Raw genomic sequence first — 57,430 nt, 5'->3', positions numbered from 1 at the left:
GGTGTTCACCCCCTTCGTCTCGGCGACTCGCCTGGTCATCGACGACAACTTCAGCGTTCCGACCCTGCTCCGGACCATCATCGTCGGTGATCCGGGCGTCTGGTTCCTGTACGTGCTGATGGTCTTCAACATCCTTGCCTGCCTCACCCGACGGTTACCACCGCTGGCCGCGGTGGCACTGTCGGTGATCCCGGCGTTCGTCGTCGCGCTCACCGGCATGGCCGGCTACAACGAGATCACCCACATCACCCAGTACCTGCCGGCCTTCTTCCTCGGCCTGCACTTCCGGGCGGTGTTCATGCGACTGGCGACACTGGCGAAGGACGTGCGGGTGATCGTGGCCGTGGCCGTCCTGTACATCGGCTGGGAGTGGCTGCACGGCACCGTCGCCGACCATCTGGCGCTCGGCGGTTGGACGGCGTCCGATGACTCGGTGATGAGTCTGATGGACCTGGTGCGTACCGTCACCGCCGTACCGCTGGCCATCGTGGTGGCGGTGTGGATCTCGTGGATTCCCGGGATCCGACGGGTCTTCGCCGCCATCGGACGCAACACCCTGCCGATCTACGTCTCCCACCAGATCTTCCTCTACCTGGTCAACGTCCGACTGCTGCCGTGGCTGGCGCAGTATGACCCGGACACTTTCGGCGTCGTCATGGAACTTCATCAGCAGGTGGTGCTGGGGCTGCTGACCTGCGCGCTCAGCGGGTATGTCTTCTACCTACTGGGGAAGGTGCCGTTCATCCGGTGGATTCTCTACCCGCCGCCACTGCCCCGTCGGCCCCGTCGGCACCCTCGGGTGGAGACAGACTAGAATCAACTGCTGTGCGCTACTTCTACGACACCGAGTTCATTGAGGACGGCACCGTCATCGACCTGGTGTCGATCGGTGTCGTCGCCGAGGACGGCCGGGAGTTCTACGCCGTATCCACCGAGTTCGACGAACGTCAGGCCGGCGACTGGGTACGCCGCAACGTCCTGCCGCTGCTGCCGCCGCGGTCGGACAAGGCGTGGATGTCGCGGGCGGAGATCCGCCGTCGACTCTTCGACTTCCTGGTTCCCAACCACCGGGAGGGGGACTGGCTGCCGGCGGCGAAGCGTCCTGAACTGTGGGCGTGGGTCGGTGCCTACGACCATGTCGCCCTGGCCCAGTTGTGGGGTGACATGACCGAGCTCCCTGCCGAGCTGCCGCGGTTCACCCGGGAGCTCAAGCAACTGTGGGAATTCGCAGGTCGGCCGACCCTGCCGGAGATGACCGGGTCGGCCCATGACGCCCTGCAGGACGCCCGGTTCAACGTGGTCAAGTACCGGCTCTCCGTCCAGTCGATGGGTGCCCGACGCTGACGTGGGCGGTGGCCCTGCCGGACATACACCCTCCGGTTCACCATCCGGACGCGTCATCTCGTAGGATGGCATCCATGGGTTGGACTATTGACGCACCACTTGACGAGCTCCCTGATCTGCCGCCGCTGCCCGGCGATCTCGAGGAGAAGTTCCAGGACGTTGTCGCGCGTGACGCGAAGCAGCAGCCGTCCTGGGACCAGGGGCACGCCGACCGCGTCCGCAAGATCCTCGAGTCCGTTCCGCCGATCGTGGTGGCCCCGGAGGTCCGGCGACTCAAGGAGCAGCTGCGGGACGTGGCTCTCGGCAAGGCTTTCCTGCTCCAGGGTGGTGACTGCGCCGAGACCTTCGAGACCAATACCGAGCCGCACATCCGTGGCAACATCAAGACGCTGCTGCAGATGGCCGTGGTGCTGACCTACGGTGCCTCCACCCCGGTGGTGAAGATGGCCCGGATCGCCGGCCAGTACGCCAAGCCGCGTTCGGCCGACCGCGACGGCAATGGCCTGCTGAACTACCGCGGCGACATCGTCAACGGCATCGAGGGCACCGAGGAGGGTCGTCGTCACGACCCCTCGCGCATGGTGCGCGCCTACGCCAACTCCGGCGCGGCGATGAACCTGGTGCGGGCACTGACCGGCTCGGGCACCGCCGACCTGGCGAAGCTGCACGAGTGGAACCGCGAGTTCGTCGCGAACTCCCGCGCCGGTGCCCGCTACGAGGCACTGGCCGGGGAGATCGAGCGTGGGCTGGAGTTCATGGCGGCCTGCGGAGTCAACGACTCCACCCTGCAGACCGCCGACATCTACTGCTCGCATGAGGCACTGCTCCGCGACTACGAGCGCGCGATGCTGCGGCTGGCGCACGACGAGGACGGCGACGACGCGCTCTACAACCTCTCCGCACACCAGCTGTGGATCGGTGAGCGCACCCGTGGCATGGAGGACTTCCACATTGCCTTCGCCGCCCTGATCGGCAACCCGGTCGGTGTGAAGATCGGCCCGACGACCACCCCGGAGGAGGCCGTCGCCTACGTCAAGAAGATCGACCCGAACAACGAGCCGGGCCGACTCACCCTGATCTCGCGCATGGGCTACGACAAGATCCGGGAGGCTCTGCCCCCGATCGTCGAGGCCGTCGAGGCCACCGGCCACAAGGTCATCTGGCAGTGCGACCCGATGCACGGCAACACCTACACCAGCTCCAACGGCTACAAGACCCGCGATTTCGACCGCATCATCGACGAGGTCCAGGGCTTCTTCGAGGTGCACCGGGCCGCGGGTTCCCACCCCGGTGGCGTGCACATCGAGTTCACCGGTGAGGACGTCACCGAGGTCGTCGGCGGTGCCCAGGACATCACCGACCTGGACCTGCCGTCGCGCTACGCCACGGTGGTCGACCCGCGATTGAACACCCAGCAGGCACTGGAGCTCGCCTTCCTCGTTGCAGAGATGCTGCGCAAGTAAGCGGCGGCAGGCACCGTAGTAGGGGAGCGAAAGACCCCGGACCCGTGTCGGGTCCGGGGTCTTCGTTACGGGGGTGCCTGAGTCGAGCCTAGATCGTGCGGAGGGTGACCGTGTCACCCTTTCCGGCACGACCGTTCGGACCGGGGGACTGGGTGATCACCCGGCCGTTGTCCCGCCCGTCGATCTCCACCTCGAGCCCGACGTCCTCCAGGATGGAGCGGGCACTGTCGACCGAGCGTCCGATGACGAAGGGCACGCGCACCATTGTGGACTCGTGCAGCGTCACCGTCGTGGACTCGGCCGGATCGACCCGGGTGCCTGATGACGGCTCCTGGGCGGCGATGTCACCGGTGTCGACGGAGGTGTCGGAGGTGCCTTCACCGGTCTCCGGCGACATTCCCAGCTCATGGAGCGCCTCCGCGGCCTCCTCGGGGCTCTTGCCCTCCAGGTCCGGCACGGTGATCGCATTCGACAGCACCAGGGTGACCGGCGACTTGCCCGGGATCTCCTTGCCCGCGTCGACGTCGGTGCCGATGGCATCACCGCCGTCGACGTCCTCGTCGAAGCGTTCGGTGACCTCACCGACGGTCAGTCCGGCGCGTTCGATGGCCCGGCGGGCCTGTTCCTCGGACATGCCGGCGACATCGGGAACTGTCACCGGGGCGGCACCCTTGCTGAGCTGGATGGTCACCTCGGTACCGGTGTCGACCTCCTCACCGGCCTCCGGGGAGAGCTCGGCGATGCCGCCGGTCTCCACGTCGTCGGAGTAGACCTGCTCGCCGACGGTCCAGGTCAGGGTCCTGTCCTCCAGTCGTTTCTGGTAGGACTCCAGGGTGTCCGCGTCACCGGGTTGTGGGACGGTCGGCCGTCCCTGCGAGACCAGGACGGCGACCTCGTCGCCGCGGGGGACGCGTTCCCCGGCACCGGGGTCGGTGCCGGCGACCTCGTCGACCTCCTCGTCATCGGAGTAGACCTGGGTGACGGTGGCGCTGAAGCCGGCGGCCTCGATAGCGGCCTGGGCTCCCGAGACATCCTGGCCGAGAACCTCCGGGATCTCACCGTAGCGTCCGGAGGTGACCCACCAGCCGGCGATCGCCACCGCGGCGATCAACGCGATGAGCAGCACGCCCCAGATCACGTTCGCGACCGGGCCGCGGTTGGTCAGGGTAGGACGCTTCGTCGGGCGCGGTGCCGGTGATCCGGACGCGGCGGCCGCTGCGGGGGCTGCGCTGTGGTCGGCATCGTCGTGGTACCCCGGTTCCGGTTCGGGTTCCGGGTGGTCACGCTGGTCCGGCATGGGGGTGGGGACCGGTGGCACCAGGTTGGTTTCGGCGGTGTGCTGCTCCGGCTGTTCCGGCTGCTGGGGGAACATGCTGGTGGCCATGGTGTCGTCGTCCCAGCTGAGCCGGTCGCTGACGACCGACCCGGCCAACGCCCGACGCACCGCGGTGTTGGTGGGGGCGGGAACCCGGAAATCTGGCAGGCCGAGCTGCGTCTTCGTCTCCTCCACGGCGACGAGGAACTCCCCGCCGTCGGCGAAGCGCTCCTCCGGGTTGCGCCGGGTGGCTCGCAGCACCAGTTCGTCGATCTCGGCGGGCACCCCGGCAATCAGGGAGGACGGTGGTGGCACATCCCGCTCCAGGCGCATTACCGCGGTCTCGTCGGGGTTCGCCCCGGTGAACGGGGTGCGCCCGGTCAGCAGCTCGAACAGCAGGATACCGGCGGAGTACACGTCACCGGCCGGGCCGACCTGCTGTCCGCGCACCTGCTCGGGCGCCAGGTAGGCGGCGGTACCGATGACCGGGGCGCCGGCGGCGACGTCCCGGTGGGCGGCGCGGACCAGGCCGAAGTCAGCGAGTTTGACCTGGTGGTCATCGCGGATCAGCACATTGTCGGGCTTGACGTCACGGTGCACCATGCCGGCCTCGTGCGCAAGGTCGAGTGCCTCGAGCACCGGGCCCATCACCGCACTCGCGGCGTGTGGCGGCATGGGACCGCGTTCCCGCAGCAGTTCCCGCAGCGTCCCACCGGGAACCAGTTCCATGATGAGGAAGACGTGGTCGCCCTCGTCGGTGTGGTCCACGCCCTGGTCGAAGACATTCACCAGGCACCGGTGGTTCAGCCGGGCCACTGCGCGGGCCTCACGTTCGAAACGGGCCCGGAATGCCGGTTCCGCGGCATATTCCGGATCCATCACCTTCGCGGCGAGGTCACGGTCCAGCCGGGTGTCCACGCAGTGGTAGACCACCGACATGCCACCGTGGGCGATGGTTTCGCCGATACGGTAGCGGTTGTCCAGCAGGTCTCCTGCGCGCAGTGATTCCACGGTGATCGCCTACGCCTCCCTCTCACCTCGTGTCCTACAGGTCTAAAGGGGAAGTATACGTCGGCGGGTCGACAGCAACGGTTAAGGTGGGGAGCGTGAGCACGAATGAGAACACATCCCAGTCCGACAGCGAGCAGCACGAGCAGCAGAACCTGCCCGGCCACCTGGAGCAGGAACCCCTGCTGACCGTCCCCGATGTCGCCGACCTGCTCGGGGTCATCGTCACCCGCGTGATGGACGACCTGAACCAGCACCGGCTGATCGCCGTGCAGGTCGACGGTGTCCGGCGTATCCCGGCCCGATTCTTCACCGACCAGGGCGAGATCAACCGCTTCGTCCCCGGACTGATCGCCCTGTTGTCCGACGGTGGCTACTCCGACGAGGAGATCCTGGACTTCCTCTTCACCGAGGACGAGTCACTGCCGGGCCGTCCGGTCGACGCGCTCCACGGACACCTCGCCCGTGAGGTCATGCGCCGTGCGCAGGCGATGGCCATCATGTAGCAGGCAGGCACGCGCAGCCCACCACATCAGGGCACCGCACACGGCGATCCAGATGATGTCGTAGAGGCGGTTACCGCCGCCGGAGTCGAACATCAGGCACGTGGTCATCGACAGCCAGGCCACGGCAAACAGTGCCCGCCGGTCCCGCAGCCACACCCCGACCAGGGCCAATGGCGCCAGATAGTACCAGGGCAGCACCACTGGGTTGAAGACGCAGGTGACCATGTAGGCCGCCGTCGCCCCCACCAGGGCGTCGCGGGTGCCGCGCCGCCATATGACCCAACACGCCACCAGCCCGAGCAGCATGAGCACCGTGCTGATGGGACGGACCACCTCGAGGATGTCGTTGAAGTAGATGTCCTCGTTGACCAGTCCGATCGGACGCGCCAGCAGCCCGGCGATCAGTGACGGCAAGGCCAGCGGGTTGATCACCTTGGAGTTGCCGCTGATCTCGGCCACCCAGCCCCAGGTCTGACCGCTGGCCCAGGTGACCAGCGCCAGAACCCCGCCGGTGGCAGCCACCGAGGCCACCCCGCCGGCAAGCAGGACACCGAAGCGTCTGCCGGTGAAGACGCGTAGATCGCCGAGCACCTGCCGGAGACTGCGACGGGGGCCGTCGGCACCGGGGAGGGACCCCGCCGCCCGGGCGACGAAGATCCACACCAGGAAGGGCAGGGCGAACAATGCGGTGGCCTTCAGCGCGACGGCCACCGCGATCAACGCCGACCCGGCGAGTAGTCCCTGCCACGGTGCCAGCCGCATTCCCAGCACCAGGGCGGCGACCACCAGCGGCATCATCAGCACCTCGCTGTGCATGCCGCCGATGAAGTGGATGACCGCCAGTGGGTTGACCACCCCGATCCATACCGCGATCTCGGCGGTGCGTTCCGAGGACGTCAGGGCACGGGCCAGGGCGCGGACGGCGAAGACCAGGGCGATCAGCCCGGCAATGGAGATGAGCTTGTAGGCCAGTACACCGAGGGTGACGTTCTCCCCGGTGACCCGCACAATGCCCTCGCCGAGCCACAGATGCAGTGGACCGTAGGGGGTGGTGGTGTTGCGCCAGTCCGCACTGACCTCGAAGAACATCCGGCCCGGACTGGCGGAGGCCCCGACTTCGTAGGCGTTGTGCCCGTCACGGGCCAGTGTCCCCTGCATCAGGTAGGAGTACACGTCCCGGCTCATCATCGGCCCGGCCACCACCAGTGGGGCGACCCAGGCCACCACCGGCCAGGCGCTGATCGGCTCACCCAGTCGCACCAGCCGGCCACCGAGAATGATCCAGGAGGCGATGAGCAGCAGGATCGCCACCCACATGATCGCGATCACGATGCCGTAGAGGTGGCCGAACCCGACGTTCGACCAGCCGATCTCCTGCAGCAGTCCGCCCCGGTAGCGGGTCGCGCCGACGGCGTGGGAGCACAGTGCCATCAGCAGTGCTCCCGCCAACCCCAGCAGGATCGCGGTGCGGCGGGGGATGTCCCGGAGACGGGCTCCCAGGCGGTTCAACACGTTGGTGATCAGCTCCTGCGCTCAGTAAGCCAGTAGGAGACGTCGACGAGCTCCTCGGTGATCGTCTCGCCCAACCCGGCGCCGTGCAGCCGGGAGACGGCACGGTCGGTCAGCGTCCGGATCTGATCGACGGACTCCTGTGCCGCCCCGGAATCCACGATGATCTGACGCAGCGTGTCCACCTCGGCCTCAGTGGTCACCGTGCCCACCCCGGCCCGCAGCGTCGCCGCGGCATCCGGGTCGGCGGCATCGGCCAGTCGCAGTGCGTTGAGCAGCAGGTGTGTTCGCTTGCCGGAGCGCAGATCATCGCCGGAGGCTTTACCGGTGACCTCAGGCTCGCCGAAGACCCCGAGGTGGTCGTCCTGTAGCTGGAAGGCGATGCCGATGTCGCGTCCTACTTCGCGAAGAAGGGTGACGGTGGACGCGTCACCGCCGGCGAGGGCTGCTCCGAGATGCAGCGGACGTTCCACGGTGTAGGCGGCGGTCTTGTAGGTGTTCACCTTGTAGGGGCCCGCTGGATCCTCCGACCCGCTGGCCTCCAGGGATATGTCGAGCATCTGGCCGGCGACCACCTCGGTGCGCATCTGCCGCCACGGCTCCCTGGCACGGGCCAGGGAGGACGCCGACACCCCCGAGTCAGCGAGCATGTCATCGGCCCAGGCGAACGCCAGGTCGCCGACGAGGATCGCCTGGTTCACCCCGTAGTCTTCCGCCGACCCGTGCCAACCGTCCGAGCGGTGGCGGGACTCGAAGGCCCGGTGCACGGTCGGACGGCCACGCCGGGTGTCGGAATGGTCGATGATGTCGTCGTGCACCAGGGCGCAGGCCTGGATGAACTCCAGGGAACTGATCGCGTCCAGGACCTGGTCGGCCCCGTCCCCTGTGCCCCCGGTCGCCGGGGCGCCGGACTCCAGTACCGCCCGGACCCCTGCCCAGGCGAAGAGGGGACGTACCCTCTTGCCGCCCTGCATGAACCCGGCCAGGTCGGCGATGCCGTGTGCCACCACCGGATCGATACCGTCGTAGTCGGCAGCCTGCCGGGTCAGGAACGCCGTGAGCCGGGTATCGACGGCACCGGGAACCTCGGTCAGCGGACTGTCGAAGGACCAGGTCGGCGGTAGGGGGGAGTCGGCCATGAAGCACGTGCCTTTCATGTCGGCGGTGGGGGTCGGTACCTCGCGGTATCCCTCCATAGTAGGGGGTCGTGTGTTGTCCGACGGGCAGGTGCTCAGCGGTGGCGGGGCATTCCCCTAGGATTGGGTGCCATGGCCACTGAAGACTACTGGAGCTCGCACCGAGACACCCCGCAGCCTGCCGCGCCGAGCATGCAGGTCGCGGTGGCGGACACCCTGACATTCGGGACGCCCGGGCGCGTGCCGTTCTCCGTCGAGTTCATGCCCCCACGCGACGACGACGCCGAGGCACGGCTGTGGTCGGCGGCGGAGGCATTCCACGACCTGGGTGCCAGCTTCGTCTCGGTGACGTACGGGGCCGGCGGGTCCAGCCGGGAGCGTACCGAACGTGTCGCCGCCCGCTTGGCGGTCAAGCCGTTGACCACGCTGCTCCACCTCACCCTGGTGGACCACACCGAGGAGGAGCTCCGTGGAATCCTGCGTGAGTTCGCCGCACTGGGGCTGACGAACCTGCTGGCGCTGCGTGGCGATCCTCCGGGCGACCCGATGGGCGACTGGAGCCCGGTCGAGGGAGGCCTGAACTACGCAGTTGACCTCATCGAACTGGCGCGCTCCATGCCGGAATGCGCCGATTTCGACTACGGCGTGGCCTCCTTCCCGGAGGGTCACTACCGGGCACCGGACCTGGAGGCGGACACGCGCTACACCCTGGACAAGCTGCGCGCCGGGGCGAGTTACTCGATCACCCAGATGTTCTTCGACGTCGACCACTACCTCCGACTTCGTGACCGGCTCGCCAAGGCGGATCCGGAGCACGGTGCGAAACCGGTCATTCCCGGGCTGATGCCGATCACGTCGTTGCGGTCGGTGCGCCGTCAGCTGGAGCTGTCGGGGGCGTCGCTGCCGTCGAACCTGCAGGAGCTGTTCACCAGGGTGGCGGACGGTGACGAGAAGAAGAATGCGTCGGCCATCCGTGAGGTCGGTATCGAGGTGACCACGGCGATGGCCGAGCGGCTCATCGCCGAAGGCGCACCGGACCTGCACTTCATGACCATGAACAACGTTCGTGCGACCCAGGAGGTGCTGCACAACCTGGGGATGGCTCCGGCATGGGGGCCGGAGTTCGGTCACGACATGGTGCGCTAGTCGGGGTGCAACGGGTCGGGGCCCCTCAACTGCGGTCCAAGGCCAGCACCCCGAAGGGGCGGGGGTCGGTCCCGAACCGGAAGTTCCGCAGGACGTCGTGGAAGCCGGTCGCCCGGTAGAGCGTCCACGCGGCATTGTCCTCGTCGGGGACCTCGGGGGTCGACAACAGGGCCTGGCTGCTGGACAGCTGGTCCAGCAGGCAGACCAGGAGACGGCGTCCCACCCTGTGTCCCTGGTGCCCGGGACGCACGTGGACCTCGGAGACTTCGTCGTAGTTGCTCAGGGTGCGGGAGGCGTCGTCGGGGGAGAGGCCACTGCTCCGGAGACCGCGGTGGACCTCCCGGTACCACCAGGTCGTGTCGTCGCCGGGGTAGCCGAAGGCGACACCGAGGGCGGTCTGGGACCGGTCGGACGGGTTGGCGGTGGTGCCGGCGGGGTGTTCCAGGGCCACGGCGCAGGCGAAACCGGGGCGCTGGGAGCAGCTGGTCCACAGCATGCGCCGCTGGAGGTGGGCGCTGCGCGGGTAGCCCATGGCATCCAGGTGGATGTCGACGAGCTCGTCCACCCGCGTCCGGAAGTCGGTTGCGGAGAGGACGAGCACGGAGATGGTGAGTTCGTCGGGCACGTGTCCATCCTGCCAAACGAGTGGTGCATGAGGAAGCATACACCAGTATCTAGAACATGTGTTCGACATAGTGAATCGGGGGATTCTCCTGTCTGGCGGGGGTCGTATCGTCTCCGGTATCCGAGAAAAGGAGCAGACCATGAACGACACGAACACTGGGGCAGGAACCGGTGCTGCGGGCATCGGTGTCGGGGTGTCGTCGGCACGGGTGGCCAGGCTGACGCGGGCGCATCGGGGAGGGGCGGCGCTGCCGGAGACTTTCGTGATCGAGGCTGAGCGACTGCTGGAGCGTAGTCGCTGGGAGCCGGAGCTCGACGGGGAGCTGACCTGGGCATACCGTGGTGCGCTGCGAGCGGCCGGTGCGATCATCCAACACGCGCGCAAGAAGCGTCGCCGACTGCCGGCCGGTAGTGCGTGGTCGCGGGTGCGGGTGCTCTCCGATGACTTCGGTGACTGGTGCGATGTCTTCGAGCGTCATGCCCGCTTCGTCGCCCGGGTTGAGATGGGTCTCGAGGCCGGGCTCACCCGGGAGGTGGTGACCGAGGTTTACCAGGATGCCTGCGAGTTTCTCGATGAGGTGCGCGGGGCGGTCGGATACCTCCCGGAGGTGGCATGAGGTAGTGCGTAACGCACTGGGGTAGGCTTGTGGGCAGTACGGGAACTTTTTCGCGAGACTGTGCGTTGACACTGATGACACACCTTGACGGATGAGCCGTCAACTTCAGACACCCGATATTTCAGGGGAGGACGACCGTGGCCCTTTCAGAACAGGAACGGCGCATGCTGCAGGAGATCGAGCAGGCGCTGATCGCCGAGGACCCGAGCCTTGCCAAGCAGGCCTCGGGCTCCGGCGGCGGCCAGGGGGGCGGAGGGGTGACCGTGGGAATCCGTTCCGTGGCTGTCCTGTTGCTCGGCCTGTGCGTCCTCATTGCCGGAATCGCACTGTCGCAGAACAGCCTGTGGTTTGTCGCGATGGCCGCCGTCGGCTTCTTCATCATGTTCGGCGGGGGACTGCTGGCGTTCCGCTCCGGTTCGTCCACGTCGTCCTCCTCGCGGAAGAACTCCACCGAGTCCGGGCGCAAGGATGGCGGCGACGGGGGCGTGGCTGACCGGATGGAAGACAGTTTCCGGAAGCGCTTCGAGTGAGCCTCCCTCACTGACTGACTCATCGTCACTCCCCACAGCGGGCCACGGGTACATCCCGTGGCCCGCTGTTTGCGTGTGTGGGCCATGGTCGCCCTGCATCTCCCACTTTGCCCCACTGGCGATTCGGTCTCCCGGTGGGGACTCTGGGCATGTGCTGGGGAGAAAGCATGATGACCTGGGACGGGATGGTGATGTAGCGGTCGGGTGACACTGGGGGCGTGTGGGGGGATTGGGCCTCTTTTGGGGCGTCCCGGGGTCCTGGGAGGAGATTCTTCCCCACTTTCTCCCCACCGTGCCCCACCGGAATATCGTCGACTATTACTGCAGTTCATGACCGGTTTTATCGATGCCGGATCAGTGAGTCGCGCGAAAGAACCTTAATTTCCCGGGCCTGGTGGGTAGTCAGGTGGAGGATAGTGGGGTACTGTGGGGCACACTGGGTCGATATGGGGCCCAGGGGATAACTTCACAGAGACTGCACACGGCAACACAGACACCTGACGAGGACCGGGCAGCCGGGGAAGGGAGCCGACATGTTCTTCGGTACCTTCACCCCGAAGCTCGACGACAAGGGTCGGCTGACCCTGCCGGCGAAGTTCCGGGACCAGCTGGGCGAGGGACTCGTCGTCGTCAACGGCCAGGACCACAGCCTTGCCGTCCACACCCGGGCAGAGTTCCAGGTGCGGGCAGCGAAGGCCGCGGCCGCCTCACGGTCCAACCCCCGAGCCCGTGCTTATGTCCGCAATCTCGCGGCGAGCGCGGACGAGCAGGAGCTGGACAAGCAGGGCCGGATCACCCTCTCGGCCGCCCACCGTGACTACGCCGGACTCGACAAGGAGTGCGTGGTCATCGGATCGGTGGACTTCATCGAGATCTGGGATGCGGCCGCCTGGCGGCGCTACCTCGACGACCACGAAGGTGACTTCGCCGACGGTGACGACGACTCCCTCGCCGGAATCCTCTGACGCCACCCCCCGACACTGTCCCGACAACGACTGTGTCGCCGTGTGCCACCCGCGACGCCGGCGGGACTGTGTGCCGGCCCTCATCTGCGCGGACGACCGGAATTTGATGTACTTCCCCGACATCAAACCCGACCCGTGCAGGTGAGGCCCCGTTCACAGTCCCGATCGGCGTCGAGGTTCATCCCCGAACTGCAGGACCCCACCATCGAGCCGAAAGGACGACCGACATGACCGACCGGAACTCCGGCCAGCACGGACATGTCCCGGTGATGCGCGACCGGATGGTCGACCTCGTCAGCATCGGTGTCACCGCCGAGGGGGCGCCGTCCACCCCGGTCATCGTCGACGGCACCCTCGGTGCCGGCGGCCACACCGAGGTCTTCCTCGAGTCCTTCCCCCAGGCTGTCGTCGTCGGTCTCGACCGCGACCCGTCCGCCATCGCCCAGTCAGAACAGCGACTCGCCCGCTTCGGCGACCGCTTCGTGTCCTACCAGACCCGTTTCGACGGTCTCGGCGCCGCCATCGACGACCTTGTCGACCAGGGGCGCATACCCGACACCGCACGCAGCGAGGGTATCTCCGGCTACCTCTTCGACCTGGGCGTGTCGTCGATGCAGCTCGACCAGGCGCAGCGTGGCTTCGCCTACTCGCAGGACTCCCCGCTGGACATGCGCATGGACCCGGAACTGCCGGTCACTGCTGCTGACATCCTGAACACCTACTCCCACGGTGACCTCGCCAGGATCCTGAAGACCTACGGTGACGAGCGCTTCGCCGGGAAGATTGCCTCGGCGGTCCTTCGCGAGCGTGAAGTGGAACCCTTCACCACCTCGGCCCGGCTCGTCGAACTGTTGTACCGGAGCATCCCGGCCGCCACCCGGCGCACCGGTGGCCACCCGGCGAAACGAACCTTCCAGGCACTGCGGGTCGAGGTCAACGCCGAGCTGGACTCCCTGGCAGCGGTCATCCCCGAGGCGACGGGACGCCTGCACCTCGGTGGTGTGGCGGTCTTCATGAGCTACCAGTCCCTGGAGGACCGGATCGTCAAGAAGGCCCTGGCTGACCTGACCGCCGACCACACCCCACCGGGACTGCCCATGGCGCTTCCGGAGTACGCGCCCCGGTTCGACCTGGTCACCCGCGGTGCCGAGAAGGCCACCGAGGTGGAGATCGAACAGAACCCCCGGGCTGCACCGGTCAGGGTCAGGGCAATCCGCCGGATCGTCTCAGACAGCGCCCCACACACCGCCCCACACAGCACCACCGCCAACCACGACCGACCGACAGAGCAAGGGAAGAGATGAGCACCACAGCCACACCGTCCCGCCAGCGACGTAGCACCGCCCAGCCGGAGCGACGGTCATCCAGGTCCACCGACACCGTCGCCACGACCACCACCCGTCGCCGGGCGCAAAGCAGCCAGGTACGCCGTCGGGGTTCACAGCAGCAGCTCACCGTCCGCGGACGGCGGGTGGCGGTCCGCGAGCCGCGCAACCGCACCATGATGTGGACCGTGGTCCTGATGCTGGCCCTGCTCGTCGCCGGCACGGCCCTTGCCATGTACCTCTCCGGTCGCAGCACCGAACAGTCTTTCCAGCTGAACCAGGCCCAGGCGACCTCGGATACGCTGTCCCACGAGATCGAGTCACTGAACCGCGATGTCGAGGACGCCTCGTCCACCCAGCACATTGCCGCTGAGGCAGCCCGCCTGGGCATGGAGGTCCCCGGTCAGACCGGTGTGCTGAACGTCGAGAACGGTACCGTCGATGAAGCTCGTCCTGCGGACAACTCCGGCAACCGGGCCGTGACCGACATCGACGGTGACGTCCGTACCGTGGGTCCGTCCAGCAACACGGAGGCCACCAGCGGCGAGGGCGAGCGTAGCTCTGAGGAGGACATGGCGGCCGCTGATGCCGCTGCCGCCGCAGCCGCGGATGCCTCGCCCCGCCAGTCGGGGGACCTGCCCTACACCCCCTGATCCGACACGCGTGGTCCCAATGACCCGGGTTGGCGGTTCGTCCGGAGACAATGGACGGCGAACTGACACCTGTAGACGACGGACATGAAAGAACGGAGGCCACGTGGGTCTGGACGAGGATCGGGCACGGCGGCGCAGCGGGGGGAGCCGCCGTGCGCCTGTGCTCGGGAACTCCTGGAACACGATGGACAGCGGGGTACGGCTGTTCACCCGACGAGGCCGCATCATCCTGGTCATCGTCGCACTCCTGGTCATCTCCCTGGTCCTGCGACTGGCCTGGGTACAGATGGTCAAGGGACCCGAGTTGGCCTCGATGGCCAGCATGCAGCGGACCTCGGTGATCACCGAACCGGCCCACCGCGGTACCATCGTCGACCGCAACGGTTCCCAGCTGGCCTACACCATGGATGCCCGTTCGCTGTCGGTGCTGCCGAACCGGCTGATGGACTGGATGGAGGAGCGGCACAACCTCAACCCGTCGGAGGTCTCCCCACCCGAGGAACGACTCGAGGAGATCATCACCGGGCTACCCGTCATGCTCGAGGAGCTGCACAGCGACAACGACACCACCATCGAGGTCGAGGAGGACGACCTCCGGGAGAAGCTGACCTCCGACTCCACCTACGAGGTGCTGGTGCGCGACGTCGACCCGGATGTCGCCGAGGAGATCTCCTCGGAGTACCCGGAGATCACCGCAGAGCGGCAGGACATCCGTCAGTACCCCAATGGTGCAGTTGCCCAGAACATCATCGGTAAGACCAGCCGCGACGGCGAAGGCCAGTTCGGCCTGGAGCTTTCCAAGGACGCTAAACTGCAGGGCACCAACGGGTCACGGACCGTCGACATCGGACAGAACGGCATGGTCATTCCCGGCTCCACCCGCGACCGGCACCCGTCGGTCGACGGGGACAGCTACGAACTGACCGTGGACCTGGAGGCGCAGACCTACATCCAGGAACTCCTCCAGGACGGCAAGGACAAGTCCGGTGCCGAGTCGGCCTCCGCCGTGGTCCTCGATGCAGAGACCGGCGAGGTCATCTCCATGGCGTCCTCCGACACCATCAACCCTCGAGGCAACATCGAGGAGCAGCTCGACGACGGCAAGGTCTTCGGTAACCGGGTCGTGCAGGACGTCTTCGAACCGGGCTCGGTGGCGAAGATCATCACCGCCGCCGCCGCAATCGAGGACGGGGAGACCACCCCGGACGAGGTGCTGCAGGTGCCCGGCTCCATCGAGATGTCCGGTGTCACCGTTAAGGACGCCTGGGACCACGGTGTGGTGCCGTACACCACCACCGGCATCTTCGGTAAGTCCTCCAACGTCGGCACCCTGATGCTCGCCGACCGGGTCGGGGAGGATTCCTTCTACGACTACGTCAAGAAGTTCGGCATCGGCGAGGCCACCGACCTGGGACTGCCGAGTGAGACCAGTGGTTACGTGCCCGATCTGTCGCAGTGGTCCGGTGGTACCTTCGCCAACCTGCCGATCGGTCAGGGCATGTCGATGAGCCTGCTGCAGATGGCGAGCATCTACCAGGCCATTGCCAATGACGGCGTTCGGGTCACCCCGAGCATCATCCGCTCGGTCACCGACTCCGGCGGCACCGAGATCCCGCAGGACGAGCCGGAGTCCACCGAGGTGGTCTCCCCGGACACCGCCCGCGCGGTGCTGGACATGTTCCGGGCGGTCAACCAGTCCGACCCCACCGGTGTGCAGCAGGGAACCGCCCCCACCGCCGCCATCGAGGGCTACCAGACCAGTGGCAAGACCGGTACCGCCCAGAAGATCGACCCGGAGACCCGCGCGTACTCCAATTCCGACTACTGGATCACCTACGCCGGGGTCGCCCCGGCCGACGACCCCCGGTTCGTGGTCGGTATCATGCTGGATGACCCCGAGCGGGGTACCGACGGCGGGGGCGGCCAATCTGCGGCACCTCTGTTCCGCGACATTTCCTCGTGGCTTCTCGACCACTACAACGTGCCGCTGTCCCCGGACTCGGCGCCCCGACTGACCCTGGAGGCGCAGTGATGTCACAGAAGTCCACGACCCCGCCGACCCCGCCGACACTGTCCACGCTGGCCGCCCTCACCGGAGGCCGGATCGTCGCAGGCGGTGCCGGGAACGCAGCGGCCCTGTCCGTCACCTCAGCATCCATCGACGCCCGCTCCGTCGAGGCCGGCGGCATGTTCATGGCCGTTCCGGGCACCCGTGCCCACGGTGCGACCTACGCCGACCAGTCGGCGGGGGGCTGTGTGCTCACCGACGAGGCGGGCCTGCACGTCCTGCAGGATTCCGGTGTCGCCGACACGACTGCCGTGCTCGTCGTCGACGACGCCCGTTCGTGGTTGGGACCGGTGTCCGCCGAGATCCACGACCACCCCTCCCGCTCGATGACCGTCATCGGGGTGACCGGTACCTCCGGCAAGACCACCACGTCCTACATGATCGAGCAGTCCCTGCTGGTCGACCACTCCGTGGGTTTGATCGGCACCACCGGCACCCGGATCAACGGGCGCGCCGTACCGACCACGCTGACCACCCCGGAAGCACCGACCCTGCAGGGGTTGTTCGCCCGGATGCGGGACGAAGGGGTCACCCATGTGGTCATGGAGGTGTCCTCCCACGCGTTGGTGCTGGGCAGGGTCCGCGGCGTCGACTTCGACGTGGCTGCCTTCACGAACCTCAGCCAGGACCACCTCGACTTCCACCCGACGATGGAGGACTACTTCGCGGCGAAGTCGTTGCTGTTCACCACCCCGCAGGATCCTGGCGGTGAGCTGCCGACCCCGGTGATCTGCGTCGACGACGCCTGGGGTCGTCGTCTCGCCGGGGAACTTGACGCGCCGGTCACCGTCGCCACAGTCTCGGCGACAGGTTCTGCCGTCGACGCAGTTCCCGCCACCTGGCAGGTGGACGAGGTGTCCGTGGCCGCAGACGGCGTCCAGCACATCGTCGTCAACCACGGAGGCTCCAGCCTCGACGTCGCTGTCACGTTGCCCGGGGCGTTCAACGTCGCCAACGCCACGGTGGCCCTGGCCTGTGCCACCGCGGCAGGGGAGGACCCGGCCACGGTCGCGCCCCGGCTCGTGGAGGTGCGGGTGCCAGGACGGATGCAGCCGGTCACCGTCGGATCCGACGGCTCCGGTGACAGCCCCGGCCAGGATTTCCTGGCCTTGGTCGACTACGCGCACAAGCCGGCGGCCGTCGCCGCCGCACTGGACACACTGGTGGCTCAACGTGACCAGGTCGGTGACGGTGGACGCGTCGCCGTGGTGTTGGGTGCCGGTGGAAACCGCGACCACGACAAGCGGTCCCTGATGGGGCAGGCCGCAGCAGAGCGCGCCGACCTCGTGATCGTCACCGACGACAACCCCCGTGACGAGGACCCGGCCACCATCCGCGCCGAGGTACTCGCCGGAACCGGTCAGGGTGCCGAGACGCGGGCCGGACGCGGTGGGCCACCGGTCGAGGTCCGCGAGATAGGCGACCGGGCCGACGCGATCAGGGCTGCAGTCACCTGGGCCCGGCGGGGCGATATCGTCATAGTGGCCGGCAAGGGTCATGAAACCGGACAGATCGTGGGCGACACCGTCACAGACTTCGATGACGTCGAGGAACTCACCCGAGCGATTGAGCAGAGACAGGAAGCGAAACGATGATTGAGATGACGAGCGGGGATATCGCCGCAGTCACCGGTGGCGAACTCGTCGACGGAAGTACCGACGACACCCTCGTCACCGGACCCGTCGAGTTCGACTCCCGTCGTATCACGCCGGGCAGCCTCTTCATGGCGCTGCCCGGGGCACGCGTCGACGGGCACGACTTCATCGCCGGGGCCCTCGAGGACGGTGCCGCCCTGGTGCTGGCGGGTCGCCCGGTGGGCCTCCCGGTTCTGCTGTGCCCGCCGGTCGCGGACACTGAAGAGGCCGGGGACGCCGGGACCGCCCAGCGCAACGCCGCCTACCTCGAGAACGACCCGGACGGTGTGGCGGAAAGGGTGCTCACCGCCGTCGGCCGGCTCGCCCGGTTCAACACCGACACCCTGGTCGCCGACGAAGGCATGACAGTGGTCGGCGTCACCGGCTCCGCCGGCAAAACCTCCACCAAGGACCTGCTCGGCGCGGTACTCTCCCGCGGCGGCGAGACCGTCGCACCGCCGGGGAGCTTAAACAACGAGATCGGCCACCCCTACATCGCGCTGAAGGCCGACCGGAACACCCGCTACCTGGTGGCGGAGATGTCCGCACGCGGCCAGGGCCACATCGCCCACCTCGCCCGCATCGCACCGCCCTCGGTGGGAGTGGTACTCAACGTCGGCACCGCACACCTCGGTGAGTTCGGCTCCCGCGAGGCCATCGCCACAGCGAAGGGCGAACTGGTCGAGGCACTGCCGGACGCCGCCCACGGCGGACTGGCGGTGCTCAACGCCGATGACGATGCAGTGTCCGCCATGGCCTCACGCACCACCGCCCGCATCCTCCGGTTCTCGGCGCAGGGCAGTGTCGGCAGCACCGGTAACACCGCCGACTACTACGCCACCGGCACCTCCCTCGACGAGGTCGCCCGAGCCTCCTTCACCATGCACCATCCGCACGGTGAGCCGGCGGAGGTCCACCTCGGGGTCTTCGGCGCCCACCAGGTCGCCAATGCACTGGCCGCCGCCGCGGTCGGCATGGAGTGTGGTCTGGACGCAGCCACCGTCGCGGCAGCACTGTCGGAGCATGTCGCCGCCAGTGAGAACCGGATGGACGTGCGCACCCGCGCCGACGGACTGACCATCATCAACGACTCCTACAACGCCAACCCGGACTCCATGCGGGCAGGCATAGATGCCCTCGCCTACACCGCGGCCGGACGCCAGGACGCCGAAAGCTGGGCGGTACTCGGTCAGATGGGCGAGCTCGGCGACGACGGACGGGGCGAACACATCGCCCTCGGCGAGGTCCTCGGCCAGCGTCGCATCGACCATGTCGTGGTCGTCGGCCACGGCATCAACCAGTCCGCCCTGGTGACCTCCGCCGAAGAGCAGGGTCTGGACGTGCTGCACGTCGACAACACCGACGGGGCAGTCAACGTCCTGGACCTCAACGTCAGTGCCGATGACGTGGTGCTGGTCAAGGCGTCCTACGCCGACGGGCTGTGGCGGGTCGCCAGCGGCCTCCTCGCCGGTGACGAGAAGAACTAGACGGGAACATTAGGAAAAGTCATGACACAGATCATCGTCGCCGCACTTGTGGCGTTCTTCGTCTCCATCTTCCTCACCCCGGTGCTGATCAAACGCTTCTCCGAAGGGGGGATCGGCCAGGAGATCCGCGAGGAGGGCCTGAAGTCGCACCTGCGCAAGCGGGGCACCCCGACGATGGGTGGTATCGCCATCCTCGCCGGTATCACCGTCGGCTACGTTGTCTCGGTGCTCGTCGGCCTGATCTTCAACGGCACCGGCCCCGGTGCGTCCGGCTGGCTGGTACTGGGACTGACCCTGGCGCTGGGTCTGCTCGGTTTCGCCGACGACTTCATCAAGGTCTTCAAGGGCCGTAACCTGGGGCTCAACGCCAAAGCGAAGCTGGCCGGTCAGCTGGTCACCGCCCTGGTGTTCGGTATCCTCATCCTGCAGTTCCCGAATGAGGACGGCCTCACCCCGGCGTCGACGAACCTGTCGTTCACCCGTGATATCAACACCATCGACCTCGCCGTCGGTGGGACGGTCATCGGCACCATCATCTTCCTGGTATTCATCTACCTGGTGATCTCCGCCTGGTCTAACGCGGTGAACCTCACCGACGGTCTGGACGGCCTGGCGTCCGGTGTCACCGCCATGGTGCTCACCGCCTACGTGGCGATCACTTTCTGGCAGTTCCGCAACTCCTGCGGTGTCGGCGCCGAGCCCGGCTGCTACGCCGTGCGCGATCCGCTGGACCTGGCGATGCTCGCCGCCGCCGGACTCGGTGCCTGTGTCGGTTTCCTGTGGTGGAACGCCGCACCGGCGAAGATCTTCATGGGCGACACCGGCTCCCTGGCCCTCGGTGGCCTCGTCGCGGGCCTGTCCATTGCCTCGCGCACCGAGCTGCTGATGATCATCGTCGGCCTGCTCTTCGTCATGGAGGCCGCCAGCGTGGTCATCCAGGTGGTCTCGTTCAAGACCACCGGACGCCGCGTGTTCCGCATGGCACCCTTCCACCACCACTTCGAGGCAGGTGGCTGGGCGGAGACCACCGTGACAATCCGGTTCTGGTTGTTGTCGGCGTTGTTCGCGGTCGTCGGTATGGCGATCTTCTACAGTGAATGGCTCAGCGGCGCCTCCTTGTGACAGGTGGGGCCGAAAGGGATGACGGACGGTGAGGGACGGTGACGGACATGGTTGCACAGGTGAACGGTAGGAGTCTGGTGGACGCCCTGGGTGGCGGACGGGTCGTCGTCGCCGGTGCCGGTGTCGCCGGTACCGGGGTGGCCCGGATGCTGGCGGCGTTGGACGCCACGGTCACCGTGGTCGACGACGATGTTGAGGCCGGCGGACGCCTGGCGGGGGAGACCGGTGCATCGTTGGTCACCACCGAGCAGGCCTGTGCCACCAGCTTCCTCGCCGCGGTTGACCTGGTGGTGACATCCCCGGGGTGGCGTCCGGACAGTCCTGTCCTGGTGGCCGCCGCCGACGCCGGGATCCCGGTGATCGGGGACATCGAGGCAGCCTGGCTGGCAGATCAAGCGGGACTGTTCGGCGCGCCCCGCACCTGGTTGGCGGTCACCGGCACCAACGGCAAGACGACCACCACCGCCATGCTGGAATCGATTCTCACCGCCGACGGCCGCCGCACACTGGCCGTGGGCAATATCGGCACCCCGCCGGGGGAGGCCCTGCTGGCCGAACCGCCGGTCGACGTCCTCGCCGCCGAGGTCTCCAGCTTCCAGCTGCACTGGGCACCCGATTTCGCACCGGACGCCGGATGCGTGCTCAATCTCGCCGAGGACCACCTCGACTGGCACGGCTCCTTCGACAACTACGTCGCCGACAAGATGCGCGTCTTGACCGGCCCGGTGGCCGTGCTGGCCGCCGACGACCCAGAGGTCACCTCCCGGGCCACCGGCTGTCAGTGGGCCTACACCACAGGTGACCCCGCTGACATCGTCGGCACTGACGCAGCCGGCCTGTCCGACCTGCTCCGGGTGACCGGGGTGCGCGACGGCCGTCTCATCGACCTCGATGCTGTCAGTGGGTCGGTGATCGACCTGGGCAGCGCCGAGGGGATCTCACCGCCCGGCCCGGCCGGGGTCGCCGACGCCGCCGCAGCAGCAGCCCTGGCCCGCTCGGTCGGGGTCGCCCCGGAGTCCGTGGCTGCCGCGTTGGCCACGTTCACGGTGCAGGCACACCGCGGCCAGACCGTCGCAGAGTCCGGCAAGGTGCGCTGGATCGACAACTCCAAGGCCACCAACCCGCATGCGGCACTCGCCGCCCTCCAAGGGTTGGACGGGGTCGTGTGGGTGGCCGGTGGCCAGCTCAAGGGTGCCGAGGTCGACGAGCTCGTCGCCGCCGTGGCCCCGACATTGCGGGCTGCCGTCCTGCTCGGTGTCGACCGCGGCATCATCGCCGACGCACTTGCCGCCGCCGCTCCGGGCCTCCCGGTGACTGTCATCGACTCGGTCGATCCGGAGGAGGCGATGCGCCTCGCCGTCGACGCCGCCCGCGGATACGCTGACCCCGGGGACGCGGTCGTCCTCGCTCCGGCGGCAGCCTCACTGGACATGTACCGTGGCATGTCACAGCGGGGTGGTCTCTTCGCCGCAGCGGCCTGCAGCGAAGACAGTGAATACAGTGAAGACAGTGAAGATACCGAGGGAGGCGACGACCAGTGAGTGCCATGACCGCCTCCTCCCGCCGGTCGGAGGAGTCTCCGTGGAAGGGACTGGGCGAGAAGTTCAATCGAGCGTTGGCTGCCCCGCAGATGAACTACAAGGTGATCATGACGGTCACCGTGATCCTGGTGTTCATCGGGCTGACCATGGTGCTGTCGTCCTCGATGGTGTCCATCACCGACGACGGTGACGGCATCGCCGTGTTCACCGAGTTCCTCCGGCAGGCCGTGGTGGTCGCCATCGGCCTGGTGGGCATGTGGTTGTTCCTGCGGGTCCGCCCGGAGACCGTCCGACGGTTCTCGCCGGTGTTGCTGCTCATCGCCTTCATCCTGCTGGTCCTGGTGCTCATCCCGGGCATCGGTGTCGGTGGGGCCGAAGTCGGCTCGAACTCGTGGATCCGCATCGGCGGCGTCGGTATCCAGCCCTCCGAGGTCGCCAAGTTCTCGCTCGCGGTGTGGGGTGCCGCCGTGATCGCGGCGCGGTCCCGGAGCTACACCACGACCCTCAGCGTGATGTTGCCGTTCTTCCTGGTGTCGGGTGTGTTCCTGGTTCTGGTGATCCTCCAGAACGACCTGGGAATGATGCTGTCGCTGGGGTCGGTCATGATCGCCCTGGTCTTCTTCGCGGGCGCGAGCGGAATGCTGTTGCTCGGCATCGCCGTGCTCGGTGCCGGCGGTGCTGTGTTGCTGAGCCTGGCCCACTCTTTCCGTAGCTCGCGGTTCAGCTCCTGGTACGAGACCTTCACACTGTCCTTCTCCGAAGAGACCTCACGCGGGGCGTCCTACCAGTCGAAGCAGGGCATCTTCTCACTGGCGGACGGCGGACTGATCGGACAGGGACTGGGCCAGTCCCGCGCCAAGTACTACCTGCCGGAGGCCACCAACGACTTCGTCTTCGCCATCATCGGTGAGGAGCTCGGCCTGATCGGTGCCGGGTTGGTCGTCGCGTTGTTCGGCCTGCTGGCCTGGTTCGGTCTGCGCACCGCGATGGCCCAGTCCGACCCCTTCCTGCGTCTGCTGGCCGCCGCACTGACCATGGGCATCACGATCCAGGCCTTCTACAACATCGGGTATGTCGTCGGCCTGTTCCCGATGACAGGTGTGCAGCTGCCGTTGATCTCCGCCGGCGGTTCCTCCGCCATCGTGACCCTCGCTTCGCTCGGCCTGCTGGCCAGCATCGCCCGACACGAGCCGAAGACGATCTCGTCGATGCAACATGAGGGCCGGCCGCTGATCGACCGGCTGCTCTTTCTGCGCGAGCCGAAGCCCTACACCCCCGGCCAGCAGCAGCGTGACCGTGTCCGGGAACAGCCCAGGCGGTACGGTGAACCTGTGACCCGACCGCGTCAGCCGGCCGGGGAGCATGAACGGGCCAGGGCCACTCCCAGAGCCACCACCGGGTCAACCCCCCGGGGTACCCGGGGCCGGGGTGCCCGCGAAGCCGTCCCCCCGCCACGGCCACGACGGTCACAGGGCCCGCAGGGCCCACAAGGCACCAACGACAAGCAGCGACACAGGAGAAGGTAGAACACGGTGACCCCGACACAGGGACAGAGCTTGTCCGTCGCCCTCGCCGGCGGCGGAACCGCCGGCCACATCGAGCCGGCACTCGCCGTTGCCGAGGCGGTTCGACAGGAGCGTCCGGACGCCCGGATCACCGCCCTGGGCACCACCCGCGGTCTGGAGACCACACTGGTGCCCGAGCGTGGCGTCGACCTGGAGTTGATCCCGCCGGTGCCGGTGCCCCGCAAGCTGAACAAGGATCTCTTCACCCTCCCGTTCCGACTCATCGGGGCGTTGCGCAGCACCCGGAAGGTCCTGAAGAAACTGAAGGCCGACGTGGTCGTCGGTTTCGGCGGATACGTCTCCGCACCGGCCTACCTCGCCGCGAAGTCATTGCGTATCCCGATCGTCGTCCACGAGGCCAATGCCCGGGCCGGCATGTCCAACAAGCTGGGTGTGCGGCTCGGCGGCCGCGCCCTGTCCGCCACCCCGGACTCCGGGGTCGACGCCGACGTTGTCGGTATCCCGGTCCGTCAGTCCCTGCTGAACCTGGACCGGAAGGCTCTGCGGGCCGAGGCCAGGGAGTTCTTCGGCCTCGACCCGGACGCCCCGGTGCTGCTGGTCACCGGTGGCAGTCAGGGTGCCGCGTCGATCAACGCGGCGGTCAGCGGCGCGGCACAGACCCTGGGGCACGCCGGGATCGGCGTGCTGCACGCCTACGGGCGGAAGAACTCCGTCGAGGTCGAGCAGGTTCCCGGAGCCCCGGCCTATGTCGCGGTGCCCTACATCGACCGGATGGACCTGGCGCTCGCCGCAGCGGACATGGTGCTGTGCCGGTCCGGGGCGATGACCGTCGCGGAGATCTCCGCATGCGGTCTGCCCGCGGTCTACGTGCCGCTCCCGCACGGTAACGGGGAACAGGAGCTCAACGCCCGTCCCGTGGTCGACGCCGGGGGAGGGTTCATCGTGCCGGACGCCGAACTCAACGACCGGCGGGTCGCCCGGGAGGTTATCCCGGTGCTGAGGGATCCGGCACGGCTGCAGTCGGCTGGCACGGCAGCAGCACAGGCGGGACACCGTGATGCGGCCCCGCGCATCGCACAGATCGTCATCGAGACAGCGGCTAAGACAGCGGAGGGCAAGAAATGAGCAGGCGAGACCGCAGGGTCCATATGGTCGGAATCGGTGGCGCCGGGATGTCCGGCATCGCCCGCATCCTCCTTGATCGGGGCGTGACCGTCTCCGGCTCCGACATGAAGGAGTCCCGGGTGGTCATGGCGTTGCGTGCTGCCGGGGCGCAGGTCGAGATCGGCCACCGGGCCGAGAACCTGCGCGGTGGCACGCCGGACGGTCCACTGCCGGACGTGGTGGTCACCTCCTTCGCCGCGATCCCGCAGGACAACCCCGAGCTGGTCGCCGCCCGCGAGGCGGGGATCCCGCTGCAGCGGCGTTCGGACGTGCTGGCTGAACTGATGGCCGACCGGCGGCCCCTGCTGCTGGCAGGTACCCACGGCAAAACCTCCACCACCTCCATGGCGGTCGTCGCCCTGCAGTCCGCCGGACTCGACCCGTCCTTCGCCATCGGCGGTCAGCTGAACCGGGCCGGCACCAATGCACACCACGGCACCGGCGACATCTTCGTCGCCGAGGCCGACGAGTCCGACGGATCCTTCCTCGCCTACTCCCCGGAGGTCGCCGTGGTGACCAACGTGGAGCCCGACCATCTCGACTACTTCGGCACCGAGGAGGCCTACCGGGCCGTCTTCGGCAAGTTCGCCGGACGGATCGTCCCCGGTGGCACGCTCGTGGCCTGCCTCGACGACGCGGGAAGTGCCCGACTGGCCGAGGAGGTCGTTGCCGGCCGTGTCGACATCGCCGGCGGCGTGCGGGTCCTCGGCTACGGCACCTCCGCAGCAGTAGCCGCACACCCGAGGGTGCCGATCGGTGCGGAGATCCTCGGGTCCGAGTCACTTCCCGACGGAGGCAGTGCTGCCCGAGTCATCTTCGCCAACGGTGACACCTCCGCCCCGGGGCTGGTACCGCTGGATGTCACGGTGCGTACCCCGGGCACGCACATGCTGCTCAATGCCGTGGCCGCCATCTTGGCCGGCTCCCTGGTGGGCGCACCGGTCGACGGCCTGGCAGATGGAGTGGGGGAGTTCGACGGTGTCCGTCGTCGCTTCGAGTACCACGGCACCGCGGAAGGTGTGGAGGTCTTCGACGACTACGCCCACCACCCCACGGAGGTCAGGGCGGTCATCACCGCCGCCCGCGGCAAGGTGGAGGCCCGGGAGCGCGACACCGGGGAGACCGGCCGGGTGGTCGCGGTGTTCCAGCCGCACCTGTACTCGCGCACGGTCACCTTCGCCGAGGAGTTCGCCGAGGCGTTGTCCCTGGCCGACGTGGTCGTGGTCCTGGACATCTTCGGGGCCCGGGAGCAGCCGGTGGAGGGGGTCGACAGCCGGGTCATCACCCGTCAGATCACCGGGGCGGACACCAGTGAGGACACTGTGGACACTGAGGTCCACTATGAGCCGAACTTCTCCGGGGCCCCGGAGCTGGTGGCGTCACTGGTGCGCCCGGGTGACGTCGTGCTGACCATCGGCGCAGGTACGGTGACGATGCTCGCTGACGAGATCCTGCGGGAGATCGGTGACCGTGGCTGAGGAGAGCACCCGTGAAGACCGCCGGTCGCGCCAGCCGAACCGGTCAAACCGACCAGCGCGTCCCAAGCGGTCCCGGCGTCCGCTGGTCATCGCCGCAGCAGTGGTGGTGGTCATTGCCGTGCTGGCCGCCGTCGCCTTGCTCAGCCCGTTGCTGCACCTGCGTGAGGTGACCGTCGAGGGTGCTGACCACCTCGACCAGGAGGAGGTCGTGTCGGCGTCCGGTCTGAACGAGAGGGAGAACCTGCTCTTCGCCGACACCGATGCCGCTGCTGCGGCGGTGTCGGGGATGCCCTGGGTCAAGACCGTGACGGTGTCACGCTCCTGGCCCTCGACGGTGGTCGTCGACATCACCGAGTACCAGGCCGTGGGCTACATCGAGCGCGACGGCGACCCTTCGGTGGTCGACGAGAACGGCACGGTGTTCCTGCGAGGTATGGCCCCGGAGGGCACCACGCGCATTGACGTCGACGATGCCGAGGACGCCGGTGTCGACGCAGCGATCGCTGCTGCCGCGACCGTTCTCGCGGCGCTGCACGAGGGGCTGCGGGCGAATGTGGAAATGGTGGAGGCGGACTCTGCCGAAGACATCACCCTGCGCTTTGCCTCGGGGCGTGAGGTGCACTGGGGTTCGGCGGACCGGGCCGAGGAGAAGGCCGTGGCCACGGAACTGGTGTTGACCCGTGAGGGGCAACGGTGGAATGTCTCGAATCCCTCGGTCCCCTCCGTGCGGTAATGGTGCCGGAATTCCGAGAAAACTCTAAACCCGTCCTTTAAGGATACGACACGCCACAAAAAATGTGCGGGGAAATTGCACCGATGTCACACACAATTGGTCCCGAGCAACAGGACCAGAAGCCGGGACCCGGAAACAGTCAAGAAAGTGGGAGCGCACACCATGGAACTCAATGACAGCCACCTCGCCAAGATCACCGTCGTCGGTGTCGGCGGCGGTGGAGTCAACGCCGTGAACCGGATGATCGACGCGAACCTCCAGGGTGTGGAGTTCGTGGCGATCAACACCGACGCCCAGGCGCTACTCCTCACCGATGCCGACATCAAGCTCGACATCGGCCAGGAAGAGACCCGCGGCCTCGGTGCCGGCGCGAACCCCGAGGTCGGCCGAAAGTCCGCCGAGGACCACAAGGAGCAGATCGAGGACGTCATCGAAGGCTCCGACATGGTCTTCGTGACCTGCGGTGAAGGCGGCGGAACCGGTACCGGTGCAGCCCCGGTCGTGGCGAACATCGCCAAGAAGAAGGGTGCGCTGACCGTCGGTGTCGTCACCCGTCCGTTCTCCTTCGAGGGGCAGCGTCGTGCCAAGCAGGCACTGGAGGGCATCGAGGCACTGCGCGATGTCTGTGACACCCTGATCGTGATCCCCAACGACAGCCTGCTGCGGATGGGCGACCAGGACCTCCAGCTGATGGATGCCTTCCGCAAGGCCGATGAGGTGTTGCACTCCGGTGTCGAGGGCATTACCCGCCTGATCACCACCCCCGGTGTGATCAACGTCGACTTCGCCGACGTGCGCTCCGTGATGACCGATGCCGGCTCAGCCCTGATGGGAATCGGTGCCGCCCGTGGGGAGAACCGGGCGAAGAAGGCGACCGAACTGGCGATCAACTCCCCGTTGCTGGAAACCACCATGAAGGGCGCCAAGGGTGTGCTGCTGTCCTTCGCCGGCGGCTCCGACCTCGGTCTGTTCGAGGTCAACGAGGCCGCCAGCATCGTCCAGGAGCTTGCCGACGAAGACGCCAACATCATCTTCGGCACCATCGTGGAGGACCAGCTCGGCGACGAGATCCGGGTCACCGTCATCGCCACCGGCTTCGACGACTCCGCCAATGTCACGCTCTCCTCTCAGGGAGGCCAGCACCGCGCACCGGAGCCCGCCCAGCAGGCACCGTCCCAGTCCCAGGTCGCCCCGGTGCAGCAGTCCCAGCCTGCCGCACAGGCCCAGCCGACGCAGCAGTCCGCCCCCGGTATCTTCGCCGGCGAGCAGGCCCCGGAGAGTCCTGCCCGTGAAGCCTCGAGCTTCACCCGACGTTCCCGGTCGGACGTGCCGTCCGCGGCCGGTAACTCCGGGCTGTTCACCTCGTCCGACCGTAGGGACGACCGCCGGAACGACGACGGAGACGATGACCTCGATGTCCCCACTTTCCTCTGACCACGCTGCCGGACAAGCTGCTGAGCGGCCCGTCCGTAAAGTCGTCACCGACCGCTCGGCCGGCAACCTCGCCGACCACGTCGGTGATGATCCCGGTGCCGTGGCCGCCAACCGTGCCCGTCTCGCCGAGCTGATCGGCCTGCCCGCCTCTGACGTGGTCTACATGGAGCAGATCCATTCCCCGAACGTCACCGAAGTGACCGTCGAGCTGCTCGAGGAGCTCGGCGGAGCACCGGTGGAGGTGACGGACGCTCTGGTGACCACACTGCCCGGGATCGCCCTGGCCGTCCTCACCGCCGACTGTGTGCCGGTCCTGCTCTCCGACGACGAGGCCGGGGTCGTCGCCGCCGTGCATGCCGGACGCATCGGTGCCCGCAACGGTATCGTCGCCCGCACCGTCGAGTACATGGTGGAGCTGGGGGCGTCCCCGTCCCGCATCCACGCGCTGCTCGGTGCGGCGGCAGCGGGGGAGGACTACGAGGTCCCGGAATCGATGGCTGCGGACGTGGAGTCCCGGCTACCGGGCTCGCGGACGGCGACCACCGCCGGGACGTCCGGTCTCGACATCCGTGCCGGGATCACCCGGCAGTTGCTCGGGTTGGGCGTTCGTGCCATCGACGCCGACCCGCGCAGCACGGTGACGTCCGAGAACTTCTATTCCTACCGACGCGAAGGCGTCACCGGTCGACAGGCGGGCGTGATCTGGATGCCTTCCGGCGTGTCGACGTCTGCGGCAGCGGACTGATCCCGGTACTTTCGATACTTGACGAAGACGCACAGAAAGCGAGACGACCATGACAGACGGATTCACCGAGAAGGTCAAGGGCTTTTTCGGTTTCGGCGAGGTGGACAGTTACGAAGACCCGTACTACCGGGACGAGTTCGACGAGGCTGACCGGCGTGGCAGCGCCGATGCTGAGCGGCAGGGTGCCCCCGGTGAGTACCGTCGGGGCGACCGTCCCAGCCGTTACGCCGACCTGGACGATGCGCGCGGCTCCCGTGATGCGCGGGAGGCCCGGGAACCACGCCCCCGCGACATCCGGGCATCCGACTACGACTACCGTGACTCCCGGGCCGGCCGGCTCGGTGAGCCGGTCGCGTCGGCTGCCGCAGCAGCCCCGTCCGCACGTGAACCACAAGTGGTCCGTCTGGCACTGAGTTCCTTCCAGCAGGCCGGTGAACTCGCCACCGAGTTCCGTGCCGGGGACATCGTGGTCATCAACCTCTCCGGTATGGAGAAGGCGGAGGCCAGCCGCGTCCTCGACTTCTCGGTGGGGCTGGCCAAGGGTCTGGACGGTACACTGAAGAAGTTGGGCGGTCTGCGCAACTTCGCGCTGATCCCCGCGTCCGTGACCCTTGACCAGAGCCAGCTGGACCAGCTGGTGGAGGACCAGTAAACCACCGTGGAAATAACTCTTCATCTCATTGCGCTTCTTCTCCGCGTCTACTGGTTCGTGCTCCTCGCACGGGTCATTGTGGAGATGATCCGTTCCTTTTCCCGGCAGTGGCGCCCGTCCCGCCGGTTCGCGTTGTTCGCTGAGCCGGTCTTTGTTCTCACCGATTTCGTGGTGAAGCCGCTGCGACGCGTCATACCACCGTTGCGTCTCGGCGGGGTGGCGCTGGACATCTCCGTCCTCGTGCTCTTCTTCGGGGTGTCTTTCCTGGAGATGATCCTCGTGAGCGTGGCGAACTCCCTGTAGGTCCCTGCCATTCTTGCCGGGGGGGAATAAACTGGGGTATAACAGTGTCCAAAGGCTGTATATGAGGTTGACGTTGAGACTCCCTCGGAGAGTCAAGGTCAACCACTTCACTGCAGTCCCTGATAATATCGCGAATGACGTGTACTACCAACGATTGTGAAGGGAACTACCTATGCCGTTGACTCCCGCTGACGTTCATAACGTGGCATTCAGCAAGCCGCCGATCGGCAAGCGTGGCTACAACGAGGACGAGGTGGACCAGTTCCTCGATCTCGTTGAAGACACCCTCGCTGAATTGCAGGACGAGAACGATGAGCTCCGCGGGCAGGCCGCCTCCGGTGGTTCCGATGCGGCAGCCGCCGCACCTGCAGCGGTCGCCGCTGATGCCGACCCGCAGCTCGCCGCCGACCTGGAGGCCGCCCAGGCCAGGGTCGCTGAGCTTGAGGCGGAGCTGGACAAGGCCAACCAGGCCGCCGCCGCCGCTGAAGACCGTGCCGCTGCCGCTGAGTCTGCTGCAGCGGACGCCGAGAACCGTGCGGCCGAGGCTTCCCAGGCCGCAGCCGCCGCCCCGGCTGAGGCTCAGGCTGCTGCTGCACCCACCTCGGGCGAGAACGGTGCCTCGGCCGAGACCCACATGCAGGCCGCCCGCGTGCTCTCCCTGGCACAGGAGATGGCTGACCGTCTCACCGGTGACGCCAAGGAGCAGTCGCAGGCCATGCTCGATGAGGCCCGCACCGAGGCCAACCGCACTCTCGAGGACGCGAACAACACCGCGACCGCCCAGCTGGCCGACGCAGACGAGCGTTCCGGCAAGCAGCTCGCTGACGCCGATGAGCAGGCTCGCACCACCATCGCCGACGCCGAGCAGCAGGCCGAGACCCTGGTCGCCGATGCGACCCAGAAGTCCGAGACCCTCATCGCCGACGCCACCGCCCAGTCCGAGGCGCAGGTTCGCGCCGCACAGGACAAGGCGACTGCGCTGCAGGAGGACGCCGAGCGCAAGCACACCGAGATCATGACCACCGTCAAGAAGCAGCAGACTGCTCTCGAGGGTCGTATCGAGGAGCTGCGGACCTACGAGCGCGAGTACCGCACCCGCCTCAAAACCTTCCTGGAGTCCCAGTTGGAGGACCTCAATTCCCGCAGTACCGCCGCACCGAACTCGAACATCGACTTCGGCGACAAGTAAGTGCTCGCACTCGCGCTCCTGATGAGCCTGCTGGGCTTCATAGCCCTGCTGGTGGCCCTCTACGTGGGCTCGATCTTCTGGGCGTGGGTGTGCATTGTCGTGGCCCTCATCGGGGCCGGCATCTTCGTCGTGGACCTGGTTGTCCACCGACGGAGGTAGCGGCGTATACTCGCCGACTATATGAACGACCGCATCGATCCGGCCATCACCGGGGAGCGGATCCGGAAGAACAGACCGCGCTGGAGGAATTCGGCACAGTCCCAGTAGAACCGGACGGGGTCGCGGCACGTCATCGCCGTATGGAGGAAGTGGGATCCGGTCCGCCGGGTCCAAGCGGGGTGGTACCGCGTAGGCCGTCACCGGCCGGCGTCCCTGTGGTGAAGATCCATACCCACAGACCCTTCCACAGCCACTTTCTCTAGGAGACTTGCCGTGACGACCACCCCCGCCGGCGGAGCCTACCCCCGTACCGATATGACGGACGGGACGAGTTCCTTCCCCACCATGGAGCGCAACGTCCTGAACTACTGGGATCAGGATGACACCTTCCGCGCCTCCCTCGACAACCGCGACGGTGCCGAGGAGTACATCTTCTACGACGGTCCGCCCTTCGCCAACGGCCTGCCGCACTACGGTCACCTGCTCACCGGCTACGTCAAGGACATCGTCCCGCGCTACAAGACCATGCGCGGCTACAAGGTGCCGCGAGTCTTCGGCTGGGACACCCACGGACTGCCCGCTGAGCTGGAGGCGGAGAAGCAGCTCGGCATCAAGGACAAGGGCGAGATCGAGGACATGGGCCTCGCGGCCTTCAATGACTACTGTGCCCAGTCCGTGCTGCGCTACGCCGACGAGTGGAAGGCCTATGTCACCCGTCAGGCTCGCTGGGTCGACTTCGACAACGGCTACAAGACCATGGACCTCTCCTACATGGAGTCGGTCATTTGGGCCTTCAAGCAGCTCTACGACAAGGGACTGATCTACCAGGGCTTCCGGGTGCTGCCGTACTCCTGGGCCGAGCACACCCCGCTGTCGAACCAGGAGACTCGCCTGGACGACTCCTACAAGATGCGCCAGGACCCGACCCTGACCGTGACCTTCCCGGTCACCGGCGCCCACCCGGGCACCGCTTCGGTCGAGACTCTGGCCGCCCACCCGGAGCTGGCCGAGGCCTCCGCCCTGGCCTGGACGACGACCCCGTGGACCCTGCCGTCCCACCTGGCGTTGGCCGTCCACCCGACGGTCACCTACGTCTTGGTGAAGGTCGCCGAGGACGGCGCCGAGGCCGTCGCCGGGCAGAGCGTCCTGCTGGCCAAGGACCTGCAGGGGGCCTACGCCAAGGAGCTCGGCACGGACGCCGAGGTGCTCGCCGAGTTCACCGGTGAGCAGGTCGTGGGTCTGACCTACACCCCGCCCTTCGACTACTTCGCCGACCGGGCGGACCTGGGGGACAAGAGCGCCTTCCGGATCCTCGCGGCCGACTACGTCACCACCGAGGACGGTACCGGTATCGTCCACCAGGCTCCCGCCTTCGGTGAGGACGACATGAACACCTGCAACGCCGCGGGTATCGACACCATCGTCACCGTCGACCTCGACGGCAAGTTCACCAACCTCGTGCCGGACTACGAGGGCCAACTGGTCTTCGACGCGAACAAGGACATCATCCGCGACCTCAAGGCCGCCGGACGTATCGTGCGTCACCAGACCATCGAGCACTCCTACCCGCACTCCTGGCGCTCCGGCGAGCCGCTGATCTACATGGCGCTGCCCAGCTGGTTCGTCTCGGTGTCCTCCTTCCGCGACCGGATGGTGGAGCTCAACCACGAGCAGATCGAGTGGATCCCGGACCACATCCGCGACGGACAATTCGGCAAGTGGCTGGAGAACGCCCGCGACTGGAACATCTCCCGCTCGCGCTACTGGGGTTCGCCGATCCCGGTGTGGGTCTCCGACAACGACGAGTACCCGCGTACCGACGTCTACGGCTCCCTCGACGAGCTGGAGGCCGACTTCGGGGTGCGCCCGGAGTCGCTGCACCGTCCCTACATCGACGAACTGACCCGTCCGAATCCGGACGACCCGACCGGCAAGTCCACCATGCGCCGTGTGCCGGACGTGCTGGACGTATGGTTCGACTCCGGTTCCATGCCGTTCGCGCAGGTGCACTACCCCTTCGAGAACAAGGACTGGTTCGACACCCACTCCCCGGCGGACTTCATCGTGGAGTACATCGGCCAGACCCGCGGCTGGTTCTACCTGCTGCATGTGCTGGGCACCGCCCTGTTCGACCGTCCCGCCTTCACCAAGGTCGTCTCCCACGGCATCGTGCTTGGCGATGACGGACAGAAGATGTCGAAGTCCAAGGGCAACTACCCGAACGTCAACGAGGTCTTCGACCGCGACGGCTCCGATGCGATGCGCTGGTTCCTCATGAGCTCGCCGATCCTGCGCGGCGGCAACCTCATCGTCACGGAGCAGGGCATCCGCGAGGGTGTGCGCCAGGCGATGCTGCCGATGTGGAACGCCTACTCCTTCCTGCGTCTCTACGCCAGCACCCCGGCGAGCTTCGACACGTCCTCCACGAATGTGCTGGACCGCTACATCCTCGCCAAGCTGCACGACACCGTCGCGTCGGTCACCGAGGCGCTGGACGACACGAACATCGCCACCGCCACCGACGAGATCCGGCAGTTCTGCGACGTGCTGACCAACTGGTACGTCCGTCGCTCCCGCGACCGCTTCTGGGCAGGCGACACCGGTGAGATCGGCCACCCGGAGGCCTTCAACACGCTCTACACCGTGCTGGAGACCCTGTGCCGTATCTCCGCCCCGCTGCTGCCGATGACCACCGAGGTCATCTGGCGTGGTCTGACCGGTGAGCGTTCGGTGCACCTGGCCGACTTCCCGGATGCCGCAGACCTGCCCGCCGACGACGACCTGGTGGCGTCGATGGACGCGGTGCGTGGCGTGTGCTCCGCAGCGTCCTCGCTGCGTAAGGCCCACAAGCTGCGTAACCGTCTGCCGCTTCCCGGTCTGACCGTGGCGCTGCCGGACTCGGCACGGCTCACCGACTTCGCCTCGATCATCCGCGACGAGGTCAACATCAAGAACATCGAGGTCACCGACGACGTCTCCTCGGTGGGACGCTTCGAGGTCGTCGTCAACGCCCGTGTCGCCGGCCCTCGCCTGGGCAAGGACGTCCAGAAGGTGATCAAGGCCGTGAAGACCGGCAACTACACCGTCGCCGAGAACGGCGCCGTGGTCGCAGACGGCATCGAGCTGATCGACGGCGAGTTCAGCCGCAAGCTGGTGGCCGTGGACCCGGACAACACCACCGAGATCCCCGGCGGTGGGGGACTGGTCGTGCTCGACACGACGGTCACCCCGGAGCTGGAGGCCGAGGGGTGGGCCGCGGACCGGGTGCGTGGCATCCAGGACGCCCGTAAGGCCTCCGGGTTCGATGTCTCCGACCGGATCGCCCTGACGCTGTCGGTGCCGGAGGCACAGGCCGAGTGGGCGGAGTCGCACGCATCGACGATCGCCGGTGAGGTCCTGGCGACCTCCGTGGAGGTCGTGGTCGGGCAGGAACTGACCCACGATGTCGGTGATGGCTGTACCGCCGATGTTGCCAAGGTCCAGTGACATCTTAGGCTTGGTCTAGTTATTTAACTTGACTGATCGGTGCCGGCCCCCGGGGTTCCCCGGGGGTCGGCACCGTCTCTGCCTTCCGCGGCCGTGTGGTTCTCGGCCGTGCATCAACGTGTCGAACATGTGGTTGACTGCACTGCTGATGCGAGGTATATTCGTGGGAGAATATTCATTGTGTTGTCTCATCATCAGGGGATGCAGAAATGCAGATCGACAACTTCGTATTCGCCGAACGCTACATCGAACGGGAGGAGCCGGACGGGCCGTTCTGGGCGACCGGATGGACCAAGGGGACCTGGTACAAGATCCAGGCGAACACCCTGGAATTACTGACTGCGATCGGTGTGACTCCGGGGCACCGGACCGAAGTGTCCCGGCATATCCGGTCGGTTGCCCGGCAACTGGGAGTCTCACCTGGCAAAGTGCAGCAGTACTGTGACATCGGCATCATGTACCACCGATTTCCGACGATCGGGAGCCGGTTGAGTTGCGGGGCCTTCTCCTTCGATCATTTCCGCGTCCTTGCCGACGTCACCGGCGGGGTGTCCGCCAGGTTCCGCCGACTGGTGGACGAGGCGGTGGCCCGGTTGCTGACCCCGGTCCGTGCCCGCCAGGTCGTCCCGGGATTGCGGACCCTGGCGCGGATGGTTCGGGAGATGATCGCCGAGATCGCCCCGCTGGCCCCGCCCGTCGATCCGGAAGGTGAGGGTGAGATTCCTCCACCGCAGGCACAGATGGACTTCGCCGTCGACGAGCGTAACGATCGCTCCACGACGTTCGTCATCACAGTGCCGACGGACGAGGGGACCGGGGTGGTAGGACTGATCGACGCTGGCGCCACCCAACTGGGGAGTTCCCGGGCAGTGGCTTTCGTCGAACTGATGCACGGCCGGATCAACAAGGACGGCGGGGTGAAGGTGACGTTGAACTGCTACCGGAACCTCGACACCGGCGCGATGCACCTGGAGAACGCCTGGCTCAGTGAGGCGGCCACACAACGGTGGATGGCGCGGGTGACCTCGCTGTGCGTTGCCGGGCACAGTGAGCATCAGGGCCGTCGTAATACCGCGCACCAGAAAGCCACGATCGCCGGAAGGGACGGCACCTGTCGGGCCCCGGGCGGTGAGGCGCCTGCGGCCACCGCCGAGATCGACCACGTCGCCCGCTGGACGGGAGAGTTCACCGAGGACGGCACCCCCACCGGCGGCAAGACGGCGACCTGGGCCGAGCAGTCACTGTGCACACCGTGTCACAGCCTGAAGACCCGCGGTCTGCTGGACGTCCGGCTGAACCCGGACGGCAGCACCTGCTGGACCAGCCACGATGACGGACACCAGTAGGTGGACCTGCCCTCGGGGCCGCTGGCCAATGCGGTGCTGGACTTCCATACCCGGTCGCACCGCAATGTCGCCACCCGGGAAGAACACAACCGAGCGCGGCTGGACCACATCGCCGAGGTGGAGAAGGCCCTGCAGAGTCAGGAACGCTTGCCGTTCTAGAATGGCATGTATGACACCAGGCCAGCGGTGGGTCGTGCACCTCGACATGGATGCGTTCTTCGCCTCCGTCGAGCAGCTCACCCGACCGACCCTCGCCGGCCGTCCAGTGCTGGTCGGTGGGGCGTCGGGGCGCGGCGTCGTGGCAGGTGCGTCCTATGAAGCCCGTGTCTACGGAGCGCGGTCAGCCATGCCGATGCACCAGGCGGTCCGGCTGTGCCGCGGAACCGCGGTGGTCGTCGCCCCACGCTTCGCCGTCTACTCCGCGGCCTCCGCACAGGTCTTCGACCAGTTGTCCCGCGGTGGGGACGTCATCGAACACCTCAGCATCGACGAGGGGTTCATCGAACCCACCGACCTCGTCGGGGCCACCCCGGACGAGGCCCAGGCATGGGCGCTCGACCTGCAGGACACCATCGACCGGGAGGTCGGCCTGCCCTGCTCCATCGGGGTGGCCTCCACGAAGCTCGATGCGAAGATGGCCTCCGACCTGAACAAACCCCATGGGGTGACTGTGGTCGGTGCCGCAGACCGCGCCAAGGTCTTCCACCCGCGCCCGGTCGGTGAACTCTGGGGCATCGGGCCGGTCGCACAACAGAAACTCGCCGAGGTCGGGGTCGACACCATCGGGGACTTCGTCGCCATGGATGACGTGGACGTCCAGGGGCTCCTCGGCACCGTGGGCCTGCAGATTCTCGGCTACGCCCGCGGGAAGGACCGTCGTCCCGTCGCGCCCCGGGCCAGGTCCAAGCAGGTCTCCGCCGAACGCACCCTGGCCGTCGACGCCTCCAAGACCGCCGCCGTCGACCCGGTGCTGCTGGACACCGCCACCGCGGCCCGTGCCCGACTGCTCAAGGACGGCCGTGCGGCGCGCACCGTGACAGTGAAGACCCGCACCGCCGACTTCCAGGCACATACCCGTTCGACCACCCTGTCCGCCCCCACCGACGACCTCGACGAGATCATCGCCGCAGCCCGGTCCGTGGTGCCCCGCCCCGAGGAATCCGGAGCAGTCCGGCTGGTGGGGGTCAGCCTGTCCGGGCTGACCGAGGAGCGTCAGGCCGTCCTGTTCCCGGAACCCGGCACGGAGGTCCCGGAGGCGACCGTGGTCGACGAGACGGCGGAGATCAGTGAGAAGACCGTGGAAGCAACCGAATCACCCGCCGCCATCCACTGGCGGCCGACCCAGGACATCACGCACACCGAGTACGGCCACGGTTGGGTCCAGGGAACCGGGGCCGGGGTGGTCAGTGTGCGGTTCGAGACCCGCTCGACCGGTCCTGGACGAACCCGGACCTTCCCCGTCGACGACCCCGAGCTCAGCCCAGGGGAACCACTGGCCAGCCTGGAGTAGCGCGCTATGCCTGCTGCGCCCGATCCTGCTGTGCCCGGCGCACCGCCAGTTCACACAGCAGCTCCATCCGAGCCTGGGGGACACTGAGCTTACCCGCGCTGCGCACCCCGGCCCGGGCGATCGCCCGGCCGCCGCCCGCCCCGCCGTACACAAGCTGCACCCCACCGGCCGGTACTCGGCTGGCCACGACCACGGGGATGCCAGCATCGAGGGCCCGGCGCACCCCGTCGGAGAGGACGCCCACATTGCCGGAGCCAAAGGCGGCGACGACGATGCCGTCTGCCCCGGCGGCGACGGCGGTGTCCACCAGGGACGCCTCGGCACCCTGGTAGGCGGGGACGACATCCACCCGTAGGCCGGCGAGCGGTGCAGGACCCGCCGAGAGCGCAGCGCCCGACGACAGCCGCTCCGGCCGCGGCTCACCGACAGAACCGAAGGCCTCGTCTGCGGTGGTGTGCACCTTGGTGACCCCGTACGCAGGGACGACCTTACCGCCCAGGGCGACGACCGGGGACTCGGCGGTGGCCGCCGCAGCGACGGCATCGCACAGGTTGCGGGGGCCGTCGGGCCCTTCCGGGGACGCGTCATCGGCGGGACGCTGGGCCCCGGTGAGTACCACCGGGCCGCCGAGCAGACGGTCGACGGCCATCGCCGTCTCCTCCATCGAATCGGTGCCGTGGGTCAGCACCACCGGCCCGTCAGCGGAGTGGATATCGACCAGCAGGACATCGAGGTCCGCCAAGGTCATGGTCGAGGAATCCAGCTGCATCACGTCCCGGGCGGTGACGGCCTCCGTGGCGATTCCGGCATGGGACAACAGCGTGGAGATACTGCAGGTGGGTACGAGGTCGCCGGCAGCGTCGGTGGTGCAGGCGATGGTTCCGCCGGTGCCGAGGACAGTCACATGGGGGTTCACGGATTTCCAGGCTACAGGTCGATGGCCTGTAAACTCTCCGAGGAACGAACTGCCCGAACGACTCCCGCCCCGTGAAGGAGCACCCCCACCGTGAAGTCCACCCGCCTGTTTGCCGCCGCCGTCGCCGTGAGTGCCGGGCTGTCCCTGGCCGCCTGCTCGTCCGACGATGACGACTCCAACGGCTCCGACAACGCTGCCGGAACCACCACCGCCGCGGAGAACACCCAGGAGATCCAGCCCCCGACGGCGCAGGAGCTCCAGGACATCCTCGACCGTGCCGTGGATCCTGCGGTGCCGGCGGAGGAGAAGACCGACAGTGTGGAGGGCGGCGAAGAGGCCGTGGAGCTGTTCGACGTGATGACCCGCTCCAAGGAAGAGTCCGGGGCGACCCTGCAGGTCGTGGACCCGGTCCTGCCGGGGATCAGCCCGCAGCAGGTCATGGCCACCTTGCAGATGGAGGTTCCGGATCTCGACCTGAACCCGGTGGAGGGTGTCGGGTTCGTCTACGACGACGGGCAGTGGAAGCTGGAGCGCCGCTGGGCCTGCACCCTGGTGAACACCGTCGCCGCCGACCAGCTCCCGCCGCTGTGCGAGGACGTCGCCGCCGAGCAGGACGCCCCGGCCGAGGACGCGCCGGAGGACGCCCCGGCGAACTAGACGCCGTGAGTTAGTCCCCGGATTCCTCGGAGTCCTCACCAGAGGAGGGTTCCCACACCGACTTGGTGCGGGAGGTCTGGACGACCGAGATATCCGAGTCGGGCTCGCCGAAGGTCACGGTGGTCGACGTCTCGATCATGCCGGAGACGGGGACCGGCCGACGCAGGTCAACGGTGACCCGTCCACCGGAGTCGCTGGCGGAGTCCACGACCTGAAGGTCGGTGCCCGGCAGCTGGCGCACCGAGGGGGTTCGGTCGATGTCGATGTCCAGCTCGATCTGTGAGCCCTCCCGCTTCATCAGCGTGTAGGTGACCGTCTGCCGCATGGAGATCGAGTCGTCGACCTGACTGGACACCGTCCACCGGGCACCCTCGCCGAGCTCCTCGGTGGGGAAGACCAGTGGAAGATCGGTCATCTGGGTGAAAGACTGCTCGACACTGGCCCGTGCCGAGCCCGAGGCGCTTTCCGGGGAGGAGAAGCTGCGGCTGGAGACCCGGCCGTCCTGGCCGTAGGACTGGGTCATGGTGAAGCCCTCGGCGGTGGCGATGTCATCGTTGCGGTCGGTGTTGTCCCCGGTGGGAAGACCGGCGACGACGGTGGCGTCGAGGTCCTCGCCGTCGGTGTCGGTGGAGACCGTCAGCGGGATCTCCATCGTCCGCTCCTCGTAGGGGATGTCGTCCTCCTCCGGGGCTCCCTGGGTGGACTGCTCCAGGCCACGGGTGGCATGGAAGGTGGTTTCCTGCTCGGTGTCGTCGTTGAACCACACCAGGGGGCTGGCCTCGCCCTCACCGGCGTCAAGGACGGTGACCGCGACACCGGGGACCGGCACGTCGGCCGGGGCTTCGGTAGGTTCATCGTCGGAGGAGCAGGCGGTCAGACCGCCGAGTCCGAGCAGGACAGCAGTGGCTGCGGCGACCACCGGGTAAGCGAAGGGACGGCGGCGGGCGGGTCGTAGGGTGCGCACGTTGGACAGGGTACCAATGGCCTAGGATGGTCGTCGTGACTGCAGCAAAAGTCCGCCCGTGGGCGCTCATCCCGTTGGCCGTGATCGTGGTACTCGACCAGCTGACCAAGTGGCTGGTCGTGGAGAACCTCGAACCCGCCACCGCGTACCCCGTCATCGGGGACTTCGCCCGGCTGTACCTGATCCGCAACTCCGGTGCGGCCTTCTCGATGGGGGAGGACGCCACCATCATCTTCTCGATCATCCAGATCATCGCCGTGGTGGTGTGTGTGGTGCTGGCGTTCCGGGTGCGTAACCCGTGGGCCATCGCCTCGGTGGCGATGATCGGTGGCGGTGCGGCAGGCAACCTCATCGACCGGATTTTCCGCTACCCCGGTTCACTGCAAGGCCATGTGGTGGACTTCGTGTCCATCGGCAACTTCGCCATCTTCAACGTCGCCGACTCCGCCATCACCATTGGCGTCGTCGTCTACCTGGTCTACGCGCTGTTCATCGAACCGAAGCAGCTCAAGCAGCAGGAGAATGAGCAGCAGGAGGTTCAGGGCGCATGAGCCGCGAGACCAGGATGATGCCGGTTCCCGACGGACTGGCCGGGATGCGGGTGGACGCCGGGCTGTCAAAGCTGCTCGGCCTGTCGCGCACCGTGGTCGCCGAACTGGCCGAAGCCGGCGACATCAGCCAGGATGGTCGGTCGGTGGGCAAGTCCGACCGACTCGCCGCCGGCGCCTGGTTGGACGTGACCCTGCCGGAACCGCCCCGCGACCTTGCTGATGAGCCGGCCGAGTTCGTCGAGGGGATGGAGATCCTCTACGCCGACGATGACGTCATCGCCGTCAATAAACCGGTCGGCGTCGCCGCCCACCCCACGATCGGCTGGGAGGGGCCCACGGTGACCTCCGGACTGGCCGCCGAAGGCTTCCGGATCTCCACCTCCGGCCCGCCGGAGCGTAAGGGTATCGTCCAACGGTTGGACGTCGGGACGTCCGGCGTGATGGTCGTCGCCGCCAGCGAGCGTGCGTACACACAGCTCAAGCGGGCCTTCCGCGACCGCACCGTGGACAAGACCTACCATGCGCTGGTGCAGGGTCACCCCGACCCGACGACCGGCACCATCGACGCCCCGATCGCCCGGCATCCGGGGGCGGGCTGGAAGTTCGCCGTGCGCGACGAGGGTCGCCACGCGGTGACCCACTACGAGACGATCGAGGCGTTCCAGCAGGCCACGCTGGTCAAGATCCACCTGGAGACCGGACGGACCCACCAGATCCGGGTGCATTTCTCCGCACTGCACCACCCGTGCTGCGGGGATCCGATGTACGGGTCGGATCCGGCACTGTCGGAGTTCCTCGGCCTGAACCGGCAGTGGCTGCACGCCGTGCACCTGGGCTTCACCCACCCCGACGGCCGGTGGATGGACATTGAGTCGCCCTACCCCGAGGATCTGCAGACTGCGCTGGACCGGATACGTGAGGTCAACTGATGCGCTCGTCGGAGAAGATCGCGCCGAACCGCAAGGTCCGACGCAAGCGTGAGTGGGCAGACACCAGGCGCCCGGCGTGGGTGATGTGGCTGTCGGTGCTCTGCCTGGTCGCACTGGGGATCACCGTGCTGACCCTGTCGAACTCCGAACGCATGTCCCGGCCACAGGCGATCAACGGTGATTCCCTGGGTCCGGAGACCGGTGAAACGGTGGTGGATTACGTCACCCGCGCCCGGGAGAGCCTGGTTGAGGCCGAGACCGGGGCCGACAGTGATGATCCCCGGTGGGCACTGGTGACCCCGATGGTTCCGGCGGGCACCGAGCCGCTGACCGAGATGCTGTCGGACCAGGCCGATCTGCGGGTGTCCACACTGTTGGCGGGGAACACACAGTGGTCGTTGCCGGAACCCGCCGTCGGCCAACACCGGGGGGATGTCTTCGCCGAGGCCCGTGCGCTGATGGCAGCCAACGCCGGCGTCGAGGTCGACGACCCGGCCCTCGACGTGCTGGGCGTGCTGGTCCACGGCACCCCGGCGCAGTTGCGTGCGCTGGACGACCGGCCGGACGTCCTGACCGTCGAGGCGCTACCGGCCGACGCGGTGTACGGACGCATCGGTATGCGTCCGGTCTCCGCCGACGCGGAGGATTCTGACGCCCCTGCGGACGAGGGGGAGCCTGCCACATGATCTGGGGACTTCTCGCCTACCTGATGTGGGGCGTCTTCCCCGCATTCTTCCCGCTGCTGCGTCCCGCAGAACCCCTCGAGATTCTGGCCCACCGGTTCGTGTGGACGCTGCTGTTCGTCGCGCTTATCCTGCTGTTGACCACCGGGTTCACGTGGATGCGGCAGATCCCGGCACGCCTGTGGTTGCGGATCGCCGCCGCCGCGGTACTCATCGCCGGCAACTGGGGGCTGTACATCTACGCGGTCAATAACGACCACGTCGCCGACGCAGCTCTCGGATACTTCATCAACCCCCTGGTCAGTGTGCTGTTGGGGGTGCTGGTGCTCCGCGAACGACTGCGGGTGCTGCAGTGGGTGTCGGTGGCGATCGCCGGAGTGGCGGTAGTGATCCTCACCGTGGCACTGGGCTCCCCACCGGTGGTGTCACTGGGACTGGCGCTGTCCTTCGCCGGGTACGGGCTGCTGAAGAAGCGGGTGCCGCTGACCCCGCTGCAGTCGTTGACCGCCGAGACCGCCGTACTGGCCCCGGTAGGTGTGCTGTTCCTGGCCTGGCTGCAGACCCAGGGCACCAACACGATGCTGCAGGGCGGCCACGGGGTGAGTCACGTCCTGTTGCTGATCACCGCCGGCGTGGTGACGGCACTGCCGTTGCTGTGCTTCGCCCGGGCAGCCCATGAACTGTCGTTGACCACCCTGGGGATGCTGCAGTACATCACCCCGGTGATGCAGATGCTGTGGGCGGTCTTCGTTGTCGGCGAGGAGATCGAAGCCGCCCGCTGGATCGGATTCGCGGTGATCTGGGTGGCCCTGGCTGTCTTCGTCACCGATATGTTGCTCAACAGCAGGCACCGGAACAAGGTGAAGAAATTGGAGGCCCAGTGACCGGACGAGAGACCGGACAGGAGACTGGACCAGCGAACACGCCCCCGGAGGACCCGCCGGTACTGCCCGGCTGGTGGCGCCTGTTCATCGCGGTCAACCCCTCGGGCCCGCGGTGGCCCGGGGCACTGCGCGCCGCCCTGGCGCTGGCACTGCCTGCGTCGGTGGCTCTGCTGCTGGGCCACCAGACCGCGATGCTGATGATCGCCGGCGGTGGTTTCGCGGTGATCTTCGGTGAAGGACTGCCGTTCCGCGCCCGGTGGCGGGTGATGTCCATCGTCGGGGCTCTGCTGGCCTGCGGCGCGATGGCAGGGGCGATGGTCGGCACGGTGGTCTGGCAGCAGGATTCGCACTGCTGGCTGCTGCTGATCGTGGTGTTCACCTCTGCTGTCGCCGCAGTGTCCGGGTTCGTCCAGAATGCGTTGCGGCTGCCACCGCCGGGCACCTTCTTCATCGTCATGGTCGCCGGCGGCTCCACCATGATCGCCAGGCAGGGGGTGAACCCGGTCGAGGTCGGCCTGTGGACGTCGCTGGGTGCCCTGTGCGCGGTACTGATCGGCATGGTCCCGGCGCTGTGGGGTCGGCGACGTCCGGAGACCGCGGCGGTGACCCGGTTGGAGCAGCAGGTCGAGGCGTGGGAGGCGGCGGTGGAGAACACCGGGCAGAACACCGTCGCCGAAACCCACCGGGTGCGTGTCGCCCTGGCACAGGCCTGGTACGCACTCTCCGACGCTGGCCTGGTGGCCGCTGGCCGGGGCCCGGGCGGTGAACAGCACGACCTGGTGGGGCGTTGTCTGGCGGCGCAGCGTCGGATCGCCGGTGAATCCACGGTGCCGCTGCTGCGTCCGTCGGTGCGCTACCGGATCTTCCGGTCGATGACCCCGAACTCGCACGCCATGACCACTGCGGTGAAGATCGGGGTGGCCAGCCTGGTCGCCGGTACCGTCGGCGTTGCGCTGGGGTTCGACCGTCCGGACTGGGCGATCGTCACCGCCATGGTGATCCTGCAGTGGGGTCCCGATCTTCGACCCGGCACGGTCCGGGCAGCCCACCGGGTGGTCGGATCCGTGGCCGGGGTGTTGCTGTTCGCCGGGTTCCACCTGCTGGAGCTCGACGGCTGGAGCCTGCTCGCTGCACTGGCACTGTGCCAGTTCCTCGCTGAGGTTCTCGTGGTCCGCAACTACGCCTTCACCGTCACCGTGGTCACCCCGTTGGCGATGATGATGGGTGGGGCGATGCACCAGCCGCTGGGCCCGGGTGTGGTCTCCCGTATCGCCGAGGTGGGGATCGCCACCGCCTGCGCCATCGCATCACTGTGGCTGATCGCCCGCGGCGCAGACAAGCGGCGGGTGATCCGCCAACGGGAGAACTGCCTGGCGGCGATGACCGGTCTGCTCGGCCGGCTGGTCGCCGGCTCCGTCCCACATGACGCGCTGGTGCAGCGTCGCGACCTGCAGTTCGAGTTGCTGTGGGAGCGTCGTGACGCCGAGGCGATGGCCACCAACCGGCCGTCGGCGGATCCGGACGGCACGTTGTGGCAGGGACACCTGCTGGTGCAACGCTGCGGCTACCGGATGCTCGACCGCTGTGCCTCGGCCGGTAACCGGAAACTCGGCCAACCGGAGCTGGCGGAGCTCGCCGAGGCGACCAGGCAGGTCGTCGACCAGGTCCGTGTGGAGACGCGTTAACCCAGTCCGAAGATCCGGTCGACCATGGGGTTACGGAACATACCGTCCGGGTCGACCTCTGCGCGCACTGCGCCGACGGCATCCAGGTCCGGGTGCACTGCGGCCAGACCATCATGGTCCAGGGTGTGCAGCTTGCCCCAGTGAGGGCGTCCTGCCGCGGCAACGAGTACCGGCTCCACCACCGCGAAGAGCTCCCGGTAGTTGTCCCGGTGATAGCGGTGCACCGCGAGGTAGCAGGACTCCCGGTCCTTGGCGGTGGACAGCGGGACATCGTCGGCGGCGGCACAGCGCACCTCGATGGGGAAACCCACCGACAGCCCCGACCCGTCGATCGCCCGGTGCACCTCGGCGAGCACCTCGGGGGCGTCGTCGAGGGGCACTGCGTACTCCATCTCGTTGAAGCGCACCCGGCGCGGGGAGACGAAGACAGCATGGGCGGTGTCGGTGTACTCACGCTGGGCCAGGGTGGCCGCGGCGAGCCGGTTCATCGCCGAGGTGGTGCCCGGCAGGCGGTGCATCAACCGGCACATTCCTTCGTAGGCGAGGTTGCTGACCAGCTCGTCGTCCAAGAGTGACTTCCAGCGCGGCACCGGGTTGGTCGGTGCGGTGCCCGGCAGACGGGTGTTGGTCTTGACGTGGGCGACGTCGGTGCCGGGGAACCAGTAGTACTCCAGGTGGTCGACCGCCCGGGCGCGGGTGGGGAAGTCGTGGTGGACCGGGTCGAGGGGTTCGGCCTTCTCCACCGCAGCAAGCAGGAAGGCCTCGACCACCTCGACGGTGATCCGGGTGATGACCCCCAGGCTGCCGAAGGCGACCCGCCCGTAGTCGAACAGTGGGTCGCCGGGGCCGACGTCGTGGACGGTGCCGTCGGCGGTGATGACCCGCATCGCGCGGACCATGCCGGCGAAACCGGTGAGCCCGGCACCGGTTCCGTGGGTGCCGGTGGAGACTGCACCGGCCAGGGACTGGGGGTCCACGTCACCCTGGTTGGCCAGGGCCAGCCCGTGGGGGCGCAGCAGTGCGGGAACGTCCCGCAGCCGGGTGCCGGCCAGGAAGGTGACCTCCATGGCGGCCCGGTCGACATTCACGATGCCGGAGAGATGGTCGAGGTTGACCAGTACACCGTCGGTCACCGCGACCGGGGTGAATGAATGTCCGGCACCGACGGCCTTCACCGTCGACCCCTGCTCGGCGGCGTGGGTCACCACCTCCACCAGCTCTGCCTCGGTGGCTGGTTGGGAGACCTGTGTCGGGGTGGCGGTCTGCCCACCGGACCAGTTGCGCCAGCGCTTGCCGATCATGTGAAGCTCCGTCCTTCGCCCCGGTAGGTGGGCCATTCATCGAGGATGTCACCGTCACTGACCACCAGGACGGTCTCGGCGAACTCCGCTTGCTCGCCGGCCTTGGCGTGCCGCATCCACACGTGGTCACCGAGTGACAGGGAGTCGGCGACCTCACCGCGCAAGGGCGTCTGGACCTCCCCGGCCCCCTCCATGGAGGTCATCGCCAGGCCACGGGGGAAGTCGATCACCGGGACCCGGTCGGCACCCGGTGGGCCGGAGGCGATGCGTCCGCCACCGGCGACGGTGACGAAACCAGGGGCCGGTCGGCGGACCACCGGCAACACGAACCACTCGGCAGACAGGGGCCGGAAGGTGGTGTAGTTGTCGAACAGTCCTGGGCCGACGACCCCGGAACCGGCCCCGACCTCGGTGACGACGTCCTCGGCAGTGGTGGACTCGATCGACCCGGTGCCACCGCCGTTGACGAACTGCAGATCCCCGGCGACCTCCTGGACCGCGGCGACGATGCCTGCCCGACGGCCGGCGAGTTCCAGGGCAGACAAGGCCTTGACCGCGGCGACGGCGGGGGAGGTGTCGGTGGTGCCGGCGATCTGCCCCTCGTAGGCCATGATGCCGACCAGCTCGAAGCCGTCGCGGTCGACGATCTCCTCGGCAAGACGGCGGGCCTGCTCCACCGAGTGCACCGGGGAGCGACGCGCCCCGAGATGGAGCGGGCCGAAGGAGAGCGAAGCGTCCACGTCGATACACACCCGCACGACCCCACGCTCGGCCGGTGGGGCGACGGCATCGATGACGTCGAGGTGCTCCACCGAATCGACCATCACGGTGATTGTCCGGAGGTACTTCTCCTCACACGTCAGACGGTGCAGGTACTCGCGGTCGGCACTGGGGTAGGCCACCAGGATGTCGTCGCAGGTACCCTCGTCGACCAGCCACAGGGCCTCACCGAGGGAGTAGGACATCAACCCCCGGATCCCGTCGAGGGTGAGAAGGCGGTCGATCAGCGACCGGATCCGCACGGACTTCGTCGCCAGCCGGATCGGTGTGCCATTGGCCCGACGGACCATGTCGGCGGCGTTGGCGAGCGCACTGTCAAGATCGAGGACGCTGAACGGGGCGTCGAGGTGCGCGACGGCTTCGCGCACAGCAGGGCGGGGAGTGCTCATTCTCCTGAGAATACGTCCAGTCCCTGGGGTTGTGCAGGACTTTCGGATATCATCGTCCGACATGACTGTGACGACTACCGGGACGACTACCCGGACGGACGGCTATGCGAGTCCTATGATGGAGAAGATCTACCGTGCCCCTGGGCATACCGGGCCGGACGGCCCCATCGGACGGTGGGAGGGCATCGACGGTGACGAGGAATGGGCAGCGGAGATCCGGCGGCTGAAGAAGGCACGCAACGCGGTGATCCTGGCCCACAACTACGAACTGCCCGAAATCCAGGACATCGCCGACCACACGGGTGACTCCCTGGCACTGTCCCGGATCGCCGCAGAGACCGACGCGGACGTCATCGTGTTCTGCGGGGTGCACTTCATGGCGGAGACCGCCAAGATCCTGTCGCCGGAGAAGACCGTCCTGATCCCCGACGAGGAAGCCGGCTGCTCGCTGGCCGACTCCCTGTCCGAGCGTGAACTGGCCGAGTGGAAGGCCGAGCACCCCGATGCGCTGGTGGTCAGCTACATCAACACCACCGCCGCGGTGAAGGGACTCACCGACGTGTGCTGCACCAGCTCAAATGCCGTGGACGTGGTCGCCGGACTGCCGGCCGACAAGGAGATCCTCTTCGGCCCCGACCAGTTCCTCGGCGCGCACGTGCAACGCCAGACCGGACGCGACAACATCCACGTCTGGGCAGGGGAGTGCCACGTCCACGCGGGCATCTCCGGACCGGAGCTGGCGCGCCGGGCCGAGGAGAACCCGGATGCCGACCTGTTCATCCACCCGGAGTGCGGCTGTGCGAACTCGGCGATCTACCTGGCAGGCGAGGGCATCATCGACCCGGAGCGGGTGCACATGCTCTCCACCGGTGAGATGCTGAGCTCGGCGAAGACCGCGTCAGACGCCGGACGCGGCAAAGTACTCGTCGCCACCGAGGTGGGCATGCTGCACCAGCTCAAGGGAGTCGCGCCGGACGTCGACTTCGCCCCGGTGAATGAGCGGGCGTCCTGCCCGTACATGAAGATGATCACCCCGGCCGCGCTGCTGCGCTGCCTGTCGCTCGGCGCCGACGAGGTCGATGTGGAACCCGATGTCGCCGAGAAGGCCAGGGCCGCAGTCGAGCGGATGATCGCTGTGGGAACCCCGGGAGGCGGCGAGTGAGCGGATCGACCGCCGAGTTCCCTGTCACCGCCCCACTGGGTGACCTGCATTCCGACGCTTCGCTGTTCACCGCCCTGGCACGGGTGGCGCTGACCGAGGACCTTAGTGCCGGTGACACCGGAGAGCATGCGTCCGGCGACGCCACCACCTTGGCGACCGTGCCCGCGGACATGCACGGACACGGGGAACTCATCGCCCGGCAGGACGGAATCATCTCCGGGGTGGACGCCGTCGCCGCGATCCTCGAGGTCGCGTCCTCCACCCCTGCGTTCGCCGAGGTGCTCGGCGGAACAGTCACACTAACTGATGCGGTGGACAACGGTACTCGGGTCGCGCCGGGGGATGTGGTGGGAGTGCTCAGTGGGAGTGTGCGGGCGATGCTGCAGCTGGAGCGCACCGTGCTGAATATGCTGTCCCATGCCTCTGGTGTGGCGACGCATACCGCGGAGTGGGTCGAGGAAGTCGCTGTGGCGGTGGAGTCCACGAGGTCCGGTAGAGGCGTCGCGGTGCGGGATTCCCGCAAGACCTTGCCGGGCCTGCGGCTGCTGCAGAAGCGCGCGGTGGTGCACGGCGGTGGGGTGCCGCACCGCTACAACCTTTCCGACCAGGCGATGGTGAAGGACAACCACGTATTCGCCGGTGGTGGCGTGGTGGATTCCTACCTGGCGGTGCGCCACGGACACCCCGACCTGTGGTGTGAGGTGGAGGTCGACACCCTGGACCAGCTGCGCGAGGTACTGGCCCTGGATGAGCCGCCGCAGCAGGTGCTGCTGGACAACTTCTCGGTGGAGCAGACGGAGTCTGCGGTGGCGGTGCGCGGCCAGCTAGCTCCTGAGGTGTTGCTGGAGTCCTCAGGTGGGCTGACCCTGGAGGTGGCCGGCGACTATGCGGCTGCCGGGGTGGAGTCGCTGGCGGTCGGGGCGCTGACCCACTCGGTGAGCGTCATGGACATCGGCCTTGATCTGGGGTGAGAGACAAGACCGGCCGGTAACGCGGTGTTGAACCTCATCGTTTGTCTGAGGGAAACAGATACACACGATGAAGATCGAGGGTGAACTGTAATGAGGAACCGCAGAAACCGTAATCCGGTGCTGGCCGTGGGGGCGTGTGCGGCACTGCTGCTGGGGGCGTGCGGGAATTCGGGCGGCGAAGACAACGACAACAACTCCGCTTCGCCGGACACCGTGGCCGACACCGTCACCGAGATCGCCGGTGGCCCCGGGGACGGCACGCAGCCTGACCCGAGTGACCCAGGCGACCCGGGCGACCCGGGTGACCCCGGCGAGATCACCGTGCCCGGTGAGCAGGTCGAGACCTACTACTCCCGTGAAGGGGCCGTGGTGGGTGTCGCCGGACTGACACCGGACATCGCCCCGGAGATCATCCGGGCACAGCCGAGCCTGGAGTCCGAGGAGGTCGGCCAGGTGTGGCGCACCGGATCGCTCGAGCTGGCCGGTCGGGAGTGGAACAACACCACGCTTCCGGACGAGGGCTACTGGGTCGAGGTCCGACAGGACGGCGTCCAGGGCTGGATGCCTGGTGCCCACCTGTTCTACTTCGGTGGTGTCACGGATGTCACCGGTGAGTGGGCGCACATCCCGCCGTCGGACGATCCCGTCCGCAGCCTCGCCGCCATCGGGCACGAGGTCACCTACGGTGACATGGGCCGATGGGCGATCGTCACCAAGCCCGAGGACACCGGGGACGGCGCCTTCCGTATGGACATCACCGGGGTGCCGGACGATGCCCAGGCCGGTGAGCGTCTGAAGGTCACCTTCGACGAAAACAACGGCGAGTACACGATCTCCCAGGTCGAGCGCACCCTGCTGTGTGCCCGCGGCGTCAGTGGCGGGCTGTGCCTGTAGATCTGTTGATAATCAGTCCGCCGTGCGGTCGCGCACCCACCGGGCCATGCCCGGGGTGATGAAGTGCAGTCCGCCGGCCGCACTGCGGTAGATCGTCCCCTTCTTGATCAACCGGTCACGCAGGTAGGACACCGCCTGTGTGGCCTCGCCCAGTGCGGCGGCCACGTGGCCGCCATTGGGTTCGTCGACATGCTGCTGCACCGTAGCTAACGCGGAGAGGTATTCCTGCTCCCGGGCGCTGGCGCCGTCCCACCGGCTGAGGAACAGCTGGTCGAGGTCGGCCTCAATGCGGGGAACCGCAGTCCGAGCATGTTCCACTTCGATCGCGTCACTGCCGGTGGAGGACCGCCAGGCGAAGTGGCCGGCCACCTGGATGGCGTAGGGGTAGCCGCCGGACTGGGAGAGAAGGAGATCGGCCGCCTCTGAGGTCATCGGACGCCCTGACTGCGCCGCCGGACCGGTCAGCGCCTCGCGGGCGTCGGAGCTGGGCAGCGACTCCAGCGGGTGCCACTCGGCGCGCTCGAGGTAGGTCGGCAGGCGCTTACCCCGCTTCTCACGCAGCGACGGCAGGGCGGCCATCGCAACGACCAAGGGCCAACTCTCCGGGACGCTCTCCTGCAGGACCCCGCCGAGTTCGTGGAGGTCCGCGGTGGAGGCGTTCTGCAATTCATCGAGGGTGATGAGCAGGCCCGCGCCCCGTTCGAGGGCTGCCTCCATCGTGGCCCGTAGCTGGTCGCGCAGGGTGGGCTGCGGGTCCGCTGGGTCCCGCTTGATTTCGACGCCACCACCGACGCCGAGGATCGTCGCCTCCACCTTGGTGCCGGTGATCGTGGTGCGAGGCGTGCGCGAGGGGGCGGTGCCGTGGAAGATGTCCTCGGCGTCCTTCAGCCGGGTGGTGAGCACGTCGATGAGCTGTCCCGGAGTTGCCTCGACATGGACGGTCGGCCAGCTGTGCTGTTGCGCGGCCGCAGCGGAGATCTGGCCCAGGGTGACGGTCTTGCCGACCCCACGCGGCCCGACCAGGATCAACGGGCGGGGAGTGCGTCCGTCGAATGCGGCGACCTCCAGGGCTTCACCGGCGGCGTCGAGGACCTCGGTGCGCCCGGCGAAGACCATGGGTGCCTGGTTGAAGCCGGGGGTGTACGGATTCGGCTGGCGTGGTGACATGGGCACACACTAGCACGTATAGCGTAAATGGAGACGTATAGCGCGATATAGCGCTGCGAGGATGGAGCAGCTATTACGACGTGAGTGACCTGAACTTCGAGTAGTGCAGCTGATGCATCACCGTGAACGATGCGATGGGTCCCATGCGGTTCTTCACCACGTGGATGTCAGCTTCCCCGGACCGTTCGTGGTCCAGGACGGCAGCGTCCGGACGGTCCAGCTTGATGACCACGTCCGCCTCCGCCATCAGAGGGCTCTTGGACAGGAACTTCTTGTGGTGACGCGCGGTGACGACGACCGGCCATCCGGACTCGAGGGCGTACTTCTTGAGTCGTCGGGAAATCCCTCCCAGCGTCCTCCCGTTACCGCCCACGTAGTCGGGGTCGACCAGGTCGACACAGTCGATCGCCAGAATCCGGTCCCCCTTGTCCTCGGTGAGCATGAGGAAATCCATCAACTCGAGGTCGCCGCGGACCTCCAGATCCAGCATCGCCCCCGGGAACATCGCTGCGGCAGCGGAGAGGTCCGACAGCGGCTCCCGACCCTCCCCGGTGTCCAGTGACTGCAGCGTGACCTCTGCCTCCCCGCTGAACAGCCGTTGACGGATGTCGGCCTCGGACATCTCCAGGGACACCAGGTGCACCGGGTGGCCCTGCCGGATGGCACTGCGCAGGAACTGCAGCAACAGGGTGGTCTTGCCCGCCCCGGGGTCCGAGGTCACGACCACGAGCTGACCGGGGCGTATTCCGCCGGTGACCTTGTCCAGTTCGTGAAGATCGTAGGGGATGAGTGCGTTCGGGTCCGGCGCCATGCGTTCATCGTAGTGGGGGATCGAGCGATGGATTGAACGGTCCGGGGACGACGGTAGACTGTCCTCCATGAAGAAGTCCTCCTTCGTCCACCTGCACAACCACACCGAGTACTCCATGCTCGACGGCATGGCGAAGGTGGATCTCCTGGCCGAGGAGGTCTCCCGCCAGGGGATGCCGGCGGTCGGCATGACCGACCACGGCAACATGTTCGGCTCCGACGCCTTCTACCGGGCGATGACCGGTGCCGGCATCAAACCCATCATCGGCATCGAGTGCTACATGGCACCCGAATCCCGCCTGATCAAGGACCGCGTCAAATGGGGCGAGCCGGAGCAGAAGCGTGATGACGTCGCCGGCGGTGGCTACTACCTGCACCAGACGATGATGGCGGAGAACGCCACCGGGCTACGCAATCTCTTCCGCCTGTCGTCCCTGGCGTCCTATGAAGGCCAGGTCTCCAAGTACCCGCGAATGGACGCCGAGATCGTCGCCGAGCACGCCGAAGGCATCATCGCCACCACCGGCTGCCCCTCCGGCGACGTGCAGACCCGGCTGCGCCTCGGCCAGTTCGACAAGGCCCTGGAAGCCGCCGCGATGTGGCAGGACATCTACGGCAAGGACAACTACTTCCTCGAGCTCATGGACCACGGTCTCGACATCGAGAAGCGGGTCCGTGACGATCTTCTGGAGATCGGCAGGCGGCTGGAACTGCCGCCCCTGGTCACCAACGACTGCCACTACGTGCTGCAGAAGCAGGCCAAGCCGCACGAGGTCATGCTGTGCGTGCAGACCGGTGCGACGATGGACGAGCCCACCCTGGACAACGGCGGCCGGCGCTTCGCCTTCTCCGGCGACGGCTACTACATCAAGCCCGCCGAGATGCTGCGCGAGTACTGGGACCCGATCGTCCCCGACGGCTGTGACAACACCCTGTGGATCGCCGAGCGCGTCCAGGACTACGGCGAGCTGTGGGAGGAGCACACCCACGACCGCATGCCGAAGTACGACGTGCCGGAGGGCCACACCCCGACCACCTGGCTGCGCCACGAGGTCCAGGAGGGGCTCATCGAACGCTTCAACGGCGGGGAGGTGCCCCAGGAGTACCTCGACCGTGCCGAGTACGAGATCGACGTCATCGACATCAAGGGCTACCCGTCCTACTTCCTCGTCGTCGCCGATCTGATCAAGTACGCCCGCTCCATCGGCATCCGTGTCGGTCCGGGCCGTGGTTCCGCCGCCGGTGCGCTGGTGGCCTATGCGCTGACGATCACCAACATCGACCCGATCGAGCACGGGCTGATGTTCGAGCGGTTCCTCAACCCGGAACGTCCCTCGGCACCGGATATCGATATCGACTTCGATGACCGCCGCCGTGGCGAGATGATCCGCTACGCCGCCGACAACTGGGGCCAGGACAAAGTCGCCCAGGTGATCACTTTCGGCACGGTGAAGACCAAGCAGGCACTCAAGGACGCCGCCCGTGCCCACCACGGCCAGCCCGGCTTCCAGATTGCCGACCGGATCACCAAGACCCTGCCGCCGGCGCAAGCAGCCAAGGACATCCCGCTGTCCGGCATCATGGACCCCAACCACGACCGCTATGCGGAGGCCGCGGAGATCCGTACCCTCATCGAGACCGACCCGGTGGTCAAGGAGATCTACGACGACGCCCTCGGCCTGGAGGGCGTGGTGCGTCAGGCCGGCGTCCACGCCTGTGCGGTGATCATGGCGTCCGTCCCGCTGCTCGACCACATCCCGATGTGGAAGCGGCAGCAGGACGGTGCGATCATCACCGGCTGGCCCTACCCGGCCTGCGAGGCCATCGGCCTGCTGAAGATGGACTTCCTGGGGCTGCGCAACCTCACCGTCATCGGCGACTGCATCGAGAACATCAAGAAGAACCGGGACGAGGACCTCGACCTGGAGAGCCTGACCACCGAGGACCCGGCAGCCTATGAGCTGCTGGCCCGCGGCGACACCCTGGGCATCTTCCAGCTGGACTCCGGTGGCATGCAGGAACTGCTGAAGCGGATGAAACCCACCGGCTTCAACGACATCGTCGCCGCGCTCGCCCTGTACCGCCCGGGCCCGATGGGTGTGGGCGCGCACTGGGACTACGCCGACCGTAAGAACGGGCGCAAGCCGATCGAGCCGATCCACCCGGAGCTCGCCGAGGCACTGGAGGAGATCCTCGAGGAAACCTACGGCCTGATCGTGTACCAGGAGCAGATCATGAGGATCTCGCAGAAGGTCGCGAACTACACCGCCGGTCAGGCCGATGGTTTCCGTAAGGCCATGGGTAAGAAGAAGCCGGAGGTGCTGGCCAAGGAGTTCGAGAACTTCGAGGCAGGAATGAAGGAGAACGGCTTCGGCAGCGAGGCGATCCAGACCCTGTGGGACACGATCCTGCCCTTCGCCGGCTACGCGTTCAACAAGTCGCACGCCGCCGGCTACGGCCTGGTCAGCTTCTGGACCGCCTACCTCAAGGAGCACTACACCGCCGAGTACATGGCCGCCCTGCTGACCTCGGTGGCGGACAAGAAGGACAAGTCCGCGATCTACCTCGCCGACTGCCGTCACCTCGGCATCAACGTGCTGTCCCCGGACGTCAACGAGTCCGACTTCACCTTCAAGCCGGTCGGCGAGGACATCCGCTTCGGACTGGGTGCGGTGCGCAACGTCGGCGAGGACGTCGTCGACTCCATCGTCGCCACCCGTAAGGAGAAGGACGCCTTCGCCGACTTCTCCGACTACCTCGACAAGATTGACGCCACCGCCTGCAACAAGCGTGTCACCGAGTCATTGATCAAGGCCGGTGCCTTCGACTCCCTCGGTCATCCCCGTAAGGGCCTGATGCTGGTCTTCGAGGACGCCGTGGACTCGGTGACCTCCACCAAGAAGGCCGCCGCCCGCGGTCAGTTCGACCTCTTCGCCGGCCTCGGCGACATGGACGGCGCCGAAGACGCCGCCGCGGCCTTCAAGGTCGAGGTCCCTGACCAGCACTGGGAGCGCAAGCACGAGCTGACCCTGGAGAAGGAGATGCTGGGCCTCTACGTCTCCGGGCACCCGCTGGACGGTTTCGAGGCGTCCCTGGACTCCCAGATCGACACCCCGCTGACCACGGTGCTCTCCGGTGAGTTGCAGGACAAGCGGGCCATCAAGGTCGGCGGCATCATCTCCGGTGTCGACCGACGGGTCGACAAGAAGGGCAACCCCTGGGCGATCGTCACCGTGGAGGACCAGCACGGCGCGCAGATCGAGCTGCTGTGCTTCTCCCGCACCTACTCGATGGTCGCCCCGATGATCGCCGAGGACAACATCATCCTCGCCCAGGCCGAGGTGAGCATCCGCGACGACCGCACCAGCCTGTTCTGCAATGACCTGAAACTCGCCGAGCTGTCCGTCGGTGCCGGTTCCGGCGCCCCGCTGCGGCTGCGTATGCGGGTCGACCAGGCCACCCCGGACAACATGGACCGGCTCAAGGCCGTCCTGCACAACAACAAGGGCGCCTCGGACGTCTACCTCACCCTCACCGACGGTGACGAAGAACTGCAGTACATGCTGCCCTCGGCACTCCGGGTGTCCCGGACTTCCAGCCTGATGGGGGACCTCAAGGCCTCGACCTGGGCCGGGGTGCTGGGCTAAATGGCGGACGCGGCGTACCGGCGGCCGGCTGACGTCCCCACGGGGTGGGTCAGCGCGGAGACCGAGGAGAAGCGCTCCCGGTTCATCGCCTGCGCCGCCCGGGTCACCGACGAGGACGCCACCCGGGACTTACTGGCATCGGTCCGGGCGTCTTACCCAGACGCCCGCCACCACTGCAGTGCCTATATCCTGCACGTCGATGCGGCGAACCCGGTGGAGCGCTCCAGCGATGACGGGGAACCGGCCGGTACCGCCGGCCAGCCGATGCTGGAGATGCTGCGGGGGACCGGATTGCAGGACATCGCGGTGGTGGTCGTGCGCTACTTCGGCGGGGTCAAGCTCGGCACCGGTGGACTGGTACGCGCCTACCAGGACGCCACCCGCGCGGTGCTGAAGGTGTTGCCGGTGGTCACCCGTCAGCCTCAGCAACTGTGGACGGTGGACCTCGATCATGCTGTCGCCGGCAAGGTCGAGGCCGAGGTGCGTGGCCGTGGGGTGGACGTGACCGCCGACTACGGGGCGAGTGTCACCCTGACCCTGTCAATGCCGCCGGGTGAGGACCCGACGGCACTGATCAGCGAATTGACTGGAGGTGGAGTTGAACCTGGCAGAGCCGGGATGCGGTGGGCGGACTCTTCTCCGACGGTGGGGGCGCTGCGGTAGTCTGGAACCATGACAATGGACAACTACTCCGACAATCCCGTCGCCCGCCGCAAGGCGGAGGTCCGTAAGCGCTCCAGGTCCATCCAGATCGCCGGAGGTGTCGCGGTGGCAGGTGGTGTCCTCGCATTGCTGACCTCGGCCACCGGGCTTTTCCTCACCATCGCCATTGTGGCCGTGGTCGTTCTCGGCTACAACGCGGTGAAGGTGCGGGAGGTCGTCAACCACAAGGACCAGTGGTGAGCCACTGATGAGCGGTGGCACTGGTGGCACTGGGGGCACTGCCAGGATCGATGCGTGGGTATGGTCGGTGCGCCTGTTCAAGACCCGCTCGGCGGCGGCCGCTGCCTGCAAGGCCGGCCATGTAAAGCTCAACGACGCCACGGTGAAACCGGCGCAGACCGTGGCGGTCGGTGACCGGGTGCGCGCCTGGGTGAACCACCGCGAGTACATCTACGAGGTCACCGACCTGGTGACGAAGCGGGTCGGGGCACCGCGGGCCCGGGAGTGCTACATCGACCATTCCCCGCCGCCACCGTCGAAGGAGATCCTGGCGTCGATCCCGCGACGGGACCGGGGCGCGGGGCGTCCTACGAAACGGGAACGCCGGCAGCTCGACAAGCTGCGGGGCATGGATTAGCGCTGTCTGGAGCTGTCTAGTT

The 57,430-nt window shown here is 67.4% G+C and carries 52 protein-coding genes (1 of these 52 cut by a window edge); 42 read left to right on the top strand and 10 right to left on the bottom strand.

The features are described from left to right. The 3 genes from ACTXPP_RS08550 to ACTXPP_RS08540 all read left to right on the top strand — a co-directional run. Positions 1 to 814, top strand: the 3' portion of a protein-coding gene (locus ACTXPP_RS08550; protein WP_443341798.1) for an acyltransferase family protein. The gene continues 302 nt to the left of window position 1, outside the view; the window shows 814 of its 1,116 coding nt (coding positions 303–1,116); the start codon falls outside the window, past its left edge; the stop codon is at positions 812 to 814. A gap of 11 nt (positions 815 to 825) precedes the next feature. Next, positions 826 to 1,344 (top strand): polyadenylate-specific 3'-exoribonuclease AS, encoded by a 519-nt coding sequence (locus tag ACTXPP_RS08545; RefSeq protein WP_301494843.1) that lies wholly within the window; start codon positions 826 to 828, stop codon positions 1,342 to 1,344. 74 nt (positions 1,345 to 1,418) lie between these two features. Then, positions 1,419 to 2,807 (top strand): class II 3-deoxy-7-phosphoheptulonate synthase, encoded by a 1,389-nt coding sequence (locus ACTXPP_RS08540; protein ID WP_443341797.1) that lies wholly within the window; start codon positions 1,419 to 1,421, stop codon positions 2,805 to 2,807. A gap of 88 nt (positions 2,808 to 2,895) precedes the next feature. On the opposite strand, the gene pknB is transcribed toward ACTXPP_RS08540, so the two are convergent. After that, positions 2,896 to 5,133, bottom strand: a complete 2,238-nt coding sequence (gene pknB, locus ACTXPP_RS08535) for a Stk1 family PASTA domain-containing Ser/Thr kinase (RefSeq protein ID WP_301494846.1) — start codon at positions 5,131 to 5,133, stop codon at positions 2,896 to 2,898. 152 nt (positions 5,134 to 5,285) lie between these two features. Here pknB and ACTXPP_RS08530 point away from each other — a divergent pair, with 152 nt between their 5' ends. Next, positions 5,286 to 5,636, top strand: coding sequence for an Rv2175c family DNA-binding protein (locus tag ACTXPP_RS08530; protein ID WP_301494852.1), 351 nt, complete (start codon positions 5,286 to 5,288; stop codon positions 5,634 to 5,636). On the opposite strand, the gene ACTXPP_RS08525 is transcribed toward ACTXPP_RS08530, so the two are convergent. Then, the gene (locus ACTXPP_RS08525) at positions 5,550 to 7,148 is read right to left on the bottom strand and encodes an alpha-(1->6)-mannopyranosyltransferase A (RefSeq protein ID WP_443341795.1); all 1,599 of its coding nucleotides are present in this window, start codon (positions 7,146 to 7,148) and stop codon (positions 5,550 to 5,552) included. The two genes, ACTXPP_RS08530 and ACTXPP_RS08525, sit on opposite strands and share 87 nt — an antisense overlap. Positions 7,149 to 7,156: 8 nt before the next feature. Beyond that, the gene (locus tag ACTXPP_RS08520) at positions 7,157 to 8,284 is read right to left on the bottom strand and encodes a polyprenyl synthetase family protein (protein WP_443341794.1); all 1,128 of its coding nucleotides are present in this window, start codon (positions 8,282 to 8,284) and stop codon (positions 7,157 to 7,159) included. 189 nt (positions 8,285 to 8,473) lie between these two features. Between ACTXPP_RS08520 and ACTXPP_RS08515 the strand changes: the two genes are divergently transcribed. Then, the gene (locus ACTXPP_RS08515) at positions 8,474 to 9,427 is read left to right on the top strand and encodes a methylenetetrahydrofolate reductase (protein ID WP_301498669.1); all 954 of its coding nucleotides are present in this window, start codon (positions 8,474 to 8,476) and stop codon (positions 9,425 to 9,427) included. Positions 9,428 to 9,452: 25 nt separating this feature from the next. Here ACTXPP_RS08515 and ACTXPP_RS08510 read toward each other — a convergent pair whose 3' ends face one another. Next, positions 9,453 to 10,052, bottom strand: a complete 600-nt coding sequence (locus ACTXPP_RS08510; RefSeq protein WP_301498667.1) for a GNAT family N-acetyltransferase — start codon at positions 10,050 to 10,052, stop codon at positions 9,453 to 9,455. Between the two features lie 139 nt (positions 10,053 to 10,191). On the opposite strand from ACTXPP_RS08510, the gene ACTXPP_RS08505 reads away from it, so the two are divergent. The 24 genes from ACTXPP_RS08505 (at position 10,192) to ACTXPP_RS08390 (ending at position 37,718) form a co-directional block, all read left to right on the top strand. Further along, positions 10,192 to 10,668, top strand: coding sequence for an SAV_6107 family HEPN domain-containing protein (locus ACTXPP_RS08505; RefSeq protein WP_443341792.1), 477 nt, complete (start codon positions 10,192 to 10,194; stop codon positions 10,666 to 10,668). Positions 10,669 to 10,805: 137 nt separating this feature from the next. Next, complete coding sequence (locus tag ACTXPP_RS08500) at positions 10,806 to 11,198, top strand: DUF3040 domain-containing protein (RefSeq protein WP_301498663.1); 393 nt, start codon at positions 10,806 to 10,808, stop codon at positions 11,196 to 11,198. Positions 11,199 to 11,731: 533 nt separating this feature from the next. Then, entirely contained in the window at positions 11,732 to 12,163 is a 432-nt protein-coding gene (gene mraZ / locus ACTXPP_RS08495) for a division/cell wall cluster transcriptional repressor MraZ (RefSeq protein ID WP_301494537.1), read from the top strand. A 227-nt stretch (positions 12,164 to 12,390) separates the two neighbouring features. After that, positions 12,391 to 13,467 (top strand): 16S rRNA (cytosine(1402)-N(4))-methyltransferase RsmH, encoded by a 1,077-nt coding sequence (rsmH, locus tag ACTXPP_RS08490; RefSeq protein ID WP_443341789.1) that lies wholly within the window; start codon positions 12,391 to 12,393, stop codon positions 13,465 to 13,467. Beyond that, positions 13,464 to 14,141 (top strand): cell division protein FtsL, encoded by a 678-nt coding sequence (gene ftsL, locus ACTXPP_RS08485; protein WP_443341788.1) that lies wholly within the window; start codon positions 13,464 to 13,466, stop codon positions 14,139 to 14,141. Before rsmH ends, ftsL begins: the two co-directional genes overlap by 4 nt. A 184-nt stretch (positions 14,142 to 14,325) precedes the next feature. After that, entirely contained in the window at positions 14,326 to 16,173 is a 1,848-nt protein-coding gene (locus tag ACTXPP_RS08480) for a peptidoglycan D,D-transpeptidase FtsI family protein (protein WP_443341786.1), read from the top strand. Continuing rightward, complete coding sequence (locus ACTXPP_RS08475; protein ID WP_443341784.1) at positions 16,173 to 17,804, top strand: UDP-N-acetylmuramoyl-L-alanyl-D-glutamate--2,6-diaminopimelate ligase; 1,632 nt, start codon at positions 16,173 to 16,175, stop codon at positions 17,802 to 17,804. The genes ACTXPP_RS08480 and ACTXPP_RS08475 overlap by 1 nt, the downstream gene beginning before the upstream one ends. After that, a complete protein-coding gene (locus ACTXPP_RS08470) occupies positions 17,801 to 19,330 on the top strand; it encodes a UDP-N-acetylmuramoyl-tripeptide--D-alanyl-D-alanine ligase (RefSeq protein ID WP_443341782.1) in 1,530 nt (509 codons plus the stop codon). Before ACTXPP_RS08475 ends, ACTXPP_RS08470 begins: the two co-directional genes overlap by 4 nt. A gap of 21 nt (positions 19,331 to 19,351) precedes the next feature. After that, entirely contained in the window at positions 19,352 to 20,452 is a 1,101-nt protein-coding gene (gene mraY, locus ACTXPP_RS08465) for a phospho-N-acetylmuramoyl-pentapeptide-transferase (RefSeq protein WP_301494546.1), read from the top strand. A 47-nt stretch (positions 20,453 to 20,499) separates the two neighbouring features. Then, the gene (gene murD, locus ACTXPP_RS08460; RefSeq protein ID WP_443341780.1) at positions 20,500 to 21,993 is read left to right on the top strand and encodes a UDP-N-acetylmuramoyl-L-alanine--D-glutamate ligase; all 1,494 of its coding nucleotides are present in this window, start codon (positions 20,500 to 20,502) and stop codon (positions 21,991 to 21,993) included. A gap of 5 nt (positions 21,994 to 21,998) precedes the next feature. Then, the gene (locus tag ACTXPP_RS08455) at positions 21,999 to 23,519 is read left to right on the top strand and encodes a peptidoglycan glycosyltransferase FtsW (RefSeq protein ID WP_443341809.1); all 1,521 of its coding nucleotides are present in this window, start codon (positions 21,999 to 22,001) and stop codon (positions 23,517 to 23,519) included. Positions 23,520 to 23,525: 6 nt separating this feature from the next. Further along, positions 23,526 to 24,644 (top strand): undecaprenyldiphospho-muramoylpentapeptide beta-N-acetylglucosaminyltransferase, encoded by a 1,119-nt coding sequence (murG, locus tag ACTXPP_RS08450; RefSeq protein WP_443341778.1) that lies wholly within the window; start codon positions 23,526 to 23,528, stop codon positions 24,642 to 24,644. After that, positions 24,641 to 26,161: a UDP-N-acetylmuramate--L-alanine ligase gene (gene murC / locus ACTXPP_RS08445; RefSeq protein WP_443341776.1), complete on the top strand. Its 1,521-nt coding sequence runs from the start codon at positions 24,641 to 24,643 to the stop codon at positions 26,159 to 26,161. Before murG ends, murC begins: the two co-directional genes overlap by 4 nt. Continuing rightward, complete coding sequence (locus ACTXPP_RS08440) at positions 26,154 to 26,894, top strand: cell division protein FtsQ/DivIB (RefSeq protein ID WP_301494553.1); 741 nt, start codon at positions 26,154 to 26,156, stop codon at positions 26,892 to 26,894. The genes murC and ACTXPP_RS08440 overlap by 8 nt, the downstream gene beginning before the upstream one ends. Positions 26,895 to 27,056: 162 nt before the next feature. Beyond that, positions 27,057 to 28,328 carry a cell division protein FtsZ gene (ftsZ, locus tag ACTXPP_RS08435; RefSeq protein WP_301494554.1) on the top strand — a complete coding sequence of 424 codons (1,272 nt, stop codon included), beginning with the start codon at positions 27,057 to 27,059 and terminating at the stop codon, positions 28,326 to 28,328. Then, on the top strand, positions 28,309 to 29,073 hold the full coding sequence (gene pgeF, locus ACTXPP_RS08430) for a peptidoglycan editing factor PgeF (protein WP_301494556.1): 765 nt from the start codon (positions 28,309 to 28,311) through the stop codon (positions 29,071 to 29,073). Before ftsZ ends, pgeF begins: the two co-directional genes overlap by 20 nt. A 49-nt stretch (positions 29,074 to 29,122) precedes the next feature. Further along, positions 29,123 to 29,725 carry a cell division protein SepF gene (locus ACTXPP_RS08425; RefSeq protein ID WP_443341774.1) on the top strand — a complete coding sequence of 201 codons (603 nt, stop codon included), beginning with the start codon at positions 29,123 to 29,125 and terminating at the stop codon, positions 29,723 to 29,725. A 6-nt stretch (positions 29,726 to 29,731) separates the two neighbouring features. Continuing rightward, positions 29,732 to 30,028 carry a YggT family protein gene (locus ACTXPP_RS08420; protein ID WP_301494560.1) on the top strand — a complete coding sequence of 99 codons (297 nt, stop codon included), beginning with the start codon at positions 29,732 to 29,734 and terminating at the stop codon, positions 30,026 to 30,028. 172 nt (positions 30,029 to 30,200) lie between these two features. After that, a complete protein-coding gene (locus tag ACTXPP_RS08415) occupies positions 30,201 to 31,217 on the top strand; it encodes a DivIVA domain-containing protein (protein ID WP_301494562.1) in 1,017 nt (338 codons plus the stop codon). Beyond that, positions 31,218 to 31,376, top strand: coding sequence for a hypothetical protein (locus ACTXPP_RS08410; RefSeq protein ID WP_301494564.1), 159 nt, complete (start codon positions 31,218 to 31,220; stop codon positions 31,374 to 31,376). It begins immediately after the preceding gene. 315 nt (positions 31,377 to 31,691) lie between these two features. Then, entirely contained in the window at positions 31,692 to 34,862 is a 3,171-nt protein-coding gene (ileS, locus tag ACTXPP_RS08405) for an isoleucine--tRNA ligase (RefSeq protein WP_301494570.1), read from the top strand. A gap of 209 nt (positions 34,863 to 35,071) precedes the next feature. Then, positions 35,072 to 36,208 carry an HNH endonuclease gene (locus ACTXPP_RS08400; protein ID WP_443341772.1) on the top strand — a complete coding sequence of 379 codons (1,137 nt, stop codon included), beginning with the start codon at positions 35,072 to 35,074 and terminating at the stop codon, positions 36,206 to 36,208. Next, complete coding sequence (locus tag ACTXPP_RS08395) at positions 36,209 to 36,367, top strand: hypothetical protein (RefSeq protein ID WP_301498469.1); 159 nt, start codon at positions 36,209 to 36,211, stop codon at positions 36,365 to 36,367. A gap of 10 nt (positions 36,368 to 36,377) precedes the next feature. Further along, positions 36,378 to 37,718 carry a DNA polymerase IV gene (locus ACTXPP_RS08390; protein WP_443341770.1) on the top strand — a complete coding sequence of 447 codons (1,341 nt, stop codon included), beginning with the start codon at positions 36,378 to 36,380 and terminating at the stop codon, positions 37,716 to 37,718. A gap of 4 nt (positions 37,719 to 37,722) precedes the next feature. Here ACTXPP_RS08390 and ACTXPP_RS08385 read toward each other — a convergent pair whose 3' ends face one another. Continuing rightward, positions 37,723 to 38,634, bottom strand: a complete 912-nt coding sequence (locus ACTXPP_RS08385) for an asparaginase domain-containing protein (RefSeq protein ID WP_301498467.1) — start codon at positions 38,632 to 38,634, stop codon at positions 37,723 to 37,725. 90 nt (positions 38,635 to 38,724) lie between these two features. Here ACTXPP_RS08385 and ACTXPP_RS08380 point away from each other — a divergent pair, with 90 nt between their 5' ends. After that, positions 38,725 to 39,291, top strand: coding sequence for a WKL family lipoprotein (locus ACTXPP_RS08380; protein ID WP_301521081.1), 567 nt, complete (start codon positions 38,725 to 38,727; stop codon positions 39,289 to 39,291). A 10-nt stretch (positions 39,292 to 39,301) separates the two neighbouring features. Here the strand turns inward: ACTXPP_RS08380 and ACTXPP_RS08375 are convergent, their stop codons facing one another. Continuing rightward, on the bottom strand, positions 39,302 to 40,255 hold the full coding sequence (locus tag ACTXPP_RS08375; protein ID WP_301521080.1) for a hypothetical protein: 954 nt from the start codon (positions 40,253 to 40,255) through the stop codon (positions 39,302 to 39,304). Positions 40,256 to 40,281: 26 nt separating this feature from the next. Between ACTXPP_RS08375 and lspA the strand changes: the two genes are divergently transcribed. Genes lspA through ACTXPP_RS08350 form a run of 5 tightly spaced genes read left to right on the top strand, consistent with a single transcriptional unit; the run spans position 40,282 to position 44,987 of the window. Continuing rightward, positions 40,282 to 40,806, top strand: a complete 525-nt coding sequence (gene lspA, locus ACTXPP_RS08370) for a signal peptidase II (protein ID WP_443341767.1) — start codon at positions 40,282 to 40,284, stop codon at positions 40,804 to 40,806. Further along, a complete protein-coding gene (locus tag ACTXPP_RS08365) occupies positions 40,803 to 41,735 on the top strand; it encodes an RluA family pseudouridine synthase (protein ID WP_443341766.1) in 933 nt (310 codons plus the stop codon). Before lspA ends, ACTXPP_RS08365 begins: the two co-directional genes overlap by 4 nt. Further along, entirely contained in the window at positions 41,735 to 42,421 is a 687-nt protein-coding gene (locus ACTXPP_RS08360) for a hypothetical protein (protein WP_443341764.1), read from the top strand. Before ACTXPP_RS08365 ends, ACTXPP_RS08360 begins: the two co-directional genes overlap by 1 nt. Further along, positions 42,418 to 43,302: an EamA family transporter RarD gene (gene rarD / locus ACTXPP_RS08355; protein WP_301496099.1), complete on the top strand. Its 885-nt coding sequence runs from the start codon at positions 42,418 to 42,420 to the stop codon at positions 43,300 to 43,302. Before ACTXPP_RS08360 ends, rarD begins: the two co-directional genes overlap by 4 nt. Then, the gene (locus ACTXPP_RS08350; RefSeq protein WP_301496097.1) at positions 43,299 to 44,987 is read left to right on the top strand and encodes an FUSC family protein; all 1,689 of its coding nucleotides are present in this window, start codon (positions 43,299 to 43,301) and stop codon (positions 44,985 to 44,987) included. Before rarD ends, ACTXPP_RS08350 begins: the two co-directional genes overlap by 4 nt. On the opposite strand, the gene ACTXPP_RS08345 is transcribed toward ACTXPP_RS08350, so the two are convergent. Then, positions 44,984 to 46,288 (bottom strand): D-arabinono-1,4-lactone oxidase, encoded by a 1,305-nt coding sequence (locus ACTXPP_RS08345; RefSeq protein WP_301496095.1) that lies wholly within the window; start codon positions 46,286 to 46,288, stop codon positions 44,984 to 44,986. The genes ACTXPP_RS08350 and ACTXPP_RS08345 overlap by 4 nt on opposite strands. Continuing rightward, a complete protein-coding gene (locus ACTXPP_RS08340) occupies positions 46,285 to 47,457 on the bottom strand; it encodes an amino acid deaminase/aldolase (protein WP_301496093.1) in 1,173 nt (390 codons plus the stop codon). Before ACTXPP_RS08340 ends, ACTXPP_RS08345 begins: the two co-directional genes overlap by 4 nt. A 61-nt stretch (positions 47,458 to 47,518) precedes the next feature. On the opposite strand from ACTXPP_RS08340, the gene nadA reads away from it, so the two are divergent. From nadA to ACTXPP_RS08325, 3 genes are all read left to right on the top strand, one after another. Continuing rightward, positions 47,519 to 48,619 (top strand): quinolinate synthase NadA, encoded by a 1,101-nt coding sequence (nadA, locus tag ACTXPP_RS08335; RefSeq protein WP_443341761.1) that lies wholly within the window; start codon positions 47,519 to 47,521, stop codon positions 48,617 to 48,619. After that, on the top strand, positions 48,616 to 49,590 hold the full coding sequence (nadC, locus tag ACTXPP_RS08330) for a carboxylating nicotinate-nucleotide diphosphorylase (RefSeq protein WP_301496091.1): 975 nt from the start codon (positions 48,616 to 48,618) through the stop codon (positions 49,588 to 49,590). Before nadA ends, nadC begins: the two co-directional genes overlap by 4 nt. 90 nt (positions 49,591 to 49,680) lie before the next feature. Beyond that, positions 49,681 to 50,484, top strand: a complete 804-nt coding sequence (locus tag ACTXPP_RS08325; protein WP_301496089.1) for a hypothetical protein — start codon at positions 49,681 to 49,683, stop codon at positions 50,482 to 50,484. Positions 50,485 to 50,496: 12 nt separating this feature from the next. Here ACTXPP_RS08325 and ACTXPP_RS08320 read toward each other — a convergent pair whose 3' ends face one another. After that, positions 50,497 to 51,651, bottom strand: a complete 1,155-nt coding sequence (locus tag ACTXPP_RS08320; RefSeq protein WP_301496087.1) for an ATP-binding protein — start codon at positions 51,649 to 51,651, stop codon at positions 50,497 to 50,499. Between the two features lie 73 nt (positions 51,652 to 51,724). Continuing rightward, positions 51,725 to 52,531: a DnaB-like helicase C-terminal domain-containing protein gene (locus ACTXPP_RS08315; protein ID WP_301525446.1), complete on the bottom strand. Its 807-nt coding sequence runs from the start codon at positions 52,529 to 52,531 to the stop codon at positions 51,725 to 51,727. Here ACTXPP_RS08315 and dnaE point away from each other — a divergent pair. From dnaE to ACTXPP_RS08295, 4 genes are read left to right on the top strand one after another with little or no spacing between them, the layout of a single operon-like run. Beyond that, positions 52,530 to 56,108, top strand: coding sequence for a DNA polymerase III subunit alpha (gene dnaE, locus ACTXPP_RS08310; RefSeq protein ID WP_443341758.1), 3,579 nt, complete (start codon positions 52,530 to 52,532; stop codon positions 56,106 to 56,108). The two genes, ACTXPP_RS08315 and dnaE, sit on opposite strands and share 2 nt — an antisense overlap. Next, complete coding sequence (locus ACTXPP_RS08305) at positions 56,109 to 56,771, top strand: IMPACT family protein (RefSeq protein WP_301498237.1); 663 nt, start codon at positions 56,109 to 56,111, stop codon at positions 56,769 to 56,771. 9 nt (positions 56,772 to 56,780) lie between these two features. Then, entirely contained in the window at positions 56,781 to 57,011 is a 231-nt protein-coding gene (locus ACTXPP_RS08300; protein ID WP_301498235.1) for a hypothetical protein, read from the top strand. 7 nt (positions 57,012 to 57,018) lie between these two features. After that, the gene (locus tag ACTXPP_RS08295) at positions 57,019 to 57,408 is read left to right on the top strand and encodes an RNA-binding S4 domain-containing protein (protein ID WP_301498233.1); all 390 of its coding nucleotides are present in this window, start codon (positions 57,019 to 57,021) and stop codon (positions 57,406 to 57,408) included. The last annotated feature ends 22 nt before the right edge of the window (positions 57,409 to 57,430 follow it).

The sequence above is a fragment of the Candidatus Corynebacterium faecigallinarum genome, from assembly GCF_052264515.1.
Classification (GTDB): domain Bacteria; phylum Actinomycetota; class Actinomycetes; order Mycobacteriales; family Mycobacteriaceae; genus Corynebacterium; species Corynebacterium faecigallinarum.
Note: the sequence above shows the minus strand (reverse complement) of the source record. Positions and strands in the feature narration are given on the sequence as shown.

What these genes read in the sequence shown, in the direction of transcription:
- ACTXPP_RS08540 (WP_443341797.1), top strand. Translation starts at nt 1,419, where the DNA reads ATGGGTTGGACTATTGACGCACCACTTGACGAGCTCCCTGATCTGCCG.
- ACTXPP_RS08520 (WP_443341794.1), bottom strand. Translation starts at nt 8,284, where the DNA reads ATGGCCGACTCCCCCCTACCGCCGACCTGGTCCTTCGACAGTCCGCTG.
- ACTXPP_RS08515 (WP_301498669.1), top strand. Translation starts at nt 8,474, where the DNA reads ATGCAGGTCGCGGTGGCGGACACCCTGACATTCGGGACGCCCGGGCGC.
- ACTXPP_RS08505 (WP_443341792.1), top strand. Translation starts at nt 10,192, where the DNA reads ATGAACGACACGAACACTGGGGCAGGAACCGGTGCTGCGGGCATCGGT.
- mraZ (WP_301494537.1), top strand. Translation starts at nt 11,732, where the DNA reads ATGTTCTTCGGTACCTTCACCCCGAAGCTCGACGACAAGGGTCGGCTG.
- rsmH (WP_443341789.1), top strand. Translation starts at nt 12,391, where the DNA reads ATGACCGACCGGAACTCCGGCCAGCACGGACATGTCCCGGTGATGCGC.
- ftsL (WP_443341788.1), top strand. Translation starts at nt 13,464, where the DNA reads ATGAGCACCACAGCCACACCGTCCCGCCAGCGACGTAGCACCGCCCAG.
- ACTXPP_RS08480 (WP_443341786.1), top strand. Translation starts at nt 14,326, where the DNA reads ATGGACAGCGGGGTACGGCTGTTCACCCGACGAGGCCGCATCATCCTG.
- ACTXPP_RS08475 (WP_443341784.1), top strand. Translation starts at nt 16,173, where the DNA reads ATGTCACAGAAGTCCACGACCCCGCCGACCCCGCCGACACTGTCCACG.
- ACTXPP_RS08470 (WP_443341782.1), top strand. Translation starts at nt 17,801, where the DNA reads ATGATTGAGATGACGAGCGGGGATATCGCCGCAGTCACCGGTGGCGAA.
- mraY (WP_301494546.1), top strand. Translation starts at nt 19,352, where the DNA reads ATGACACAGATCATCGTCGCCGCACTTGTGGCGTTCTTCGTCTCCATC.
- murD (WP_443341780.1), top strand. Translation starts at nt 20,500, where the DNA reads ATGGTTGCACAGGTGAACGGTAGGAGTCTGGTGGACGCCCTGGGTGGC.
- ACTXPP_RS08455 (WP_443341809.1), top strand. Translation starts at nt 21,999, where the DNA reads ATGACCGCCTCCTCCCGCCGGTCGGAGGAGTCTCCGTGGAAGGGACTG.
- murC (WP_443341776.1), top strand. Translation starts at nt 24,641, where the DNA reads ATGAGCAGGCGAGACCGCAGGGTCCATATGGTCGGAATCGGTGGCGCC.
- ftsZ (WP_301494554.1), top strand. Translation starts at nt 27,057, where the DNA reads ATGGAACTCAATGACAGCCACCTCGCCAAGATCACCGTCGTCGGTGTC.
- pgeF (WP_301494556.1), top strand. Translation starts at nt 28,309, where the DNA reads ATGTCCCCACTTTCCTCTGACCACGCTGCCGGACAAGCTGCTGAGCGG.
- ACTXPP_RS08425 (WP_443341774.1), top strand. Translation starts at nt 29,123, where the DNA reads ATGACAGACGGATTCACCGAGAAGGTCAAGGGCTTTTTCGGTTTCGGC.
- ACTXPP_RS08415 (WP_301494562.1), top strand. Translation starts at nt 30,201, where the DNA reads ATGCCGTTGACTCCCGCTGACGTTCATAACGTGGCATTCAGCAAGCCG.
- ileS (WP_301494570.1), top strand. Translation starts at nt 31,692, where the DNA reads ATGACGGACGGGACGAGTTCCTTCCCCACCATGGAGCGCAACGTCCTG.
- ACTXPP_RS08400 (WP_443341772.1), top strand. Translation starts at nt 35,072, where the DNA reads ATGCAGATCGACAACTTCGTATTCGCCGAACGCTACATCGAACGGGAG.
- ACTXPP_RS08390 (WP_443341770.1), top strand. Translation starts at nt 36,378, where the DNA reads ATGACACCAGGCCAGCGGTGGGTCGTGCACCTCGACATGGATGCGTTC.
- lspA (WP_443341767.1), top strand. Translation starts at nt 40,282, where the DNA reads ATGGTCGTCGTGACTGCAGCAAAAGTCCGCCCGTGGGCGCTCATCCCG.
- ACTXPP_RS08365 (WP_443341766.1), top strand. Translation starts at nt 40,803, where the DNA reads ATGAGCCGCGAGACCAGGATGATGCCGGTTCCCGACGGACTGGCCGGG.
- ACTXPP_RS08360 (WP_443341764.1), top strand. Translation starts at nt 41,735, where the DNA reads ATGCGCTCGTCGGAGAAGATCGCGCCGAACCGCAAGGTCCGACGCAAG.
- rarD (WP_301496099.1), top strand. Translation starts at nt 42,418, where the DNA reads ATGATCTGGGGACTTCTCGCCTACCTGATGTGGGGCGTCTTCCCCGCA.
- ACTXPP_RS08345 (WP_301496095.1), bottom strand. Translation starts at nt 46,288, where the DNA reads ATGATCGGCAAGCGCTGGCGCAACTGGTCCGGTGGGCAGACCGCCACC.
- ACTXPP_RS08340 (WP_301496093.1), bottom strand. Translation starts at nt 47,457, where the DNA reads ATGAGCACTCCCCGCCCTGCTGTGCGCGAAGCCGTCGCGCACCTCGAC.
- nadA (WP_443341761.1), top strand. Translation starts at nt 47,519, where the DNA reads ATGACTGTGACGACTACCGGGACGACTACCCGGACGGACGGCTATGCG.
- ACTXPP_RS08325 (WP_301496089.1), top strand. Translation starts at nt 49,681, where the DNA reads ATGAGGAACCGCAGAAACCGTAATCCGGTGCTGGCCGTGGGGGCGTGT.
- ACTXPP_RS08320 (WP_301496087.1), bottom strand. Translation starts at nt 51,651, where the DNA reads ATGTCACCACGCCAGCCGAATCCGTACACCCCCGGCTTCAACCAGGCA.
- dnaE (WP_443341758.1), top strand. Translation starts at nt 52,530, where the DNA reads ATGAAGAAGTCCTCCTTCGTCCACCTGCACAACCACACCGAGTACTCC.
- ACTXPP_RS08315 (WP_301525446.1), bottom strand. Translation starts at nt 52,531, where the DNA reads ATGGAGGACAGTCTACCGTCGTCCCCGGACCGTTCAATCCATCGCTCG.
- ACTXPP_RS08305 (WP_301498237.1), top strand. Translation starts at nt 56,109, where the DNA reads ATGGCGGACGCGGCGTACCGGCGGCCGGCTGACGTCCCCACGGGGTGG.
- ACTXPP_RS08300 (WP_301498235.1), top strand. Translation starts at nt 56,781, where the DNA reads ATGACAATGGACAACTACTCCGACAATCCCGTCGCCCGCCGCAAGGCG.
- ACTXPP_RS08295 (WP_301498233.1), top strand. Translation starts at nt 57,019, where the DNA reads ATGAGCGGTGGCACTGGTGGCACTGGGGGCACTGCCAGGATCGATGCG.